Below are 56,362 nucleotides of genomic sequence, written 5' to 3' on the forward strand. Positions count from 1 at the left end.
GCAGCATGACCGCGCGGTTACGCCGTGCGTAGTCCTGCGCCCAGTACAGGTCGTGCCGGTACGCCGCCATCTCGGGCGTGCCCGAGAGGAACACGGCGAGGTCCGGGTCCGGCAGCTCGGCGTTGTGCGCGAGCGTGCGCGCCACCGAGATGTGGTGCTGCGCCAGCTCGTTGCCGATACCGCGCGACCCGGAGTGCAGCATGACCCACACGCGCTGGTCGGTGTCCAGGCAGACCTCGAGGAAGTGGTTGCCGCCGCCGAGCGTGCCCATCTGGTGCATCGCCTTGTCGGCGCGCGCCTTCACGGCCGGCGTCAGGTCCTCGAAACGCTTCCAGAACGACGTCCAGTCGGACGCGTCCTTCTCGGTGAACGCCGTCGCCTTGTGCTGAGCGAAACCGACGGGCACGGCGGCTTCCATGCGGGATCGCAGACCGCGCAACGTCGCCGGCAGATCGCTCGCGGTGAGCGACGTGCGCAGGGCGGTCATGCCGCAGCCGATGTCGACGCCGACGGCCGCGGGGGAGACGGCGTCGCGCAGCGCGATCACCGAGCCCACCGTGGCGCCCTTTCCGTAGTGCACGTCGGGCATGACCGCGATGTGCTTGACGGCCCACGGCAGCGCGGAGATGTTCTGAAGCTGCCGCATGGCGAACTCCTCGACCTCGTCGGGCCGAGTCCACATGCGGATGTCCACGTTCTGGCCGCGGACGACGGTTGCTGCCATGACTACGAGGTTAGGCGGCGCTTTGCGTGATCCACAAAGGAGTTTCGCGGGGAGTCTCGGCGCTCACGAACTCCCATGCGCCCCTGCGCACCTTCGCCTTGCTCATGTCGCCGCCGAGGTTGGTGACGAACGCGCGCACCGTCGGCAGGTCGTCGACGTCCGCGATGAGGATCGCCTTGTTCCGCAACGTGACGCTGCCGCCGCCGAGCTTCTCGCGCGCGACCGCGTCCTCGAGGAGGCCGTCGCGGACCTGCTGCGCGGTGATGCCGTCGATCTCGACCTGGACGGCGTCGACCTTCGGCGAGTTCGCGGGCAGGAAGCGGAACGTCAGCACCGACTCCTGCCGGAACTGCTTGCTGATCGTCGAAGCCGTGTGGCGCAGGCTTTCCTCGTTGAGCGTGACGTCGAACTTGCGGGAGCGCTCGAACGTCGTCTGCTGCAGGTCGCTCGACCAGAACACGCCGTCGAGCAGCGTGGAGCGGGTGGTGACGCCGCCGTTGGCGAGCACGATGCCGCGCACCTCGCGGTCGAACTCGACCAGCTTGTCCTTGAGCCGCGGGTCGTCGGGATCCGTGATGATCGCCGTGTTGTTGGTCGCGAAGATCTCCGGGCACGGCAGCGGTGCGCCCGCCGCCGTGCCCGTCGAGACCGTGATCGCCAATACCGACGTGACTGCCACGAGAAGCTTTCGCATGCGGCACAACGTATTGGCACCGGGTTCGCGGGGCACGCCCAATTCCGTTCAGCGGGCCACGGCGCGTTTGTACTGGTAGTTGGCCAGCGGTACGAAGATCAACAGGAAGATCACCACCCAGCCGAGTGATGCGAGCACGGGGTGCTGCAGCGGCCACACGTCCGGCGGTGTCTGCAGGGGAGAGGTGTTGCCGAAGAGCTCGCGGGCGGCCAGCGTCACCGCCGACACCGGGTTCCACTCGGCGATGTGGCGCAGCACCGACGGCAGCTTCTCCGACTGCACGAACGTGTTCGCGATGTAGGTGATGGGGAAGATGAAGATGAAGCTCGCGTTGTTGAACACCTCGGGACTGCGCACCAACAACCCGATCCACGCCATCGCCCAGGAGAACGCGTAGGCGAACAGCAGCAGGATCCCGACCGCGGCGAGTGCCTCGAGCGGCGAGGAGTGGATGCGCCAGCCGACGATCAGGCCGGTGATCATCATGATGACGATCACCAGCGCGTTGTTGACCAGGTCGGACGTGGTGCGGCCGACCAGGACGGCCGAGCGCGCCATCGGCAGCGAGCGGAACCTGTCGATGATGCCCTTCGTGATGTCCTCGGCGAGGCCGCTGCCGGTGATGGTGGCGCCGAACAGCACTGTCTGCGCGAAGATCCCGGCCATGAGGAACTCGCGGTAGTCCATGCCGGGGATCTCGATCGAGCCGCCGAAGACGTAGGCGAACAGCAGCACGAACATGATCGGCGCCGCGGTGGAGAACACCAGCAGGTCCGGCACGCGCTTGATCTTGATGAGGTTCCGCTTGGCGACGACGGAACCGTCGGCGAGTGCTTGCAGCAGCTTCACTTCTCGTCCTCCCCCTCGGCGTGGTGTCCGGTCAGCGTCAGGAACACGTCGTCGAGCGTCGGCCGGCGCAGACCGACGTCGAGGACCTTCACCGACTCGGCGTCCATGCGCCGGATCGCCTCCATCAGCACCGCGGACCCGCCTGCAACCGGCACGGTGAGGTGGTGCTGGCGTTCGTCGGACTCCATCGGGCCGACGGCGAGGTCGGCGAGCGCTGACTTCGCCGTGGTGAGCTCCGCCGACGTGGCGACGGAGAGTTCGAGGCGTTCACCGCCGACCTGGTCCTTCAGCTGGTCGGCTGTGCCTTCGGCGATCACTTTGCCGTGGTCGATGACGGCGATCTGATCGGCGAGGCGGTCGGCCTCCTCGAGGTACTGGGTGGTGAGCAGGAGGGTGGTGCCGCCTTTGACGAGCTCCTCGATCACGTCCCACATACCGAGGCGTGACCTCGGGTCGAGGCCGGTCGTGGGTTCGTCGAGGAACAGGACGCTCGGCTTCGCGACGAGCGCGCCGGCGAGGTCGAGCCGGCGGCGCATACCGCCGGAATACCCCTTCACCGGGCGGTCGGCGGCGTCGACGAGGTCGAACCGTTCGAGCAGCTCGCGGGCACGTTCGCGGCTGCGGGCGCGCCCGAGGTGGTAGAGGCGGCCGACCATGTCGAGGTTCTCGAACCCGGTGAGATTGTCGTCGACCGCGGCGTACTGGCCGGAGAGACCGATGCTCGTGCGGAGGGCGTCCGCCTGCGTGCGCACGTCGAGCCCGGCGACGCGCGCCGACCCCTCGTCGGGTTCGAGCAGGGTGGTGAACACCCGCACCGCCGTGGTCTTGCCTGCGCCGTTGGGGCCGAGCAGACCCATGATGGTGCCTTCGGGGACGGTGAGGTCCAGGCCGTTGAGTGCGACGACCGACCCGTAGCGTTTGACCAGGCCTTCGGCCACGATCGCGTCTGTCATGCGGGCATCATGTCCTCCCGGTCTGACAATTTCGTCCGGTTTTCGGTCCGTGCATCGGTGATTGACAGCCGGTTTGAACGTGAAAATACTTCAGGGTCATGGACCGCGTGTGCGTCATCGGGGCAGGCTCTTCTGGCATCGCCGCATGTCAGGTGCTCAGTGCCCGCGGCATCGAGTACGACTGCTTCGAGGCGGGATCCGAGGTCGGCGGCAACTGGCGCTACCTCAACGACAACGGCATGTCCTCGGCCTACCGGTCGCTCCACATCAACACCTCGCGGCAGATGATGGAGTTCAAGTCCTTCCCGATGCCCGCGCACCTCCCGGCCTATCCGTCGCACTTCCAGATCGCCGAGTACTTCGACGACTTCGTGAAGCACCACGGATTCCGCGACCGCATCCGATTCCGGACCGAAGTCGTCTCGGTTTCTGTCGCGTCAGGTGGCTATTCGGTCACGACTCGCGATCGCGACACGGGGGAGGAGGTTTCGGGAACTTATCGTTCAGTAATCGTCGCCAACGGGCACCACTGGTCGCCGCGGATGCCGGAACCCGCGTTTCCCGGAACGTTCGACGGCGAGGAGCTGCACGCGCACTTCTACAAGACGCCGGAGCGTTTCGCGGACAAGAAGGTGCTGGTTCTCGGCATCGGAAATTCGGCGTGCGACATCGCGGTCGAGTCGTCCCGCGTCTCCGCCCGGACGTTTCTGGCGATGCGGCGCGGAGCGCACATCATGCCGAAGTACCTGTTCGGGATGCCGACCGATCACCTGACGACCTCGCCGCTCGCCCGGTACGCGCCTGCGTGGCTGCAGGCGCTGTCTCTGCGCGCGATGCTGCGGCTGGCGCGCGGCAAGCTCTCCGACTACGGGTTGCCCGAGCCTTCGCACGGCATCCTGGCGGCGCACCCGACCGTGTCCGACGACCTGCTGACCCGGCTCGGGCACGGCGACATCACGGTGAAGCCGAACATCGCCCGGCTGGACGGATCCGGGGTTGTTTTCGCTGATGGCAGCCGTGAGGACGTCGACATCATCGTCTACTGCACCGGGTACAAGGTCGACTTCCCGTTCCTGGACCCGGCCGAGTTCTCCGCGGTGTCGTCGCCGGACAACGAGGTGGCGCTCTACCGGCGGGTCGTCGATCCGGCGCATCCCGGGCTGTACTTCCTCGGGTTGATCCAGCCGCTCGGGGCGATCATGCCTCTCGCCGAGGCCCAGGCCGAGTGGATCGCCGACCTCGTGTCCGGGCGCGCGGTGCTGCCGCCGGTGCCGGAGATGAAGGCGGAGATCACCGCCTACCGGGCGTCGCTGCGAAGCCGGTACGTGAAGTCGAAGCGGCACACGCTGGAGGTCGACTTCCTCGGGTATCAGCGGGAGCTCGCGGAGGAACGGCGGGCCGGCGCCGCTCGTCGCTAGCGTCGGCGGGGTGCTGATCTGGATCAACGCCCGTTCGGCGGCGGGAAGACCGCGACAGCCTTCGAACTCCATCGGCGCCGGCCCTGCGCGGTGACTTCCAGGACCTCCCGGCGTGGCGGCACGGTGTGCACTCGATGCTGGACCTGGCGTTGCGCGGACATCGTCGGCAGGCTGCGCGACGACGGGCACCAGGTGCACCACTTCGCGCTGCTGGCCGAGCCCGTCACCGTGCTGAGGCGGCTGTACAACCGCGGATTGTGGCCCGGTCTGAAACGCGAGCGCTGGGCGGTCGACCGGATCGACCACTGTTTGACCCGGCTCCGCGAACCGGAGTTCGGCGAGCACATCGTGACCGACCACCGGACGGTCGCACAGGTCGCCGACACCATCGCTCATTCGGTCGGGCTGCCGATCACGCCGAACACCGACGGCCCGGTGCTCGCCAAGTTGCGCCGGTACGCCACCACGCTGCGCCACGTCCGGCTCGGCTGACCCGCGTGTTGACCTTTGCAACGACTCTTTTGACGACGCCCGCAAACGTGTTTTGCATCCGCGCGCGCCGGGTGTGGCGATATATCAGCGGCCCAGGGCCGTGAGCTGCGGCCTAGCAATGAGTCTTTTGACGACGTCCGCAAAAGACTCATTGCTAGGGGTGATCAGCGGTTGGGGTTCTGCGCGTGGGGGTGCGAGGGCGGCGGAGAATTCGGGCATGACGGGTGAGCGGGGCGGGGTACGTTGCGGGCGTGGCGTCGAGTGTGCGGGTGATCGTTCTCAACGGTGGGTCCAGCTCCGGCAAGTCGGGGATCGCGCGGTGTCTGCAGGCCGTGTTGCCCGAGGCGTGGCTGGCGATCGGGGTCGACACGTTGATCGATGTGATGCCGCCGCGGTTGCAGCTCGGGGCCGAGGGGATCGGGTTCGCCGACGACGGGGAGATCACCATCGGGGCGGAGTTCCGGCTGCTCGAGGACGCGTGGATGCAGGGGGTTGCCGCGATGGTGCACGCCGGGGCGCGGGTCATCGTGGACGACGTGTTCCTCGGCGGGACCGAATCGCGGCAGCGGTGGGAGAAGGTGCTGGACGGGCTCGAGGTGCTGTGGGTGGGTGTGCGGTGTGACGCTGCCGTGGCCGCCGGGCGGGAGCTTGCGCGCGGGGATCGGGTTGCCGGGATGGCGGCGGCGCAGGCCGAGCTGGTGCATCGGGGGATGAGCTACGACATCGAGGTCGACACGACGCGTGCCGAGGCGATCGAGTGTGCCAACGTCATCGCCGAGCGGATCAAGAGCGACTAAGGGCGCGGTGGGTCGTTCGGGGCGCACGAGCCGCCGCCCTGAGGCCAGCAGGACTTGCCCGAGGCCGGAACAGCGACCGTCACCTTCGACAGGATCGTCGAGAGATCCGTATCCAATACATTGCCCAGCGACACCGATCGGGCGAACACGCACGGCCAGACTTCGCCCGTAGCGGAGATCGCCACGGCGCCGTGGCCGCAACGACCGCACAGCTGGTCAGGGGCCGGTGAAGCGTTTGCGCCCCGGCCGACGGCGCGCACGCGATCGGTGCCGATGCGGGTGACGCCGAGGCGCGAGAGTTCGTCACGGGCGGCGCGGGTGCGCTGTCGGCCGATCATGGTCGACGAGCTGACGTCGATGACACCGGCGCGCAGCGGGATGTCGCGCGTGCGGGCCTCGGCGATGTTGGCCCTGGTGCGTGCGTAGCTGCCACGGCGGCGGGTGATGGCGTCGTGCTGGGACGCGGTGTCCGAGTAGTAGCTCGTCGCCAGGCGCACGCCGGGACGGGAGAAGGTGTCCCAGAGGCGCGGGCCGATGTCGACGAGATTCGTGAAGACCTCGACGGAAAGTCCGGCATCGAGGGCGTGATCCACCAGTGAGGGCAAATCGGGATGCAATGTCGGTTCGCCGCCGATGAACTGAACCGAGTGCGCGCCGAGTTCGGCGAGCTGGGAGATGGTCCGTGACCAATCCCGTGTTCTCATCGAGCCATGTGTGCCGCGCGGTCCGGAGTCCGCGTAGCAGTGCGTACAGCTCAGCTGGCATTTGCCGGTGATCTCGAGCCATGCGAAACGCAGGTCGGTCATGTCCCGCTCCCCTGGACGTCGCCGTACGACAACCATCTTGCCCCGGCGAGTCGCGAATGGAGCTGTCGAATTCACTGAAACATCGGGCTGATGTTGGACGGATGACATGTTTCCGACACGAATCCGGCGGGCGCCTCGCCGGATTGGTGCTGATCGGCTGATCAACCGTCGGTCAGCAGCAGTCGCAACCGGTGCAGCAGTCGTCTCCCATCCCGATCACCTCCCCTCCGGCGGGCACCACGGTGGACAGTCGGCCGCGACCATGTCCACCAGGTCCGAACGGAGTCGCGCGAGCCGGGCCATCTCCGCGTCGATCTCGGCGATGTGCCGCTGGAGCAGCTCCCCGGCCGGTTCGCACGGGCACTCGCCGGTGTCGCGCACGGCGAGCAACGACGAGATCTCGCGCAACGTCAGGCCCAGGCGCTGGCAGTCGCGGATGAACCGGATCCGGTCGGCGGCCGAGTCCGGGTACTGCCGGTACCCCGACGACGTGCGCGGCGGCGGTGCCAGCAGGCCCGCGCGCTCGTAGTACCGCACCGTGTCGGGACGGACCCCGACCTGGCGTGCGAGCTCGGCGACTCTCATGCACTCCACGCTAAACCTGTGAGTGCACTCCAAGGTCAAGCAAAAGCGGGGCCGCCGATGCCGGCAGCCCCGCTCTCGACGAACTCGATCAGTGCACGCCCAGCACACCGTCCACCCGGCGCGGAATGCCCAGCGGGTTCGCGTCCTGCAGCTCCGGGGGCAGCAACGAGTCCGGCCACGACTGGTACGTCACCGGGGCGATCCAGCGGCGGATCGACGTCGCGCCCACCGACGTGTGCAGCGGGTTCGTCGTCGCCGGCCACGGGCCACCGTGGTGCTGGCCCCACGCCACCGCGACACCGGTCGGCCAGGCGTTGAAGATCAACCGGCCCGCGACGCGCCGCAGGATCTCCGCGATCTTCCCGGCTTCCGCGTGGTCCGACTCGGCCGCGTGCACCGTGCCGGTCAGCGTGCCCGGCAGCTTCGCCAGCACCGAGTGCAGCTCGGACGGCGACGAGTACGTCACGATCAGCGCCGCGGGGCCGAAGTGCTCCTCGGTCAGCTTCTCGAGGTTCTCCTCGAACGTCTTCACCGACGTGCTGAACAGCAGCGGCGCCACCGCCCACGCCTCGTCCGGGCGCGTACCCGTCGACACCACGGACACGAGGTCCGACGCGGCGAGCGCGTCCGTGCCCGACTTGTAGGAGTCGCACATCCGCTCGTTCAGCATCGCGCCACCGGAGGACGCCGCGACCGCCTCGCCCAGCGCGGGCACGATCGACTCCGGCGCGAACACCAGGCCGGGGTTCGTGCAGAACTGACCGACGCCCATCGTCAGCGACTGCGCGAACCCGGCGGCGATGTCCTCGCGCTCCGCCGCACCCGGCAGGATCACCGTCGGGTTCACGCTGCCCAGCTCGCCGTAGAACGGGATCGGGTCCGGCCGGCCCTGCGCCAGGTCGAACAGCGCCCGGCCACCACCGGTCGACCCGGTGAAGCCGACCGCACGCACCGCCGGGTGCTTCACCAGTGCCACACCGGCCTCGGTGCCGTACACGATGCCGAACACGCCCTCGGGCGCACCGGCGTCCCGCAAAGCGTCCACGACGACCCGCGCGGTCTCGCGCGACGTCGACGGGTGCGCCGAATGTGCCTTCACCACAACGGAACAACCGGACGCCAGCGCGGACGCCGTGTCACCACCGGCCACCGAGAACGCGAACGGGAAGTTCGACGCGGAGAACACCGCGACCGTCCCGAGTGGACGGAGAACGCGCCGCAGCACGGGCCGCGGCGGGATGATGTCGGGGTTCGCCGAGTCCAAAGTGGCCTCGACGTAGCTGCCCTCGCGCAACACCTCCGCGAACAGCCGCAGCTGGTTCGTCGTGCGCTTCAGCTCCGTCGTCAGCCGCGGCACACCGAGCGCCGTCTCGCCGTCGGCCGTGGAGACCAGCAACGACGACTCGGCGTCCAGCGCGTCCGCGACCTTCTCCAGCACCACGGCGCGATCCGTCGCCGGAACCACCGACCACGCGGAGAACGCGACTGCCGCCGCGGAGGCGATCCGGTCCACCTCGCTGTCGGGGGTCTTCGCAACCGGCTCGCCGAACGGCTCACCGGTGCGCGGGTTGTATCCCTGAACGACGTGGCTCAACGCCCTGCCTCCTTGACTGCCGTGTCGAAATCGGGGCCGCACCAGGCCCCGCCCACGTACTTCGCCGCGTACGACGAGGGATCGAGCTCGCCGCCGTGCTGCTCCAGCACCTCGGCCGCGTACACCTCGGAGTCGTCCTGCGGCTCGTAACCCAGCGCGCGGGCCTCGTCCAGCGAGAACCAGCCGCGCTTGTTGTTCGAAACACCCCACACGATCCGGAATCCCGGTGACGCGACGGAAAGGCACGCCTCGAACAGGCGCGCGCCGTCGTCCGGCGACATCCACGTCGACAGCATCCGCACGTCGCGCGGCTTCTCGAAGCACGAGCCGATGCGGATCGCGATCACGTCCATGCCGTAGCGGTCGGCGTACAGCGACCCCAACGCCTCCAGCGCCACCTTCGACACGCCGTAGTAGGTGTCCGGACGCGGGAAGAGGTAGTCACCCGCCTCGCCGTTGGCCCGCTCGACGTACCCGACGGCGTGGTTCGAGCTGGCCAGGATCACGCGGCGAACTCCCTGACGCCGTGCGGCTTCCAGCACGGTGTGCGTGCCGTCGATGTTGACGCTGAGGATCTTCTCCCACGCCTCCTCGAGGCTGTGGCCGCCGAGGTGGATCACGGCGTCGACGTCCTTCATCGCGGCTTCCATCGCGGCCATGTCGGTCACCGACGCCTGGACGAGCTCGACGCTCTCGCCGTCGGCGGCCGCGGGTAGCTCCGCGATGTCCAGCAGCCGCAGGACGCGGCCCTCCGCCGCGAGGCGAGAACGCATGAGCGTTCCCACCCCGCCACCGGCGCCGGTGATCAGGATGCGTGCGGTCACGGGTTGGACCCCTCCGTCATGTGCAGGTACTCGGCAAAACTCGGGTCAGCGCCCGAACTGGCGGAGAAGCTCCGTGATCGTCCGGGCGGCGTCCAGCAGAGCGGCCACGACCTGCCGCTCGTGCTCGGGGTCCAGTCTGCCCAGGGGAACCGAGCAACTCATAGCGTCCAGAACGGGGTTCCGGTAGGGCAACGCCACCGCGAAACAGCCCAGACCCGGCGTGTTCTCCTCGCGTTCGTGGGCGTAGCCGACGTTGCGGAACCCGGCGAGCTGCTCGTGCAACGCGGCCCGGTCGGTCACGGTGTTGGGGGTCAGCGGGGTCAGGACCTCGGGGAGGATCATGTCGACCTCCTCCGGCGTGCGGGTCGAGAGCAAGGCCTTGCCCAGCGACGTGGAGTGCGCGGGCAACCGGCGGCCGACGCGCGACACGACGCGCAGGTGGTGCTCGGACTCGCGGCTCGCCAGGTAGACGACGTCCGCGCCGTCCAAACGGGCGAGGTGCACCGTCTCGTTGATCTCCTGCCGCACCTGCTCCATCACGCGGATCGCCGCGCGCACCACCGGGTCGTGGTCCAAATAGGACGTACCGACGAGCAGTGCGCGCACGCCGATGCCGTACGTGCCGCGGTCCGAGTCGACCTCCACCCAGCCGCGCGCGACCAGCGTCTGCAGCAGCATGTACAGGCTGGACTTGGGGTAGCTGAGCTCCCGGTGCAGCTCCGTCAGCGTCAGCCTGCGGTCTGAAGCGGAGAGCACTTCCAGCAGCTCCACCGTGCGGTCCGCGGACTTGACCGCGCCCGGACGAGCCGTGCCCTTGTCGATCGGCGACGCCACTTGGCCTCCTCGGCCCGTTTCTGGAAACCGGCAAGCAACTTGCCCTTGACACGTTGCTGTGCTGATTCTTACAGTCCTGCACCAGGTTCACAAGTACGACCCCAGTTCACATACGTGAAAACGAAGGGCTGCAACGATGCGCCGTGGAACCGCCACAACACTCGCCACACTCGGTGTGGCCGCCCTGCTCGCGGGCTGTGGAAGTTCGACGCCGGCCGCATCGAACAAGGACCCGAACAAGCCCCTCGAGGTGTGGACCCGCTCGACGGAGGCGACCGCGAAGGTCTACGAGAAGATCTTCAAGTCCTTCACCGAGAAGACCGGTGTGCAGGTCGACTACAAGCCGATCTTCAACGACTTCGACAAGCAGGTGCAGCAGCGCGCCGCGTCGAAGGACCTCCCCGACGTCGTCATCACCGACACCGGCTCGCTCGGCAACTTCGTCAAGCAGGGCTGGACGACGGAGATCAAGCGCGAGGACATCGCGGGCGGCGGCGACATCGTCGACAGGGCCTGGAACAACGGCAAGGGCGCGGACGGCAAGTACTACGCCATCCCGTACTCCACGCAGGCGATGGTCACGCTGGTCCGCAAGGACTGGCGGGAGAAGCTCGGCAAGCCGATCCCCACGACGTGGGAGGAGCTCGACGACCTGGCGCGGGCGTTCACCAGGAACGACCCCGACGGCAACGGGCAGAACGACACCTACGGCATGCTCGTGCCGGGCACGGTCGACCGCGGCTACCTCGCCTGGTGGGCGGCCAGCTACATCTGGCAGGGCGGCGGCGACATCCTCGAAGAAGAGGGCAACGGCAAGTTCTCCGTCGGCATCGACTCGCCCGAGTCGACCAAGGCGATCGAACGTCTGCGCAAGCTCTTCTGTGAAGACAAGGTCATGCAGCCGGGATCGCTGACGCTGAGCACCAACGACGCGCACCCGCTGTTCGAGTCCGGCAAGAGCGGCATCTACCTGACCGGCCCGTACATGATCGGCCGCTTCGACAAGTCGGTAGGCAAGGACAAGTACGAGGTCATCGCGTCGCCGCGTGGCCCGGCCGGTGCCACCGTGCTCGGTGAGGGCGAGGACATCTACCTGATGGCCGGCTCCGCGAAGACCGCCGACCAGAAGAAGCTCGCCGAATACCTGATCACGCCTGACGCGCAGAAGGCCGGCATGAAGGGCGACCCGCAGCCGGTGGTCCGGCTTCCCGTCAACAAGAACGTCGACGTCAACGCGACGTACAACGACCCGCGGTGGGCGACCGTGGCGGGCGTGTACAAGAGCGAGGCGCGGCCGTTCCCCAGCGTTCCGAACTTCACGCCCTTCCGGCAGAAGACCTCGGAGACCCTGAACTCGATCTTCGCCAAGTGCCCAGCCGACTCGTCGGCTGAGCTCAAGACCCTGGCGGAGGCGCTGAAGAAGGAACTCGAGAACCAGAAGGCGTCGCAGTGACGGCAGTTCGAACCGTCAGCGACACCCCAGACGTGGGCTCGACGGCTAGTGGCGGCGGTGCCGTCGAAACCCACCCCGTGAGGCGGCGCCGCCGGCGCCGCCTCACGGGAGCCACCTTCATCCCGTGGCTGTTCCTGCTCCCCGCCGCGCTGATCTTCCTGGTCTTCAAGTTCATCCCGATGGCAGAGGGAATCCGGCTCTCGCTGTTCGAGGTCCGGCCCTTCCTCGGCGACATCTTCGTCGGCTTCAAGAACTACGCCACGATCCTGCAGGACGAGAAGTTCCTGACGGCTTCGTGGCACACCCTGGTCCTGGCCGGTGGGCAGACGCTCGGAGCGATGCTCATCGGCTTCTTCCTGGCACTGCTGCTGGAAGGCCACACCAAGTCGCTGTGGTTCGTGCGGTCCGCGGTGTTCCTGCCCGTGGTCGCCGCGACCGCCGTCATCGGTGAGATCTGGCGGCTGTTCTTCTACCCGGCACCCGAAGGCTTCCTCAACGAGGTCATCTCCTGGGTCGGCCTCGGTCCCTGGGAGTACATCCACGACACGGACACCTCACTCGTGTCGGTCATGTTCGTCGGCATCTGGAAGCACGCGCCGTACGACATGGTGCTGATCCTCGCCGGGCTCGCCGGCATCGACCGGCAACAGTACGAGGCCGCCGCCATCGACGGAGCCTCGACGCTGCAACGGATCTGGAACGTCACGCTGCCCGCGTTGCGCCCCGTCGTCACGATCCTGCTGACGCTGGCGGCGATCCGCGGCCTGCGCGTCTTCACCGAGGTCTACGTCCTGACCGGCGGTGGTCCCGCGGGATCGACCGACGTCTGGATGACGCGCGTCTACACGACGGCGTTCGAGCAGTCGGAAGCCGGGCTCGCATCGGCTGGTTCCGTGCTGTTGTTCCTGGTTACCTTGATTCTGACGGTCAGCGTGCAGTGGTACCGCCGAAGGAAGGAGGCGCGATGAGCGTCAACTCCAGCCGCTTCGACAGCGCCATCGGCTGGTCCACCCGCCCGGACGCGTGGGTCAGCAAGGGCATCCGGGTCGTTTTGAGCGCCCTCGCTGTAATCCTTTTCTGCGGTCCGCTGCTGGTCATCTTCTCCGGCGCGTTCGACAACAACCCGGACCCGACCCAGCTGTCGGTGATTCCCGACAACCCGTCGTTGCGGAACTTCCAGGTGGCGACGGAGAACAAGATCTGGGACTACCTGGTGAACTCGCTGGTCATCGCCGGTGGTGCCCTGCTGTTGCAGCTGGCGGTGAGCGTGTTCGCCGCCTACGCGTTGGCACGCAAGAAGTTCCGCGGTCAGGCCATCGCGTTGTTGGTCATCCTTGCCACGATGATGTTGCCGGAGGAGGTCATCGCGATCCCGCTGTCGCTGGTGATCGGAGACCTACCCCTGGTGCACGTGAGTCTCAAGGGCACCCTGCTCGGCGTCATCCTTCCCCTGGGGGCGTGGGGTTTCTCCATCTTCGTCATGACGGAGTTCATGAGGGAGATCCCCGCCGAACTCGAGGAGGCGGCCAAAGTGGACGGTGCCGGGGAGCTGCGTCTGTTCGCGCAGATCATCCTCCCCCTGTGCAAGCCCGCGCTCGGCGTCATCGCCGTGTTCGGCTTCAACATGATCTGGGAGCAGTACCTGCTCCCCCTGATCGTCGCCGCTGACCCCTCCGATTACACGCTCACGGTCGCACTTCTCGCCCTCAGATCCGACGACCAGGTCGGGACGGGCATCGTGCTGGCCGGTGCGTTGCTGGCGCTGGTGCCGAGCCTGATCGTGTACCTGTCGCTGCAGAAGTCCTTCCTGCGTGGGATCACCACCGGAGCGATCAAGGGATGAGTGTCTGGTATGCAACTCGATGGTGTGTTGTTCTTTCCGGTGACCCCGTTCGACACCGAGGGGAACATCGCGTTCGACGTGCTGGCTGAGCACGTCAAGCACGGTGTCTCCGCCGGGCCAGGCGCGGTGTTCGTCGCCTGCGGCACCGGCGAGTTCCACGCCTTGGAGCTGGGCGAGTTCGAGCGTGCGGTGGCGGTCGCGGTCGAGGCGACCGCGGGCAAGGTGCCGGTGTTCGCCGGTGCGGGCGGCTCGGTCGCGTCGGCCAAGCAGTTCGTGCAGGCGGCCGAACGCGCCGGTGCCAACGGCATCCTGTTGCTGCCGCCGTACCTGGTGACCAACCCGGCCGCCGGTCTCGTGCGGTTCGTGGCCGAGGTCGCGGGCGCCACCGAGCTGCCGATCATCGTGTACCAGCGCAACAACGCGCGGTTCACGCCGGAAACCGCCGTCGAGGTCGCGCGGATCCCGAACGTGGTGGGCTTCAAGGACGGCATCGGCGACCTCGACCAGATGCAGCGGATCGTGCTGTCGGTGCGTGCCAACGTTGACAAGCCGTTCCAGTTCTTCAACGGCCTGCCGACCGCGGAGATGACCCAGCTCGCGTACCGGGGGATCGGCGTCGAGCTGTACTCGTCGGCGGTGTTCTGCTTCGCGCCGGAGATCTCGATCGGCTTCTACAACGCCGTGCAGGCGGGCGACACCGAGCTGGTGAACCGCTTCCTGCTCGAGTTCTACAAGCCGCTGGTCGAGCTGCGCGACAAGGTCCCCGGCTACGCGGTCGCCCTGGTGAAGGCCGCTGTACGCGCGAACGGGCTCGACGTCGGTGGCGTGCGTCCGCCGCTGATCGACCCGACGGACGAGCACCTCGCCGCACTGGACAAGATCATCGCCGCGGGTAAGGCTCTTCTGGCATGAAGATCACCGAGATCGTCCTGACACCGATCGCGTTCCGCGACCCGCCGCTGCTGAACGCGGCCGGCGTGCACGAGCCGTGGGCGCTGCGCACGATCGTCGAGGTGCACACCGACGAAGGCATCTCCGGGCTGGGGGAGACCTACGGCGACCTCGGGCACCTGGAGCGCTCGCGGTCCGTTGTGGACTCGCTGATCGGCCTCGACGTCTTCGCGCTCAACGAGATGCACGCGCGGGTCGCCGCGGTTCTCGGCGGCACGACCGGGCTGGACAAGCACGGGCTGACCGGGAACATCACCGCGGAGAGCACGGTCGACCGCGTGTACTCGCCGTTCGAGGTCGCGTGCCTGGACATCCAGGGCAAGGCGCTGGGGCGCCCCGTGCACGACCTGCTGGGCGGCGCGGTTCGTTCCGCGGTGCCGTACTCCGCCTACCTGTTCTACAAGTGGGACGGGCACCCCGGCGCCGAGCCGGATGAGTGGGGCGAGGCGATCGACCCCGCCGGCATCGTGGCCCAAGCCCAGAAGATGATCTCCGAGTACGGGTTCGGGTCGATCAAGCTCAAGGGCGGTGTGTTCCCGCCGGAGCAGGAGATCGAGGCGATCCGCGCGTTGCGCGAGGCGTTCCCGCACCACCCGCTGCGGCTGGACCCGAACGCCGCCTGGTCGCCCGCGACGTCGCTGAGGGTCGCGGCCGAGTTGGACGGCGTGCTGGAGTACCTGGAGGACCCGACGCCGGAGATCTCCGGAATGGCGGAGGTGGCCGCGAAGGCGCCGATGCCGTTGGCCACCAACATGTGCGTGGTCGCGTTCGAGCACCTCAAGCCGTCGGTGGAGCAGGACGCCGTGCAGGTGCTCCTGTCCGACCACCACTACTGGGGCGGTCTGCAGCGGTCGCGTCAGCTGGGCATGATCTGCCAGACGTTCGGCATCGGGCTGTCGATGCACTCGAACTCGCACCTGGGGATCTCGTTGGCCGCGATGACGCACCTGGCCGCCGCGACGCCGAACCTGAGCTACGCGTGCGACACGCACTACCCGTGGAACGCCGCGGACGAGGTCGTCGAGCCCGGCGTTCTGTCCTTTGTGGATGGTGCGGTGCCGGTGCCCACCTCGCCGGGCCTCGGTGTCTCGCTGGATCGCGACGCGCTGGCGCGTCTGGCGGAGAACTACGTGCGTTGTGGCATCACCGCGCGTGACGACACGGGGTACATGCAGAAGTTCGACCCGAGCTACGAGAGGAAGCGTCCCCGGTGGTGAAGTCGGTTGTCCACGCCTATCCGTGGGACCTGATCGGAGACCCTGAGGCGGTTGCGCGGTATCAGGGGCTCGGGGTGGACGCGATCGCTCTGGCCGCGTCGTACCACACCGTGCGGGCGGCGACTCCGTTGCATCCTCGGCACCGCTTGGTCGACGCGCGGCACGCGGCGTTCTACCTGCCGGTCCGGGAAGCGAACTTCGGCCGGCTCGTGCCCGCCGAACCGTCCTGGATGGACAGTACGGATTCCTTCGGTGAAGCGGCCGCTCTGGTTCGTGCGGCCGGACTTCCGGTGTACGCGTGGACCGTGCTGACGCACAACTCGCGCCTGGGCGATCTGCACCCGGACGTGACTGTCGTGAACGCGTTCGGAGATCGCTACCCGTACGCCCTGTGCACGGCCCAGCCCAACGTCGTCGAGTACACGTCGGTGCTGGTGGCCGAGGTGCTGGAGCTCGGTGCGCCGGACGGGATCATCCTGGAGGCGTGCGGGCCGCTCGGGTTCGTCCACGGCGGCCACCACGAGAAGACCGACGGCACGGACTGGAATCCGGTGCAGCAGAAGCTGTTGTCGCTGTGCTTCTGCTCCGCCTGCACCGCCCTGTACGCCGACCCGGACGCCGTGCGTGAAGCGGTCCGGGCCGGGGTTGATCGCGGCGCGCCCAGCGTCGAGGACGCGCTGGGTTCGCTCGCGGACGACGTTCGGGCCGTGCGCACCGGGATCGTGCGGTCGTTGCGACAGAAGCTGGTCGGCCAGATTCGTGCTGCCGCGCCCTCGGTCCGGATCGGTATGCACGTGACGGCGGATCCTTGGGGCACCGGGCCGTTCGCGACCGTCGCCGGTGGTTTGGGTGCGGACATCGACGTGCTGACCACGATGTGCTGGCCTGGTCCTGAAGTGGCGGTACCGGGCATCGAGGCCCTGCGAGCGGCAGCGCCGGACACGCGGATCGCCGCGTACGTGCTGGGATTGCCGCCCAAGCCCGCCGACGGCGCGGCGCTGTCGAAGGAGTGGCTGGCCTACCTCGACGCCGGAGTGGAGGAGTTCCACCTCTACCACGGTGGCCTCGCGTCGGACGCTCGCCTGCAGGCGCTGCGCGAGGCGGTCGCGGCCGTAAGCCGGTAACTGTGAAGCGAACTCACTGCAACCCGTTGTGAGCACGGTTCCGTCCTCTGACCATGAGGCACATTGGAACCGTAGTTGGCACTGGCGTCCTGCTGCTGGTGGTTTCCGCTTGCGGCAGTGCGCACAACGCAGGCACTGGGGCAGGTGGCGGTCCGACGTTGCCGACCGCCACTTCCTCGTCTGAAGTGCCACCGGGTATCGCGCCCGGAGAGATCCCGCCGGACGGCAAACCGGTGACAAAGCTGGACACCAACGCTTTGCCGTCGGAGTACCCGCGCACGGTGTGGACCCAGGGCGACGGCAAGACCGTCGGTGTCATCGCCCAGGAAGGCGGCTGCGGGAAGGCCAGCGCGTCCGTGCTCGAGCAGTCGGCTTCACTCGTGAAGATCGAGCTCGTCGAGACGCTTCCGCTGACCAAGCAGGCGTGCACCATGGACATCCGCTTCCCTCCGCTGACGGTGCAGCTCGCCGAGCCCCTCGGTGAGCGGACTGTCGCGCTGACGTCGCGGCAGGAACAGAAGTAGACCTCCTCCCCACGGTGCCCGGTCGGCTTCTGCCCCGCCGGCCGGGCATCTCTTTCACTCGGCCCCTTGGGCTGATTTGCAAGGATGGTGCGCATGAGACACGTCGTCGCTGCCGTTGTTCTCGCCGCCGTGCTGGCCGGCTGCTCGTCCGGAACGCAGTCGGGCGCGCCCGGTTCCTCCAGCGGCGTGCCCACGACGGGCACGTCCACGCCCGGCTCCACCGGTTCGTCCGGCACGAACCCGACGTCCGCCCCGGTCCAGCCTCCGGTCTCGATCTCGGAGGAAAAGCCGGTCGTGCCGCCCAACGTGACGGCGGTGCCCAAGGAGAAGGTCGACACGACATCGTTGTCAGACACCTACCGGGACGAGGTCTACGTCTTCGGCGACGGTCGTGACATCGAGGTCTTCGGTGTGGGCGGCGGCTGCAAGGAAGCGCGCGCGGAGGTGTCCGGCCAGTCCGCCGACCTCGTGCAGATCACGCTGGTCACGATCACCAAGCAGCCTCCGGGCACGGTGTGCACCCAGGAGATCCGCCAGGTGCCGCTGACCGTGCGCCTGGCCGCGCCCCTCGGTGACCGCCGCCTGGTGCTGGAGTCCCGCGAGGAGACCGGCTGATATATGGATCTTCGCCTTGAGGATTCGGCACTGGGGAATCGTGTACTTCACGTGTACGACGTCGGTGACGGCGTGCCGGTGTTCTGGCACCACGGCACGCCCAACCTCGGCCTGCCGCCGGAACCGTTGTTCCGGCCAGGCGTGCGGTGGATCTCCTACGACCGCCCCGGCTATGGCACGTCGAGCGCAGTGCCGGGAAGACCGGTGGCGTCGGCGGCAGCTGATATATCGCATATCGCCGACGCGCTGGACATCCCGCAGTTCGCGGTCTTCGGTCACTCGGGCGGCGCACCACATGCCCTCGCGTGCGCTGCCCTGCTACCGGACCGCGTGACCGCCGTCGTCGCCGCCGCGCCCTTGGCACCGTTCGACGCGGACGGCCTCGACTGGTTCGCCGGCATGACCGCCTCCGGCGAGGCGTCGCTGAGAGCGGCGGCTGCCGGCCGTGCGGCGAAGGAGGCGTACGAGGCTTCCGGTGCCGAGTACGACCCGGAGTTCACCGCGGCCGATCTCGAGGCGTTGAACGGCGCCTGGTCCTGGTTCGGCAAGGTCGTCGAACCCGCGCTGGCGAACGGCCCGGGCCCGCTGATCGACGACGACCTCGCCTACGTCACGCCGTGGGGTTTCGACCCGGCGTCCATCACCGCGCCGACCCTCCTGCTGCACGGCGAGCGTGACGGCACCGCCCCGGCCGCCCACAGCCGATGGCTCGCCTCCCGCATCCCAGGCGCCGAGCTCCGCCTCACCGCAGACGACGGCCACATATCAGTTCTCAACCACGCCCCAGCCGCTCTCGACTGGCTCCTGTCCCGCTGACCTGCCCCTTAGCAATGGGTCTTTTGACGACGTCGTCAAAAGACCCATTGCTAAGGTCGTTGCACACGACGGCCGGGCCAACCGATATATCAGTTGGCCCGGCCGTGTCGGTGTCTTAGCGGCGGAAGCTGATCTGCAGCGTCGGCGCGGACGTCTCGGCGAAGAAGTCGTTGCCCTTGTCGTCGACGACGACGAAGGCGGGGAAGTCCTCGACCTCGATCTTCCACACCGCTTCCATGCCGAGCTCGGGGTACTCGAGGACCTCGACCTTGCGGATGCAGTCCTGGGCCAGGCGCGCCGCCGGGCCGCCGATCGAGCCCAGGTAGAAGCCGCCGTGCGCCGCGCAGGCGTTGGTGACCTGCTTGGAGCGGTTGCCCTTGGCGAGCATCACCAGTGAGCCGCCCGCTGCCTGGAACTGCTCCACGTAGGAGTCCATGCGGCCAGCCGTGGTCGGGCCGAACGAGCCGGAAGCGTAACCCTCCGGGGTCTTGGCCGGGCCCGCGTAGTAGACCGGGTGGTCCTTGAGGTACTGCGGCATCTCCTCGCCGGCGTCGAGGCGTTCCTTGATCTTGGCGTGCGCGATGTCGCGGGCCACGACCAGCGGGCCGGTCAGCGAGACGCGGGTCTTCACCGGGAGCTTGGTGAGGACCTCGCGGATCTCCGACATCGGGCGGGTCAGGTCGATGCGGACGACCTCGTCGGACAGGTCCTCGCCCTGCACCTCGGGCAGGAACTGGGCCGGGTCGCGCTCCAGCTGCTCCAGGAACACGCCCTCGGGCGTGATGCGTGCCTTGGCCTGGCGGTCGGCCGAGCACGACACCGCGACGCCGACCGGGCACGACGCGCCGTGGCGGGGGAGCCGGATGACGCGGACGTCGTGGCAGAAGTACTTGCCGCCGAACTGGGCACCGATGCCGAAGTTGCGGGTGAGCTCCAGGACCTGCTGCTCGAGGTCCGTGTCGCGGAACGCGTGGCCGAGTGGCGAGCCCTCAGTCGGCAAGGTGTCGAGGTAGCGGGCCGAGGCGAGCTTCGCGACCTTGAGGTTCTGCTCGGCGGACAGACCACCGACGACGACCGCCAGGTGGTACGGCGGGCAGGCCGCGGTGCCGAGCGAGCGCAGCTTCTCGTCGAGGAACGACGCGAGGCGCTTCGGGTTCAGCAGCGCCTTGGTCTCCTGATAGAGGAACGTCTTGTTCGCGCTGCCGCCGCCCTTGGCCATGAACAGGAACTCGTACACGGGCTCCTGGCCGGGCTTGTGGAACACCTCGATCTGCGCGGGCAGGTTCGTGCCGGTGTTCTTCTCGTCCCAGAACGTCACCGGAGCCATCTGCGAGTAGCGCAGGTTGAGCTCCTGGTAGGCCTCGAAGACACCGCGAGCGAGCGCCTGCTCGTCGTTGCCGCCGGTCAGGACGGTCTCCGAGCGCTTGCCCATGATGATCGCCGTGCCGGTGTCCTGGCACATCGGCAGCACACCGCCCGACGAGATGGCCGCGTTGCGCAGCAGGTCCATCGCGACGAAGCGGTCGTTGCCCGACGCCTCCGGGTCGTCGATGATCTTGCGCAGCTGGGCGAGGTGCGACGGGCGCAGCAGGTGCTGGATGTCGCGGATCGCTTCCTTCGCGAGCAACGTCAGCGTCTCGGGCGCGATCTCGAGGAACTTGCGGTCACCGGCCTCGATCAGCTTCACCCCGTCCGACGTGACGAGGCGGTACTCGGTCTCGGTGTCCTTCGCGAGCGGAAGGACGTCGGTGTACTCGAAAGTGGTGGGCACGGCGTACACAACTCCAACGGTGTGCAGTTCGGATCAGAAAACCGTACCGCCATCAAAGGGGCGTACCGATGTGATCCCCGACCAGGGTGATGTTCCGTGCCCCACAAACGCGGAAGGCCGGGGCAGCCCCCGGCTGCCCCGACCTTCCTTCGCGTGCGAAACCCGACTCACGTCCGGCGTCGCGTGGCTCTGGTAACGCCCGACCGTGCCGTGAGTTGAGTCACAAGTCAATACTGCCGGACGGGTGAGATCCGACCGTGACTACGAGGCGTATGCACGCAGCTTCGCGGCGCGTTCACCCTGCCGCAGCTTCGACATGACCTCGCGCTCGATCTGCCGCACGCGCTCCCGCGACAACCCGAACCGCTTGCCGATCTGGTCCAGCGTGCGGGGCTGACCGTCCTCGAGGCCGTAGCGCAGCCGGATCACGGCCTGCTCCCGCGGTTCGAGGGTCGCCAGCACGCGGCGCAGGTCGTCCTGCAGCAGGCCGGAGATGACGGCGCTCTCGGCGTCGGTGGCGTCCGAGTCCTCGATGAAGTCACCGAGGGGAGCGTCCTCCTCCGTGCCGACCGGCATGTCGAGCGATACCGGGTCACGAGCGTGGTCGAGCAGGTCGGCGACCTTGTCGACGGACAGGCCCGACTCCTTCGCGAGCTCCTCGTTCGTCGCCTCGCGGCCGAGCGTCTGGTGCAGGTCGCGCTTGATCCGCGCGAGCTTGTTCACCTGCTCGACGAGGTGGACGGGGAGGCGGATGGTGCGGCCCTGGTCGGCCATGCCGCGGGTGATGGCCTGGCGGATCCACCACGTCGCGTACGTCGAGAACTTGAAGCCCTTGGTGTAGTCGAACTTCTCGACCGCGCGGATCAGGCCCAGGTTGCCTTCCTGGATCAGGTCCAGCAGCGGCATGCCGCGGCCCGTGTAGCGCTTGGCGAGCGACACGACGAGCCGCAGGTTGGCCTTGAGCAGGTGGTCCTTGGCGCGGCGGCCGTCACGGACGAGCTCCCCCAGCTCTTCGCGACGGGTGGGGGTGAGGCGCTTGGCCGTCTCCATGACGTGCTGCGCGAACACACCGGCCTCGATGCGCTTGGCGAGCTCCACCTCCTCCTCGGCGGTGAGCAGGGCGGTCTTGCCGATTCCGTTCAGGTAGACTCGAACCAGGTCGGCTGCTGGACCCTGGGCGTCGAGGTCGTGGTCGACGGCGGGCGTGTTCTCTCCGACTTCACGGTCGGAGATCCTCGTCACGGTCATGGATCTCCCTCCCCCTGCTGCGGGCGACGCTGCTGTCGGTCAGGACAGACGCGCGTGGCGGTCAAGGCGGCGCGGCGCTGCGCCCTGGTTGCCGGTTGCGGCGGGCCCGCTCGGGATCCCATCGCTAGCTGGCTGATACCTGGGTAACGAAGACGATTCCGAATTCGTTCCCGACTTCCTGACCTGAAGACGTCACCGCTGTCACAGCGGTTGCGCGACTAATCTGAGGATTGGCTGAGAACCGTTTAGTCAGACCTCGACGAGCACGGTGAACGGGCCGTCGTTCACGCTCCGTACCTTCATCATCGCCCTGAATCGTCCCGTTTCGACGCGGGCGCCCTTTTGGCGTAGTTCCTGCACGACGGCGTTCACCAAGGGTTCCGCGTGCTCGGGCCGCGCGGCCGCCGTCCAGGACGGGCGGCGGCCCTTGCGCGTGTCGCCGTAGAGCGTGAACTGGCTGACGACCAGCAGCGGAGCACCGGTCGACTCACATGACTGCTCGTCATCGAGGATGCGCAGCCCGTGCAGCTTCTGGGCCATTTTGCGGGCGTGCTCGGCCGTGTCGTCGTGGTGGACGCCGAGCAGCACCAGCAATCCGGGTTCGTCGATCGCGCCGACGATCTCCCCTTCGACTTCCACGCTCGCCTCTGTGACGCGCGCCACAACAGCTTTCACGCGGGAATCAACATTCCGTGCCGGATGAGATCGCGCACGATCGGCAACGCCGCTTCTGCATCGATTTCTCCGTAAGCGAACTCGAGCAGTGAGAGCAGGTCTTCCAACGGCAGCGCACCCGTGCACCCGGCGACGAGCTTCGCAGTCGCCTCGTCGACCTCGTGCTGCCAGCCCGGCCCGTCGGTGCGGTGCAGCCGTGCGACGACCTTGCGCCAGCCCTCCTCGCTCGGCTCGGACACCTCTTCGAGCAGCACGGTGTCCGCGACCCGGAACCGGTGGCCCAGCAGATCGGGGTTCTCGCGCAGCCACGCGACGTTGTCGAGCCACCGCCCCGCCTCCGGCCCCAGCGGGTCGTCGTAGGCGTGGCGGAGGTCTTCACACACGACCTCGGAGTGCATCTCGTCGGTGCGCCGCAGCGTCACGTACCCGAAGCCGACGCCCTCGACCTGGTTCTCCTCGAACCAGTCGAGCCACGCCGCGGCCTTCCGCTGACCCTCGGGGCTGCGCGGGTCGACGCCCGCGTCCTTGAGCCACGTACCGACGTACAGCGCTGGCTCGGCGATGTCGCGCTGCACGAACCACGCGTCCAGCCCGCCGCGCGGCAGCCAGCCCGAGACGCGCTCGGCCCAGTCCTCGCCCTTGCGGTGCAGCCACGACGCGAGCAGCTGGCCGACGCCGCCCTCGTTCAGGAACGCGGGCAGCTGCCGGATGACCAGCGCCGACGCGTCGTCCCCGCCGAGGCCGGAGTCGCGGTAGACGTAGTCGACGCGCGGCGGGCCGACGACGAACGGCGGGTTGCACACGACCTGGTCGAACCGCCGGTTGCGGACCGGGCCGAACCACTCGCCCTGCAGCGTCTCGACGTCGAGGCCGTTGATGCGGAACGTGCCCTGCGCGAGCCTCAGCGCACGCTGGGACAGGTCGGTCGCGGTGATGCGGCCGGCGTGCTTGCTGGCGTGCAGCGCCTGGACGCCGCAGCCGGTGCCGAGGTCGAGGAGCGTGCCGACCGGGGTGCGCCTGGTGGCGCGGGCGAGGCTGATGGAGGCGTGGCCGACGCCGAGCACGTGGTCCTCGGGGACCGCTCCGCCGCGCAGGTCGGAGTCGAGGTCGGCGATGACCCACCAGTTGTCCTCGTAGGGCCTCACGTCGAGGCCGGCCTTCAGGTCCTTGGTGAGGATCTCGTTCTTGACGGCGTCGTCGATGTCGACCCCGTCGAGTGCCTTGCGGACGTCCTGCTCCGGCTCCTGGTCGCCGAGCAGGAACAGACGGATCAACGTGCCGAGCGTCCCGGCGTCCCTGCTGGCGCGGCGGGCGGGCTCGGGCTCGCCACGGCCGAGTGCGGCGTGGGCCTGCGGGCCGAGGGCGTCGACGACGCCGTCCGCGGTGTAGCCGGCGTTCAGGAAGGCGTCGCGCAGGCGGGCGCACAGGTCAACGGAGAGATCGGGGTGCACGAGAGCACATGTTTTCACGTGCGCGTGATGGAGAGCGCGATGGCCATGGCGAGTCGTTGATCGGGATCGTCGAGGGGGAGCGGCGTCACTTCGGCCATCTTCTGCATCCGGTACCGCAACGTGTTCGGGTGCACGTTGAGCTCTTTCGCCGCCGCCCGCACATCTCCTTGCGCCGCGAGCCATGCCTTCAACGTCGCCGCGTAGTGCGTCCCGTTCTCCGCGTCGTAACGCAATATATTGGATATCGGTCCGCGCGTCGGAAGGCGTCCGGCCTCGGCGACGGCGGCGAGCCGGTGCAGCAGCACCCGTGCCCAAGCGTCGTCGTACACGACCGGTGCGCCGGTGGAGAGCGCGAGGCATTCGTCGGCTTCCTGCCGCGACGTCGGCAGTTGCGTCGCCTCGGCCGGACCGCCGATCCCCGCCAGCACCGTGGCCTCGGCAGGCAGTTCGCGAACCAGCGAGCGCACCCACTCGACGGCGTCGTCGGCGGCCGGGATGACGGTGTAGAGGACGTTGCCGAACAACGCGCTCCGCCCAGGCCGCGACCAGCCGAACCCCGCGGTCGCCCGCTGGAACGCGAGCACCGCCGCCCCGTGCTCGCCCTCGCCCGCGTGGGCCTGCACCGCGATCACGCGCAGATCCGCAGACGGCAGCCCGAGCCGGGCAACGTCGGCGGACTCCGGGTGCTCCAGCAGCCTGATCACCAGGTCCGCCTCGGCCTGACGTTCGAGGTCCGTCGACGCCCGCGACCTGAGCAGGTGCAACGCCGCCGTGCGCGCGCCGTCGACCAACGCCGCCGATCGCGCGGCATCGACCGGACCTGTCACCTCCACCCACACAGACCCGAGCAGCTCACGCCCCGCGCGCACGGCGGCGACGAGCCGGTTGCCCAGCTGCGGCGTCAGCTTGGGGACGAAGATCGGCTCGTCGGACGAGGCGAGGTGCGTGAACACGCCGAACTCGTCGAGCGCGCGACGGGCCTCCTCGGGCACGCGACGGCCGAGGATGGTCTGGACGCGCACCGGATCGACGTCCTCTTGCCGATAGGAGTACGCGAGCACGCGGGACTGCTGGTCCTCGATCGTCACCGGCCCGCCGACCACGCCCGCGATCACATCGGCCAGACCGAACAGGTCACCGGTGCGCGTACCGCCGTTGACCAACGTCTGCGTGACGTTCGCAAGCTGGCCCCACGGCACAGATGGGTCCACGAGCAGCACAGCCGCGCCGGACTTCTTGGCGGCGGCGACAACACGCTCGTCGAGCGGAGGTCTGCCGTGCAACACGACCGCGGACGCCGGTGTCGAGGACACGAGCCGCGCCGCCGCGGCCACCGACGGCGTACCGAGTCCGAGAAGCACATCACCCGAGGCGGCCGGCGTGTTTTCCGCCGGATCATGCAGGGCAACCCCACGTAGCTCGACATCACGACCTCGCGGTGCGCACGCCAGATGCGTGCCCAGACTGCCGAGCACGTCCACGAGGCGATCAAGGGCGACCACTCGCGGATGTTAACCGCCGACCGGGTGTCCCCACCGTCACTCGGACGTGGGACCATTGACGCGTGGAGGTGGTGTCGTGAGCAGTCCTGACCGGAACGACACCCCGGTGTTGATCACCGAGGCGGCCCCGTCCTACGAGGAACAGCACGCCGCCCGGCGCCGCAAGTACGCGATCATGATGAGCCTGCGCTTCCCGTGCCTCATCCTCGCGGCCCTGTTCGCCCACACGTGGTGGCTCGCGCTGTTCTTCATCGTGCTGTCCGTGCCGCTGCCCTGGATGGCCGTGCTGATCGCCAACGACCGCCCGCCGCGCAAGGCCGAGAAGGCCAACCGCTACGAGGTGGAGCGCCGCGCCATCGCACCGAAGAGCCCCACGATCATCGACGGCTGACCGCCGCCAGCCCGCTCACCAGTCGAGCCGTCGCACGCCCTGCCCTTAGCAATGACTCTTTGGACTTCGTCCGCAAAAGATTCGTTGCAAAGGCTGGCACGCCTCGTCGCCTTTGCAACGAGTCTTTTGACTTCGTCCGCAAACGTTTTTTGCATGCGCGGATCGGTTGGAGCCAGGTTCGGAAGCGATCGGTGTCGGCGCCGGGCCGCTGTTCAGCGGGGTGGCTGGGCGCCTACGACGCTGACGGCGCGAGAGCCGGCGCGGACGCCGCCGCGCAGGGCGTCGTGCTTGGAGGCGCCTGCGAGCCAGGCCGCCAGGAAGCCCGCGTCGAAGGCGTCGCCGGCGCCCGTGGAGTCGATGCACTCGGTGACTTCAGCGGGGACCGAGATGATCTCGTCGGCGTCCACCCAGGACGCGCCGTCAGGGCCCGAGGTCACCACGACGGCGCCGACGTGGGTCAGCAGGGTCTTGGCGGCGGCGGGATCGGACGAGCCGGTCAGCGCCATCAACTCGTCGGCGTTGGGCATGAGGATGTCGACGCCGCGGACGTCGTCCATGAAGGCCTCGGCGGAGTGGATCAGCACCGCGGCCTGGGGGTCCACCGACGTCGTCCAGCCGGCGTCGCGGGCGGCCTCCAGCGCCGCCAGGCCCGCCGGGCGCGAGGTGGCGTCCAGCAGCACGTAGCCGGAGAGGTGCAGGTGGCCGTGGGTGGCGGCGAGCAGGCCGAGGTCCAGGTCGGCGGGGGAGAAGCGGGCGTTGGCTCCGCGGTCGGGGAGCATGGAGCGTTGGCCGTTCTCGTCGACGAGGACGACCACGCAGCACGTTGCGAGGTCCGGGTCGACGGCGAAGGCGCATTGGACGCCCGCCGAGGTCAGTTCGGCGTGCACCTGGCGGCCGGCCGAGTCCGCGCCGACTCGGGCTACCAGGACCGGGGAAGCGCCGCATGCGGCGAGCCAGACCGCGGTGTTGGCGCCCGCGCCGCCTGGCTCGATCGTCACCTTGGCGCGGACGTCGCCGCCGTGGGCGATGGGGCCGGTGTGGCGGGCGACCACGTCCAGGCCGGCATCGCCCACCACGACAACTGGCCTCATCGGAAGAGCTCCACGGCGACCTTCGAGGCGACGGAGGCGTTGTTGACGACGAGTTCCTCGTTGGCGTCGAGGCTCACGCCGGCGCTCGCGGTGTGGAAGTGCTCCAGCAGCACCGGGCTGACGTCCTTGCCGCGGACGTCCTGGTCGACGAGCTTCTGCAGGCCCTCGGCGAGGAGGCGGTCGTGCAGGGCCGCGTCCATCTCGAAGGCGGCCGGGATCGGGTTCGCCAGGAGCATGCCGCGGCCGCCCTCGGCGAAGACCGCGGCGGCTTCCGCGGGGTTCTCGACGCGCCACGGCACGTCGAACTCCGACTCGCGGCGGTAGAAGGCGGGGAAGCGGGAGGTCTGGTAGCCGATCACCGGAACCGAACGGGTCTCCAGGACCTCGAGGGTCGCGCCCATGTCCAGGATCGACTTCACGCCCGAGCAGACGATCAGGACCGGGGTCGTCGCCACCACGTCCAGGTCGGCGGACACGTCCCACGTCTCGCGCGCGCCCCGGTGCACGCCGCCGAGACCGCCGGTCGCGAAGACGCGGATGCCCGCCTGGTGCGCGAGGGCGGTGGTGGAGGCCACGGTCGTCGCGCCGCTGCGGCGCAGGGCGTAGGCGGCGCCGAGGTCGCGCAACGACAGTTTGGCCAGGTCACCCGAGGTGCAGACGCGGTCGAGCTGGGCTTCGGAAAGGCCGATGTGCGGCACACCGTCGAGCACGGCGATCGTCGCGGGCACGGCACCTGCCTCGCGCACGACCTTCTCCAGGCGTGCGGCGACGGCGAGGTTGCGAGGGGCGGGCAGCCCGTGGGACAGGATGGTGCTCTCGAGAGCGACGACGGGCCGGTTCTCGGCCAGTGCGGCGGCTACTTCCTCGGCGATCTGCAGCGTGGTCACGAGGGGACATCATCCCAGGTACCCTGGGCAGGTGAGCACCCAGACTCTCCCCGAGGTCGACGTACGGCCGGAAGGCACCGACCACACCGGGGACGACACCCCGAAGATGTTCCACTACGTGCGCAAGGCGAAGATCGCCGAGAGCGCCGTGATGGGAACGCACGTGGTCGCGCTGTGCGGCGAGGTCTTCCCGGTGACGCGGTCGCCGAAGCCCGGTTCGCCGGTGTGCCCGGAGTGCAAGAAGATCTACGACAACCTGCCTTCCGGCGGTGGCGGCGAGTAAGCCGTGAGACGAGCAGCGGGGGCGGCTTCGGCTACCTCCGCTGTTTTTCCTCTTCCGGTGACGGCCGCGGGTCCTGGATCTTGAGCGGTGCCGTCAGCTGCGTGTCGGCGGGCGACGGCGCCGAGTAGCTGTCGTTGTTCGTCTCCTGCGCCGGAGCGGCGCTCTCGGAGCGGATGCGCGACGCGGCGCGTTCCATCTCCAGGCGGCGCCAGCGGCGGCGTTGGCGGCGGGTCATCTTGGCCGGCCACTCGTCCTGGATGGCGCTGTTGAAGTACGCGCCGATGGTGATCGCCAGCCCGATGAAGAACACGAAGAGCAGGAACGCGATCGGGGTCGCGAGCGCGCCGTAGGTGTAGCCGGTGGTGGTGATCCACTGGATGTACAGGCGCAGGCCGATCGACGACAGGATGAACACGGCCATGGCGAGGATCGCGCCGGGCAGCACGCGGTGGTACGGCAGCTTCCTCGGCAGGGCGAGCTTGTAGAGCATCGACAGCGACAGCACCAGCAGCAGGGCGACGCCGGGGTAGTAGAAGCGGCCCATCCACGTCTCGATGTAGGGCTGCCAGGACGCCGGGAAGAACTGCGGCAGGATGTCCGGGCCCAGCGCCAGGACGGGCAGGCCGACCACCAGGGCCACGAGCGACACCAGGTAGAGCAGCAGGGCGAAGATCCGCTGCCAGAGCTCGTTGCGCACGCCGTACTGGCCGTGCGCCACGGTGATCGCGTCGACGAACGACGACATGGCCGACGACCCAGCCCACAGCGAGATCAGGAAGCCGACGGACACGATCTCGCCCTTGCCGGTGCTGAGTATCTCCGCGACCGTGGGCGCGATCACGCCGTTGACGACGTCCGCGCTGAAGATCGTGCGGGTGAATCCGATGATCTTCTCCTGGACGGCCTCCACCACCTCGGGACCGAACCAGTCGCCGAGGTAGCCCATCGCACCCAGCACGCCGAGCAGGAGTGGCGGGAACGACAGCGTCTGCCAGAACGCCGCCTCGGCCGCTTCTGAGAAGATGTTGCCCTGCCACGCCTTCGACAGCGTGCGCGCGAGTAGACGCAGCGGCCCCTTGCGGCCGGACCTGCGTGCGTCGTTGTCGGTAGGCGAACCCATCGCAGGGACAAGCATGGTGCATGCCGCCACGTTTCGCGGCATCGGCGCCGTGAACAGGTAGAGTCACGGTGCCCTCGGCAACGGTCTGCCTGAGGGCGCTTGCATGCCTGGGCCACGTCTGACCTGCACAAATGAGGAGAAACACGTCTGTGACAGCGACAGCAGCAATGCGACCGCTGCGGGCATGGCAGCGCCGAGCGCTGACCAAGTACCTGGCCGCCAAGCCGCAGGACTTCCTCGCCGTCGCGACACCGGGCGCGGGCAAGACGACCTTCGGACTGCGTGTCGCCGCCGAGCTGCTGGCCGACCGGACGATCGAGGCCGTCACGATCGTCACGCCCACCGAGCACCTGAAGCACCAGTGGGCTAAGGCCGCCGCCGAGCAGGGCATCCACATCGACTCGAACTTCCGCAACACCAACGCGATGACCTCCCGCGACTACCACGGCGTGGCCGTGACGTACGCGCAGGTCGCCGCCCATCCGACGCTGCACAGGGTGCGCACGGAGAACCGCAAGACGCTGGTGCTGCTCGACGAGGTCCACCACGGCGGTGACGCGAAGTCGTGGGGTGAGGCGATCCGCGAGGCGTTCACGCCCGCGGTCCGCCGGCTGTGCCTCACCGGCACGCCGTTCCGCTCGGACGACTCGCCGATCCCGTTCGTCACGTACGAGGAGGGCCCCGGCGGCTTCAAGACGTCCAAGGCCGATCACACGTACGGGTACGCTGACGCGTTGCGCGACGGCGTCGTGCGGCCCGTGCTGTTCCTGGCGTACTCGGGCGAGGCGTCGTGGCGGACCAGCGCGGGCGAGGAGTTCACGGCGCGGCTGGGGGAGCCGCTGACGCAGGAGCAGACCACCCGCGCGTGGCGAACGGCCCTGGACCCGGCGGGCGACTGGATGGCTTCCGTGCTGCGCGCCGCCGACCAGCGACTGACGCAGAAGCGCGAGAACGGCCTGCCGGACGCCGGTGGCCTGGTGATCGCGACCGACCAGGAGACCGCGAAGGCCTACGCGCAGGTGCTCCAGCGCGTCACCGGCCACATCCCGACGCTCGTCCTCTCCGACGACCCCAAGGCGTCGGGCAAGATCGCTGAGTTCGCCGCGACGAACGAACGCTGGATGATCGCCGTCCGGATGGTGTCCGAAGGCGTCGACGTGCCGCGTCTCGCGGTGGGCGTGTACGCGACGTCGTCGTCGACGCCGCTCTTCTTCGCTCAGGCCATCGGACGCTTCGTGCGTGCCCGCAAACCCGGCGAGACCGCCTCGGTGTTCCTTCCGTCGGTGCCCGTGCTGCTGCAGCTCGCCTCCGAGCTGGAGGCCGAGCGCGACCACGTGCTGGGCAAGCCGCACCGCGAGAAGGACGGCTGGGACGACGAGCTGCTCGCCGCCGCGAACCAGACCAAGGACGAGCCTGGCGAGGACGAACGCGCCTTCACCGCCCTGGGCACCACGGCCGAGCTCGACCAGGTGATCTTCGACGGCGCCTCGTTCGGCACGCCGACCTTCGCCGGCTCGGAGGAGGAGCAGGAGTACCTGGGCCTGCCGGGGCTCCTCGAACCCGACCAGGTGCGCACCCTGCTCATGCAGCGGCAGGAGGAGCAGCTCGCGTCCGCGGCCAAGCGGCCCAAGCCGGAGGTGGCGGTGCGGGAGGCGAGGCCCGCCAGCGTGCAGGAACGCCTCGCCTCACTGCGCAAGGAGCTCAACACCCTCGTCGCCATGCACCACCACCGCACGAAGAAGCCGCACGGCAAGATCCACAATCAGCTGCGGGAGTACTGCGGTGGGCCGCCGACCGCGATGGCCAGCATCGAGCAGCTCGAGGAACGTATCGCCACGCTCCGCTCCTGGTAGGACACCTCAGATGGAAAACGCCTACTAGAGCGCGTGCGGACCTTTGCAATGAGTCTTTTGACTTCGTCCGCAAACGTTTTTTGCATGCGGTGGGCGGGCGAGCGGGACAGTTGATATGCGATATATCAGTTGCGGGTGACGGCTACGGCGAGGGTTCGGTAGTTCGAGGTGAAGCTGCCGCCGAGGGTGTCGATGGCGGTGCGGACGCTGTCCAGGATCTCGGCGGTCTGCTCTTCGGTGAGCAGGGCGATGGGGCTCATCGTGAGGATCAGGTCGAGGTACTCGTCGGTGGTGTAGGTCTTGTCCCAGTCGGCGCTCCACTGGCCGAGCTCGGTGAACTCGCCGGTGGCGACGAACTTCTCGGCGGTGCGTTCGCAGCCCCATTGGTAGAACTTCAACGACTCCTCGTGGGAGTGGCCGACGCGGATGCTCGCGTCGGGCGCGACCCGTTGATAGGTGTCGGCGAGTGCCTGGGCGATCGAGTCCGGCGTCGAGAACACGTGCCACAGTGCGACGAACACGCCGCCGGGTCGCAGCACCCGTGCGGCCTGGCGCGGGCCCTGTTCGGGGTCGACCCAGTGCCACGACTGGCCCGCGACGACGGCGTCGAACTCGCGGCCGGCGGGATCCCAGGTCTCGAACTTCGACACCTCCACCGGCACGCCGGTCTCGCGGGCGACGCCGGCCATGAGCTCGTCGTGTTCGACGCCGACGACCTCGCATCCCGCGGCGATCAGCTGGCGGGACAGGGTGCCGGTGCCGCAGCCGACGTCGACGACGCGCGGGCCGGGGCTTGCGGTGACGACGCGTTCCACCAGTTCGTCGGGATAGGGAGGTCGGGTGCGGTCGTAGCGGGCGGCACCCGCGCCGAACGCTTTGGCGAGCCGGTCGCCGAGTTCCTTGTCGAACTTCTCCGGCTCTGGTTCGTTGGGTAAAGTGGGCATGTGCCCACCATAGTGGGCAAGCGCCCACTTGAGCTAGGAGAAGTTTGCGTGCCCACCGGTGTGCACCTGCGCGACGTGCGGGAACAGCTGTTCAACGCTGCGGAGCGTCTCCTGGTCGAGGGTGGGCCGAGTGCGCTCACCAGTCGCGCGGTGACAACCGAGGCCGGGGTGGCCAAGGGGGTGCTGCACCGGCACTTCGACGACTTCGACGCGTTCCTCGCGGAGTTCGTCCTCGACCGCGTCGACAAGATGGACGAGCGGGCGAAGGCGCTCCTGCGAGCCGCGGGGACAGGGTCTGTTGTCGACAACCTCGCCGAGGCGATCGCGGCGGTCTTCGGCTCGGTCGCCGTCGCGATGGTCGCTCTCGTGACGTGCCGGGACGACCTGCGCAGGAGGTTGCGGGAGGTGTGGCCCGCCGGTGTCCCGGTGCTCACGGAGGCCGCGATCATGTTCAAGGACTACCTGGAGCGCGAACGCGAACTGGGGCGTGTGGGTGACCTCGACGCGGACGGGGTGGCGCCGATGCTCATCGGCACCGGGCACCTGCTCTTCGCCGATCGGGAGAGTCCGCCGGAGATGGAAGCTGTGCGCCGAATGGTGGCTGGCGTTGTTGCGCCGTGGTTACGCTCTCACAACTCTGAGTGACTAAATTTCGTCACGGTTACCGCATCGTTGCGACTTAATCGATCCAGTGTGGTTCCGGTCACGCATATGTCGGGCATACGTTGTGCGCCACAACATTCTCTGTGACACAGCGCAGTGAAAGGGATGGCGGATGCGCAGCAAGAGCCTCGCTTCCATCGCCGTTGCCACGGGCCTCGCCCTGGCAGTTTCGGCGTGTGGCGCCAACACGTCCTCCAACACCGGAGGCAGCACGGACACGAAATCTGGCAACAGCGGGGGCGCAAAGGTCGGCGTGATCCTTCCTGAGACCGCCTCGTCCGCCCGCTGGGAGGGCTTCGACAAGCCGCTGCTCGAGGCGGCGTTGAAGAAGGAGGGGCTCGACCCCGACATCCAGAACGCGCAGGGCGACGTTCAGAAGTTCAGCACCCTGGCCGACGGCATGATCAACGCCGGCGTCAAGGTCCTGATCATCGCGACGCCCAACAGCGAGGTCGGCGCTTCGGTCGCCAAGAAGGCGCAGGCGCAGGGCATCCAGGTCATCGACTACGACCGCCTGAACACCGGTGGCACCTCGTCCTACTACGTGTCGTTCGACAACGTGAAGGTCGGCGAGCTGCAGGGCCAGGGCTTCGCGGACGCGATGAAGGACAAGCCGCAGGGCGCGAACGTCATCGAGATCGAGGGCGCGCCGACGGACAACAACGCCACCCTGTTCGCGCAGGGCCAGCGCAAGGTCCTCGACCCGCTCTACAGCTCCGGCAAGCTCAAGCTGGTCCAGTCCCAGCCGATCGACAACTGGGACAACCAGAAGGGCGGCCAGGTCTTCGAGCAGATCCTGACCAGCAACGGCGGCAAGGTCGACGGCGTCGTCGCCGCGAACGACGGCCTCGCGGGCGCCGTGATCACGGTGCTGAAGAAGGTCGGCCTCAACGGCAAGGTGCCGGTCACCGGTCAGGACGCCACCCCGGACGGCCTGCAGGCCGTGCTCCGCGGTGACCAGTACATGACCGTCTTCAAGCCCATCAAGGACGAGGCCGAGGCCGCCGCCAAGCTGGCCGCCGCGCTCGCCAAGGGCGACACCGCCGCCGCCGACGCCCTCGCGACCGGCAAGACCAAGGACGACAAGGGCAACCGCGAGGTCAAGTCCGTCCTGCTGACCGCTCAGCTGATCACCAAGGACAAGGTCAAGTCCGTCGTGGACGCCGGCTTCGTCAAGGCCTCGGAGATCTGCGTGGCCGACACCCAGGCCGCCTGCACCGAGCTCGGCATCAAGTAGGACCGCTTGCGTCGTGGCGGGGTGCGGCACCTGCGCACCCCGCCTCGGCGCGTGGTAACACGGAGGAAACCCCAGTGAGCGAGCCGATTCTCGAGCTGCGCGGCATCAACAAGAGCTTCGGCCCCGTGCACGTCCTGCACGACATCGACCTCACCGTCAACCCCGGCGAGGTCACCGCGCTCGTCGGCGACAACGGCGCGGGCAAGTCGACGCTGGTCAAGTGCATCGCGGGCATCCACCCGACCGACTCGGGTGAGGTCCTTTTCGAGGGACAGCCGGTGCACATCAAGGGCCCGCGCGACGCCGCGGCGCTCGGGATCGAGGTCGTCTACCAGGACCTCGCGCTGGCCGACAACCTCGACATCGTCCAGAACATGTTCCTCGGCCGCGAGCGCACCAAGGGTGGCCTGCTCGACGAGACGGACATGGAGCAGGCCGCGCGCAAGACGCTGGCCTCGCTGTCGGTGCGCACGGTCAAGTCGGTGCGCACGCAGGTCTCGTCGCTGTCCGGTGGTCAGCGCCAGACCGTGGCGATCGCCAAGGCCGTGCTGTGGAACAGCAAGGTCGTGCTGCTCGACGAGCCCACCGCGGCGCTCGGCGTCGCCCAGACGCGGCAGGTGCTCGACCTGGTCCGCCGGCTCGCCGAGCAGGGCCTGGGCGTCGTCCTGATCAGCCACAACATGAACGACGTCTTCGAGGTCGCCGACAAGATCGCGTGCCTCTACCTCGGACGCATGGCCGCGGTCGTGGGGTCCAAGGACGTCACGCACGGCCAGGTGGTCGAGCTGATCACCGCCGGTCGTTCCGGTGACCTGGGCATCGCCCGCCCCGAGGCGGCGACGATCTGATGAGTTCCGAAGAGGCGAGCATGACCAAGACCACCGAGACGTCCGAGCAGGAGAACCCTCAGCAGGGGGCCATCTCCGACTTCGGCATCGACACGACCTCCATGTCCACCGGTGAGGCGGTGCGCGACTACTGGGCCAGGGTCCGCGGCGGCGAGCTCGGCTCGTTGCCCGCTCTGCTCGGGATGGTCGTGCTGCTCATCGTGTTCAGCTCGTTGTCCGACACGTTCTTCACCCTCGGCAACCTCGCCAACCTGCTCCAGCAGGGCGCCAGCATCACGATCATCGCGATGGGCCTGGTGTTCGTGCTGCTGCTGGGCGAGATCGACCTGTCCGCCGGTACCGCGTCCGGCGTGACGGCGTCGGTGATGGCACTGCACCTGATCCACAACGGCAACCTGCTCGGCGGCATGGGCGACACGGTGTTCTACGTGTTCTGCGGCCTGCTGGTGCTCGCGATCGTGCTCGCGGTGCTGATGAAGATCTGGGCGGGCGCCGCGCTGTCGGCCATTGCGCTGATCATTGCCGCGGTAGGCATCCCGGCCAACGCCTGGCTGGAGATGCTGCTCGCGGTCTGCGTTGGCTCGGCCATCGGCTGCATCACCGGCTTCCTGGTCGCCAGGGTCGGCATCCCGTCGTTCGTCGTGACCCTGGCCCTGTTCCTCGTCTGGAACGGCGTGGTGCTGCAGTTCATCGGTCAGGGCGGCACGCTCGGCCTGCGCGACGACACCATCTTCAACGTCGCCAACGGCAACCTGAACTTCGTGGGCTCGTGGGCGTTGTTCGTCATCGCCGTCGGTGGCTACGCGGCCGTCGTGCTCACGCGGCACTTCTCCCGGCTGCGCAAGGGACTCGTCGCCCAGCCGACGTCTCTGGTGCTCGCGAAGATCGGTGCGCTCGCGCTGCTGGCGGCGGTCATCACCTACGCGCTCTCGCTCAACCGGGCGCCGAGCAACCTCGTGGTGATCCAGGGCGTGCCGTACGTGGTGCCTCTGGTGCTCGTCCTGCTGGTGATCGGCACGTTCGTGCTCGACCGCACCAGTTACGGCCGGCACATCTACGCCGTCGGCGGTAACAAGGAGGCCGCTCGCCGCGCCGGTATCAACGTCGAGCGCATCCGCATGAGCGTGTTCGTGATCGCGTCTTCCGCGGCCGCGATCGGCGCGATCGTGTACTCGTCGAAGGTCGGCTCGGTCGACCCGAACGCCGGTGGCGGCAACACGCTGCTGCTGTCGGTCGGTGCGGCCGTCATCGGTGGCACGTCGCTGTTCGGTGGCAAGGGCCGCCTGCGCGACGCGGTCATCGGTGGTGCGGTGCTGGCGATCATCTCCAACGGCATGGGCCTGCTCAAGCAGCCCGCCGCCGTCGTCTACATCGTGACCGGCCTGGTCCTGCTGCTCGCCGCGAGCGTCGACGCGTTGTCCCGCCGCCGGGCGGCCAACGCGGCTCGATGACGCGGTGACGGGACCTACGTCCGGCACCCGTCCCGACGAGATCCGCAGGCACAACAGGACGGCGCTGCTGCGTCGCCTGCACGTCGACGGACCGTCCACCAGGGCGTCGCTCGCGGCTGAGCTCGGCCTCAACCGCAGCACGATCAAGGCCCTGGTGGACGGCCTCGCCGAAGCCGGTGTGGTGGCCGAACGCGTGCCCGCTCAGCGCAGCGGTGCCGGCCGCCCCTCGTTGCTCGTCCTGCCCCAGCCGCAGGCCGCGGTCGTCATCGCGATCGACGTGCGGGTGGAGCAGGTGGCGATGGGGTTCGTCGGCCTCGGCGGGGAGATCCTCGGGCGGGACAGCTGGAACCTGTATCACCGGACGCGTGATCCGGGGGAGGTCATCACGCACATCGTCGAGTCGGCGCGCCTCATGGCCGACGACCTCGACGTCACCGCGGTCGGGGTCGGCGTGTCGGTGCCGGGTGTCGTGCGGCGCTCGGACGGCCAGGTGCACGAGGCGCCGAACCTGCACTGGACCGGGGTCGCGCTCGGCAAACGCCTGGAGGCGGTGCTGAAACTGCCGGTCCAGGTCGGCAACGACGCGGAGCTCGGAGCGCTGGCGGAGCACGTGCGCGGCGCGGCCAGGGCGTCCTCGGACATGGTCTACATCTCCGCGGACGTCGGCGTCGGCGGCGGGGTGATCCTGTCCGGGCAACCGTTGCGCGGCAGCGGTGGCTACGTCGGCGAGCTCGGGCACATGGTGGTGAATCCGCGTGGCCGGCGTTGCTACTGCGGCTGCCACGGGTGCTGGGAGACCGAGGTCGGCGAACCCGCTCTGTGCCGGGCTCTGGGGCTGCCCGACGACGCGCCGCGCGGTGCCGTCGTCGCGGCGCTGCGGGCGTTGGACGACCCGTCGTTGCTGGAGGAGTTCGCGGACTGGCTGGCGCTGGGGCTCGCGAACATCGTCAACGTGCTGGGACCCGAACTGGTCGTGCTCGGTGATCTCTACACCGCGCTGCCACCGGCACTCGTGGACTCGGTGGGCGCTGTCGTGCAGCAACGGAGCCTGGTGTCGCGCGCGGTCGGCGGCACGCAGATCGTGACGTCGCCGCTGGGCCGCGACGCGAAGCTGATCGGCGCGGCCGAGCTCGCCTTCGAGCCGGTGCTCGACACGCTCTAGAAAGCGCTCTGGAAAGCGAAGGGGGCGGAGATCCTTCGAAGAGGATCTCCGCCCCGAGCGGCTAGGTGGGGTGGATCAGCCCTGCTGAATCTCAGCGGCGAGCTCGCGCAACTTCTCACTGTGTGCGCGGGCGTGGTGCCCGCAGAACAGCAGCTCGCCCCCGGACGGGAGAACGGCGCGAACCTGGGCAGCAGCCCCGCAGCGGTCGCAGCGGTCGGCAGCGGTCAACTCGGGGCGGGTGAGTGCTGCAGTCATGATGAATCTCCCTCCGTCCCAGCACCGGCAACGTTGTTGTTTTCGGTGCCCTCTTACCAAGCTGCGACCACGGCGCCCCTGGCTGGTGCGCGGTGCTCGCTGGCTCCACTCTGACAGACGTTTCGGCGATAGTCAGTGTTCCCGTGTGCGTGGCGACTCGCGTCACTATGCGATTTACCCGTCTGCAGCAGGTTCACACCTGGGTTCGCCACCGGTTCACCGTCTTGACACGCACGGAGCGCAACCGGAAACCCGCTGGTGGAGCAGCGAATTCGGGCCGTTCGGTCGGTTGCGTGCGACCGGGAGCGTGATATCGGTTGCCTTTGTCCGCCCGCAGCGAACAGGTCACGAACGTCCCACGATTCGGACGCGGCACCGTGATCGAACTCCCGGATCGCACGCTGTGCGGGCCCCTCTTGATGATCAGCTCGCGAGGGCCGCGCTGATCGCTCGTGCGGCGTGCCCCACGGCCTCCCTCAGAGCCGTGGCGCTGCGACCGCTGTCGAGCACCGCGGACACGGTGCCGATGACACTGCTGGACGGCGTGCGCACCGGAGCGCTGACGAACTCCATGCCCGCCGGAACCGTGGCGCCGGGACGCAGCCGTGCCACGTCCTCCGCGCGCACGATGCTCGCCGCGGCGACGAGCACCCGGTCGCGCCGGGGCACCGCGAGGATGGTCGACGTCCTGATCGTCGCGGACAACGCGCGCAACGGCTGGCGTGCCACCCGGAGAATGCCGGGCGCCGGCTCCCACGCCTGCCCGAGCCGGAACATCTGCGCGCCGATGCGGTAGCGGCCGCGCACGTTCTCGACCGCGCCGAGGACCTCCATCTGGTCCAGAAGGCGGTGCACCGTCGTCTTCGGCATCTCGCAGCGGTCGGCGAGTTGCGTGAGCCCCAGCTCACCCTCGTCCATCAGCTTGTCCAGCAGCGAGAAAGCCCCTTCGAGTACTGACCTGCCCATGTGTTCAGCCCCCTCGTTCCGATCTCCGGAACTGTCCCTGTGCACCCCTCCGGCACAGCCACACACTGATGGTGTCGTGAGGTACATAGGCGGCACATGAGTACATGGGTACTCATCTTTCGCATGCGTCCGATCACACCTGGTCACGGTGTGAGTGAAACTTCCGGAACAAAAAGATCCCCGCACCGAACCGGTGCGGGGATCTCTGCGTATGTCCGAGTAGGGACTAGTCGAGGTAGTCGCGCAGGACCTGCGAACGCGACGGGTGACGCAGCTTCGACATCGTCTTGGACTCGATCTGGCGGATGCGCTCACGCGTGACGCCGTAGACCTGGCCGATCTCGTCCAGCGTGCGCGGCTGGCCGTCGGTGAGGCCGAAGCGCAGCCGGACGACGCCCGCCTCGCGCTCGGACAGGGTCGCGAGCACGGACTGCAGCTGGTCCTGCAGCAGCGTGAACGAGACGGCGTCGACCGCGACGACGGCCTCGGAGTCCTCGATGAAGTCGCCGAGCTGGCTGTCGCCCTCGTCGCCGATCGTCTGGTCCAGCGAGATCGGCTCACGCGCGTACTGCTGGATCTCCAGCACCTTCTCCGGCGTGATGTCCATTTCCTTGGCGAGCTCTTCCGGCGTGGGCTCGCGGCCCAGGTCCTGCAGCAGCTCGCGCTGGATGCGGCCCAGCTTGTTGATGACCTCGACCATGTGCACCGGGATGCGGATGGTGCGGGCCTGGTCGGCCATCGCGCGGGTGATCGCCTGCCGGATCCACCAGGTGGCGTACGTGGAGAACTTGTAGCCCTTGGTGTAGTCGAACTTCTCGACGGCGCGGATCAGACCCAGGTTGCCCTCCTGGATCAGGTCCAGGAACGCCATGCCGCGGCCGGTGTAGCGCTTGGCCAGCGACACGACGAGGCGGAGGTTCGCCTCGAGCAGGTGGTTCTTGGCGCGCTCGCCGTCACGGACGATCCAGCGCAGGTCGCGGCGCAGCTGCGGGGTGAGCTTCTCCTGCTCCTCCTCCGCGCGGCGCACGCGCTCGGCGGCGTAGAGACCCGCCTCGATGCGCTTGGCGAGCTCGACCTCCTCCTCGGCGTTGAGGAGGGCGACCTTGCCGATCTGCTTGAGGTAAGCGCGGACGGAGTCGGCCGAGGCGGTGAGCTCCGCGTCCTTGCGCGCCTGGCGCAGGGCCTCGGACTCCTCCTCGTCCCAGACGAAGTCGCCCTCGTTCTTGGGGTCCTCCGCCTCCTCCGGCTCGTCCACCAGAGGCTCGTCGACGAGTTCGACGTCGTCGGTCAGGTCCTCGGCGCCGGGAGCGCCTTCCATGTCGTCCGGCTCTTCGCCGTCGACCTTCTTGGTCGTGCCCTTCGCGGCAGGATCGGCCTTGCCTGCCGTCTTGCGCGGGGTCTTCGCGCCGGCGGCCTTGGCGGCGGGCTTCTTCGCTGCCGCAGCGGTCGTCTTGCGCTTCGGCTTCTCCTCGGCCTCGCCGGCCGCGGTCGCCTTGGTCGTCTTGGCGGCGCTCGCGGCGGAGCTGGAGCGTCGGGTTGCGGTTTCTGCGGCTGCCACGTACGCCCTTTCGCGACGGTCGTTCAAGGCAAACCAGAGGGCGCGAAACCTCGGTCGCCAGAGTTCAGGGGATCTCCCCGCCGATCTTGCTTGGCGGGTGTGCGTTCCATTGTAACGACGTCGGTGACTCGGTGTTGCGCCCCGAGGTCGTTCGGGGCGCTCTCACCTGCGTTCTCGCAGCTAGATCGAGTCGGACACGTTTCGGTGTCGAACGGGCACTACGGGCGAACGCCGTGCGCGGCGGCCCACGCGGCACCCACGATGCCCGCGTCGTTCTTCAGTGCGGCCGCAACCACCTCGGTGCGCACCTCGAGCAGCGGCAACCACTTCTGCGCCTTCTTGCTCACGCCACCGCCCGCGATGATGAGGTCGGGCCAGATGAGGTCCTCGAGGACGTTGATGTACCGCGTGACCCGCGGCGTCCACTCCTCCCAGGACAGGCCCTTGTCCTCCTTCACCGACGCGGCCGCGCGCTTCTCCGCGTCGTGCCCGTCGACCTGCAGGTGGCCGAACTCGGTGTTCGGAACCAGCTTGCCGTCGAGGAACACCGCGCTGCCGATGCCCGTGCCGAACGTCAGCAGCACCACGGTGCCGTCCTTGCCGACGCCCGCGCCGAACGACATCTCCGCGATGCCGGCCGCGTCCGCGTCGTTCATCACGACGATGTCCTCGGGCTTGCGCTTGAGACGCTCCGCGAAGAGCTGCTGCGCGTCGCAGTTGATCCAGCCCTTGTCCACGTTCGCCGCGCTCAGCGCCACACCGTGCTTGACCACGCAGGGGAGCGTGACGCCGACAGGACCCTCCCACTGGAACTTCTCGACGATCTCGGCCACGACGTCGGCGACCGCGTCCGGAGTCGAGGGCTGAGGCGTGGGGATCCGCATGCGTTCGCCGTCCAGTGCTCCTGCCTCGAGGTCGACAAGGCCGCCCTTGACGCCGGAGCCGCCGATGTCCACACCGAACCCGCGGGTGATGCCCATCCCCGTGGTCCTTCCTACTAGATCCAGCTGGTTTCGATTCAGAAATCGTGGTGCGCAGACATTAGCCTGACGATGTCCGATAGTCCCGTGCTAGTGACGTAGGAGGGAACCGGTCTTGTTCGACCCCCGGCCACTCGTTGACATCGCGACGGCCATCGGACAGGAAGCTGGCGCTCTGGTTCAGCGCATGCGCGCTTCCGCCGTCGTCTCGTTCGACACCAAGAGCACCTCGACGGACGTCGTGACCGCCGCCGACCGCGCTTCAGAACAACTCGTCCGGACGCGTCTGTCCGAGTTGCGTCCCGGCGAGCCGGTGCTCGGCGAGGAGGAGGGCGGCACGGTCGTCGAGGGCCTCACGTGGGTCGTCGACCCCATCGACGGCACCGTCAACTACCTCTACGGCATCCCCTGGTACTCGGTGTCGATCGCCGCGCAGCTCGACGGCGAGTCGGTCGCGGGCGCGGTGGTGGAGCCGGCGACCGGGCGCGTGTGGACCGCGGCTCGCGGGTACGGCGCCTTCCTGGACGGCTCGCCGTTGCGCGTGTCCGCGACCACGGACCTGTCGCTGTCTCTGCTGGGGTACGGGTTCGCGTACCGGGCGGAGCGGCGTCAGCGGCAGGCCGACACGTGGGCCGCGATGGCGACGCGGGTGCGGGACATGCGGCGGGCCGGGGCGGCGTCGCTGGACCTGTGTTCGGTGGCTGCCGGACGGCTCGACGCCTACGCGGAGCATGCGCTCGGGCGGTGGGACTGGGCGGCCGGTGGGTTGATCGCTTCGGAGGCCGGTGCCGTGGTGCGGTTGCCGGGGTCGTCGCCGGAGCTGGGGGAGGATGCGACGTTCGCTGCCGCTCCCGGTATTGCCGACGCCATGTACAGCGCTCTCGTCGAGTCCGGGTTCGGCAAGGTCTGAGTCGACCTCGTTGCGTGGCGTTGTCGACATGTCGACCACGCCGCTTTGCCATAACTGCTGGTCACAGCGCTAATATATTGGTTGTGCAAAATACGTTTGCGGACGTCCGCAAACGTATTTTGCATAAGCGGTGAGCGGCGGCCTGCGATGGGGCCTCGCAGTGGCGGGGACGCGGCGGTAGGCGACGCGGTGGGCGCGGCGCGGTGGGCGACGCGGTGGGCGCGGCGCGGTGGGCGACGCGGTGGGTGATGTGGCGGCGGCGCGGTGGCGACGCGGTGGGCGCGACGCGGAGGTCGTGCGGACAGGGTGGAAGCGAGGGCGGGGCGAACTGTTCGCCTAAGCCCGGATCCGCTTCGAGCCCGCGCGGTAAGGCAAGTCGGTTCGTCTGCCTGTGAGAGGGCGCGCTTGGGCGGAAGAAGGTCAAACCGTCACGTGCGTGATGGGGGCGGCGGAGAGTCAGCAGGTCACGTCGCGGGCGCCGGCCAGGTTGTCCGCGTTCAGGGTCGGCGGGGTGGCCGCCGCCGCCTGGCCGCCCTGCTGTTCCGGCTGCTGTTCCGCCCACTCCTTGAGCTGGTCGAGCACCTTGCGGGCGTCGGCGTTCGGCTTGACCTCGTCGAACTTCTTGCCGATCGCGATGTCGACGGTGGCGTCCTGGCGGTCGTCGCGCACGAGTTCGAGGCACGGTTCGAGCAGAGAGACCGTCCTGGCGGCCGCCGCGCCGGGGGCTCCGAAGCGGATCTGGCCGCGGCAGCCCATGTCGCCTGCCGGGTAGATCGGGTCGTTGCCGGGGTCGGCCGCCTGCTTCAGGCCCAGCTCGGTGAGCATCGTGGCGACGGCCTTGGCGTGGTTGCGCTGGGTCGAGGCGTTGACGACCTTGAAGTTGACCTCGCCCACCGGGACCGGGGTGGTGCGGTCGAGTGCGTCGTGCTCCAGGACGGTGCCCAGCGGCGGGGGTGCCGGGGTCGAGGAGGCTGCCGGGTCGGCGGAGGTGGTCGCGTGGCCGGGTGCGTTGCACTTGATGGCCGCGTCCACGTCGCCGGCGGTGCCGAGCACCTTCACCCACACGAACACGGAGCTGACCAACAGCACCGCGAACAGGACGAGCGCGGGTACGGGCCGACGCCGCTTGTAGGGCGTCAAGCTTCCCGATGCGGGTCCCACGTCCGAAGCCCTCCCCGTGTTCCGTCCCCTGTGATCAGCCTAGGCCCTGCCCGGCTGTTGCGCGCCTCGGCGGGCGTGACCCACCGCACCGGCCTGATTGCTCACAGTCAGGACGGTACCGGTCCGGCGCCAGGTTGCACGCCGGGGTTCAGGTGCTCGCGCACAGGGTATCGGTCCAGCGTAGAAAGGTTGTGCCACCCGTCCGGTCGGTAAGGGGTAACCCGATGTCGAGTCACTCGGACAATGAGCTACCCTCTGCGCGCTCCGCACACATGTGGATCAAGCCGACGGTCACGTCTAGGGGGTTGGCTTGCCACCGGGTGAGGGAGACCTACGTCACCTTGACGTGGGGCACAAAAGAGGGCGCTGGAGCGTTAACCAGCGACACGAACAGTCTCCGTAGACCGCAGGGGTGAAGAAGATGGCGACCGACTACGACGCGCCGCGTCGCAGCGAGGCGGACGAACTCGCTGAGGACTCCCTCGAGGAGTTGAAGGCCCGGCGGAACGAGACTCAGTCCGGCGTCGTCGACGTCGACGAGGACGCGAGCGCGGAGAACTTCGAGCTGCCCGGCGCCGATCTCTCCGGCGAGGAGCTCACCTTCAAGGTGCTGCCCAAGCAGGCCGACGAGTTCACGTGCTCGAAGTGCTTCCTGGTGCACCACCGCAGCAGGCTCGCCGAGGACAACAACGGCGTGTACATCTGCCGCGACTGCGCCTGAGTCCGGCAGGGAACAACGTCAGAGAAGAAGACTGGGCGCTCACCCGCACGGGTGGCGCCCAGTTGTGTTCTCAGGACTTGATCGCCGCGGCGAGCTCTTCCGGGCGCCGCGTGCTGATCATCCAGTAGGGCGTCGGGTCGTCCGGGTCGTTCACGCGCACCCGCACGAGTGACTTCACCCAGCCGCGGTGCACGACGTACGCCGCCGGGTCGAGGTGCGGGCCCATGGCCTTGCGCCGGTCCTCGGGGGCGATGATCTCGACCTCGCCGAGCAGGTTCAGCGGGATGTGGGCGTCGCCCGCCTTCAGCTCGCCGCCGGACACCTCGACCTTCGTCGACCCCATTCGCACGATCAGCACGACCGTCAGCGGCAGCAGGATCACGTACGGCAGCCAGGACCGGACGCCGGGGAAGCCCATGTGCACCTCGGCGGCCAGCAGCGCGGCCGCCAGCAGCGGCAGCGGCCAGATCCACCACGTCACGTACAGGCGTTCGCGGAAGGTCGTAGTGGCGGTCACGGCAGTCTCACTCACGTCGTCAGGGTAATCTCGGCCGCCGTGTCCAGCGTCGAGGTGTTGCTGACCCGGCTCGATCCGGGGGTTCCCGTGCCCGCCTACGCCCGTCCCGGCGACGCGGGCGCCGATCTGGTCACCACGTCGGACGTGGTCATTCCACCAGGCGAGCGCGCGGTGGTCGGCACCGGTGTCGCGATCGCGCTCCCGGCGGGGTACGCCGGGTTCGTGCACCCCCGTTCCGGACTGGCCGCGCGAGTCGGGCTGAGCGTGGTCAACACGCCCGGCACGATCGACTCGGGCTACCGCGGTGAGATCCGCGTTTGCCTCGTGAACCATGATCTGCGTGAGCCGATCGCGCTGTCGCGCGGCGACCGGATCGCCCAGCTCGTCGTGCAACGCGTCGAGCACGCGGTGTTCCGCGAGGTCACCGAGTTGCCGGAGACGGAACGCGGTGCGGGAGGCTATGGCTCGACCGGCGGGCACGTGGTGCTCGCCAGCACGCAGACGGAGGGGTAGTTCATGTTCGGAAGGCGCCGCAAGCGCGGTCGTCACTCCGCTGGGGCGGTCGACACCGGTCCGGAGCACGACGAGGTTTTCGAGGACGTCGAGGGCCCGTGGGACTCGACCGTGGCGCCCCGTGACGACGTGCAGCGGCTCGACCTGGGATCGGTGCTGCTGCCGATGCCGGACGAGGCGCAGCTGCAGGTCGAGATGGACCAGCAGTCCGGTGCCGTGCGGGCGGTGCACGTCCTCACGTCCGTCGGCCAGCTCACGGTCAGCGCGTTCGCCGCGCCGAAGTCGGGCGGGCTGTGGAAAGAGGTCGGCGCCGAGCTGATCGCCGGCCTGAAGGAGGACGGCGCCCGCATCAACCGCGAGAACGGCGAGTGGGGCGAGGAGATCACCGCGCGCAACCAGGGCGTGCAGATCCTCTTCATCGGTGTCGACGGCCCGCGGTGGATGCTGCGCGGTGTCGCGGCCGGCCCCGAGGAGCACTTCGAGCAGAACTCCGAGGCGTTGCGCCAGATGCTGCGCGGCACCGTGGTCGTGCGCGGCGACCAGCCGATGCCGCCCCGCACCCCGCTGCCCGTCGAGCTGCCGGAAGCGATCGCCCGGCACATTCAGCAACAGGGCTGACGAGCCTGCTGCCACGCCTGCACCGCGCGCCCCAGTGCGTGCGGGTAGGCGTCGAGCGTCGTCTCGGTGAGCACGGCGCGGGGCAGGGCGTCCGCCCACTCCCGCGCGATCTCGATCGGGTGCACCGGGTCGTCGGCGCACCCGACGATTCCCGTTGGCACGTCGAGGGTCTTCAGCTCGTCGAGCGTCGGGGCCGGGTGTTCCGCGGCTTCCTCCAGGTGCGGCACGAGCTGCTCGCCGTAGCCGCGCCACGCCCTGCTCAGTTCGGCGTGCAACCAGCCGGTCGTGCCGCTCAGCGCCGTGTCGAGGCCCTGGCGCGCGACGATCTCCGCGCTGGCCCTGGCAGCCGCAGCGGCGGGGGCGCCGTCGGGAGCACCGGTCCAGGCGGGCAGCGCGAGGATCAGACCCGCGCACTTCTCCGGATTCCGCACGGCCCACGACGCGGCGACGTGCGCACCTAATGAGACGCCGCCCACCACGATCGGGTGGCCTGTGAAGGCATTTTCGAGAGCCGTCAACCGTTCACTGAGTGTGCGCACACGTGGAGCGGTGAAAACAGCGCCGACCTGCGACAACGGCTCGGCGAACACGGAACGGACAAAAACCTCGTCCGAGGCGGTTCCGGGCAGGAGGACGACAGTCTCGACAGGCACGCCCGAGATTGTCGGGCCTCCTGCGTACCCTCACTCACAGACGGTCCACACCACGGGGCCACTTGAGCAATGCTGGAGTCGGGGATGAGCGGCTATTGGCGCCGCTTGGTGCGTCGCTTGACCAGCGACGTCGCCGAGCTCGACGCGGACGACCTCTCGCGAAAAGCGGAGGCCGTCGGCGCGGTGAAGGCCTGCGACTGCAAGTCCGGTGAGGAGGTCACCGTCCTCGGCAGGCTCCGCAGCGTGGAGCTCTGTCCCAGGGATGCGGCCGCCACACTGGAAGCCGAGCTCTACGACGGCACCGAGGGCGTTACCCTCGTCTGGCTCGGCCGCCGTCGCATCGCGGGAATCGAGCCTGGTCGGACGATCAAGGCCCGTGGCCGCATCGCCGTGCGCGACGGGCGCAAGGTGCTCTACAACCCCTATTACGAGTTGCAGAACGCTTCATGACTTCAGCCAAGACCGAAGAAAAGCAGCCCACCGTCCTCGATCAGATGGGCGGCGTGAGCGGCATGCTCTACTCGTCGCTGCCCGTCGTCGTCTTCGTGATCGTCAACTTCGCGGCCAAGAACCTGATGGCCGCGATCATCAGCGCCCTCGCCTCCGCCGTCGTGATCGGCGTGGTCCTGGCCGTCCGCAAGGGCACGATCCAGCCGGCGATCTCCGCCGTGTTCGGCGTCGGCATCGCCGCGTTCATCGCCTACAAGACGGGCGAGGCCAAGGGCTTCTTCCTCTTCGGCATCTGGCAGAGCGTCGTCTACGGCAGCGCCTTCCTGCTGTCCATCATCGTGCGCTGGCCGCTCGCCGGCGTGATCTGGACGTTCCTCAACGGCAGAGATCGCTCCTGGCGCAATGACAAGGCCTCGGTCCGCGACTACGACATCGCGACCTTCGTGTGGGCGCTGGTCTTCTTCGCGCGCTTCGTGGTGCAGCGCTGGCTCTACGAGGAGGACCAGGTCGGCTGGCTGGCGGTGGCCCGTCTCGGCATGGGCTACCCGTTGATGGCCATCGCCCTGGTGGCGACCGTCTGGGCGGTCCGCAGGGCCGACAAGCGCCTGAAGGCGGCCGAGGAGGCCGCGGCGGCGCAAGCCGAGGCGGAGGAGGTCCTCGCCCGCACGGCCGACGATCTGCTGACGCCGGACATGGACGAGCTCAAGCGCGTCGTCGACTCCGAGGCACGCGACAAGTCCAGGGACTGACCGGTGGGGACCTTCGGCGCCGGCCCGTTCGACAGCGACGGCGCCCAGGACCTGCTGGACTCCCTCGCCGCCCGGCCGGCGGACCAGCGCGGCGCCGTCCTCGCCGCGCTGCTCGCCCAGCCGGTCGCCGACCCCGGCTGCGTGGGCAGCGAGGTCTTCGCGGACGAGGTGGTCGCGGCGGTCGCCGTGATCGCCGCGGGCCTTCCGCAGGTCGCTGCGGGAGAGCCGTGGTGGCGTGACGTGATCGAGGCCGCCGGTCCGGCGGCGCCGGCGACGGACCGGCCCCGGCTGGTCGAGCTGGCGTCGGCCGCGCTGCCGATCGTCGTCGAGCCCTGGGAACGCGGCTGGGTGTCCGAGGACGACGCGATGGCCGCCCGGGAAACCGTGCGGCGCCTGTCCGAGGCGCTGCGGACCCGCTGAGGCGCGGTCAGGGCGGGCCCAGCACGGTGCGAAGTTCGTCGCGGCCCGTCACGCCGAGCACGCCGTAGATCGCGTGCAGGTGGTTGTCGACCGTGCGCTTCGAAGTGTGGAGCTTCTCGGCGATCTGCTGATTGGTCAGGCCGGACGTGGCCAGCCGGGCCACCTCCACCTGGCGGCGGGTCAGGTGGGTGAGGCCGTCCACGCGCAGGGCCGGGGTGCGGACGCCGTCGAAGTCGCGCATCAGCAACGCCTGGCGGGCCGACGCCTGCGAGGCGGCGCGGACGTTGCCCTGAGTGCGGTGCAGGCGAGCGGCGGAGGCGAGGGCTTCGGCGGCGTAGAGGGTGGCGCCGAGGCGCAGGAAGTCCGTCGCCGTGGCCTCCAGCACTGTCGGTGAGGCGTGGGCGAGGGCGGTCGCGTGGGCGGCGTAGGCCGAGGTCATCGCGTCGTCCATGGTGGACGTGAGGGCCGCCAGGCGCAGTGACGTGTCGACGCCGAAGCGGGCCGCGTCGTGCAGGGCCATGGCCTCGCAGCTGTGCATGCCCAGTTCGGCGCACTCGTCCGCGGCCGCCATCGCCGCGTCGGCCGCAGCCCGCACGTCGCCTGCGGCGGCGACCACCCACGACCGTGCCAGCGACACCGTCGTCCCGGTCAGCCGCCACGCCGGGCGGCGGGCCTGCTCGGCACGGGCCAGGGCGTCCGCGGCCAGGCCGGTGTCGCCGCAGAGCGCCGCGGAGGCGGCCAGGCTCGCCAGCCCGATGGTGTCGAAGATCAGGTGGTTGTCGGCTGTTCTCGGACAGGCTTCGCGGGCCAGGCGCAGGGCGTGTGAGCCGTGGCCGCGCATGCGCGCGCAGAACGACAGCAGGCTGTAGAGCGACGTTGTCCCGGTGATGTCCAGCTCGTCGAACGACGTGTCGTCCATCTTCAGGGCGAGACTTTCCGCCTCGCTGAGGCGGCCGCTGAACGCCAGCGCGAAGCAGCGCATGCGCGGCGTGCTGCTGTTGGGCCAGGCCGACGGTTCGTCGTCGAGCGCGAGCGCCGCCGCCTCCGCCTCGCAGGCGTCGATCTCCTCGTCGACCTCGCGGTACCGGCCCGCGTTCAGAAAGCAGGTCGCCCGGATCCGGCGCAGGAAGATGGACAGGTGCGGGGCCATCTGCCGATAGCTGCTCTCCAGAACCGGGGCCACGGGGCCGCGCTCTGCCGCCTGGAGGATGCGGACCACCCACAGCCAGTCCCGCAGATCCGCGGGGAGACCAGGCACGTCGACGCTGTCGAGCACCGCGGCCGCGGCGTCCGCGTCGCCCAGTCCGAAGTAGAGGTTCAGCGATCGGGTGGCGCCCAGGCGGCTCAGGTCCGCCGCCGACAGCGCGCCGCTCATCACGTCCGCCAGCGTGGCCTCGGCCTCGTGCGGCGCGCGGCCGTACATCAGCACCTCGCCGAACACGTGCCCGACCCGTTCCAGCCCTCCGGCGTCGACGGCGGCCCGGCACAGGCGTTCCGCGAGCGTCACGTCCCGCGCGGCCCACGCCTGCTCGGCGGCCGCGGCCAGCAGGTCCAGCGAGATGGGCGAGCCGCCGTCCAGCCGCCACGTCGCGATGCGCATCAGGTCTTCCCGGCGACGCGCGCCCGTCGCCTCCAGACCGGCGGCCAACGCCCGTTGGTGCGCCTGCGCGCGCAACGCGGGACAGGTCGCCCGGAGCAGGCTGCCGTACAACGGATGCCCCAGTCGCACGACGGTTCGCCGCCCCGACGACTCGACCTGGATCAACGCGCGGGTCTCGAGGTCGTCGAGCGCCTCCTCCCGCACCAGTGACGCGAGCAGGTCGAGCTCCACCGGCTCGGAGTAGGCGAGCAGCTCCAGCGCCAGCCGGTGCGACGGCTCCAGCCGGCCGAGATTTTCCTGCACGAGCTCCCCGAGCCGCCCGCCCAGCTCGATCGCGCCGTGCCACGACCAGATGCCGTTGATCGCGCGCAACGACCCCAGCGCCCGCCCGGACACCACGAGTTCTCTGAGGTACAACGGGTTTCCCGCGCTGCCGGACCACAGCAACGTCGACGACCGCGAGTCCACCGGCCCGTCCAGCGCGCGTTCCAGCAGCTCGTCGGACTCGGCCCTGGACAGGACGCCGAGCGCGTACCGGCGCAGCAGTCCCTCCTGCCACAGCTCGGTCCTCTCACCGGGCCGCGACGTCACGAGAACCCGTGCGAGCTCCTGCCGGATCACGTGGTGCAGCATCCCGATGGACGCGTCATCGAGCAGATGCGCGTCATCCACCACGATCGCCAACGGCTGCGGTTCGGCCAGAAGATGCTCGACGGCACGACCGAGCGGATTGGCCGTGCGCATGTCCGCGGGCAACATCGCGGCCAACGCCCCGAACGGGATCGACGACGTCGCCACCGTCGCGTAACACCGCCGCACGGTGAAGCCGGTCTTCTCCAGCCGCGCCACGACCTCGTCCGCGAGCCGGGTCTTGCCCACCCCCGCGGGGCCGACGAGCGCCGCGCCCTTCCCGTTCGGTCCGGTGAGCGCGGACATCACGTCCTCGAGCTCCCGCGCCCTGCCCACGAACGGCCACACAACTCGCAGTGTGCCCAAGTTCTCGTCAGGCGCGCACACGGTTTTGCCCGAGTTCGAGAGGGATGGGCACGAAAGTGTTGGCACTACCCCTGCCCGAACAGCGCGCGCAGCCCACCTCGCCCCGTCACGCCCACGGCGGCGTAGGTCGTGTGCAGGTGGTTGTCCACCGTCCGCTTGGCGATGGCGAGCCGTTCGGCGATCTCCACGTTCGTCAGCCCCGCCACAGCCAGCCGGGCGATCTCCAGCTGGCGTGGCGTCAGCGCGGCGAGGGTGCTCGTCACGACCAGGCCGGGCGTGGTGGCACCGTCGAACGACTCCGCGAGCGCCGAGGCCTGCCGCTCCAGCCGATCCGCCTCCCTCGGCCGGTCGTGCAGCCGCGACAACCGGCTGGCCTCCGCGAGCGCCTCGGCCGCGTACAAGGTGGCACCGCACGCCGCGAAGGCCGCCGCCACCTCCTCCAGCCCCGCCGGGTCACGCAACGCGCGCGCCTGAGCGTGCGACGCGTACGCGGTCGTCAGCGGGTCCTTGCGCGACTTCGCGAGCTCCAGCAGCCGTGGCGAGGTGTCCGCACCGAACCGTGCCGCGTCGTGCAGCGACACGATCTCCTCGGAGTTCGCGCCGTGGGCCCGTGCGGCGGCGGCGTTGTCCAACGCGGCCTGCATCGCCTGATTCACGTGTCCCGCGCCCGCGAGCACCCACGAACGCGCGGTGCCGACGGCGAACCGCGCGATCCGCCACGCCGGCCGCAACCCCGCCTCGGCGCGCGCCAGGGCCCGTTCCGCCCGCTCGGACTGCCCGAGCAGCGCGGCACCGGCCGCGAACTCGGCCAGCAGCAACACGTCCCACATCATCGGCAGCGCCTCGGAATCCGGGATGCCCTCGGCCGTGATCCGCACGGCCGACGCGGCCTGCCCGCGCAACCGCGCGCTCTGGCTCAGCAGCACCCGCGGCGGCACCTGGGTGACCGACCAGCGGTCCTCCTCGATCACCTCGGCCAGCGCCCGCGCGGCCCGCTGCTCGGCACCGGCGAGGTCACCGCAGCGCAGCATGCTCTCGTTGCGCACCCAGTTCGCCGCGTTCACCAGCGACGGGAACCGCCCGGCCGTCGCCGTGACCGCCTCGTGGTTGTCCTCGATCCGCGCGATGGCCTCGGTGTAGCGGCCCGCGAACTGGTCGGCGAATGCCAGCAGCTGCCGCCCGGCCGTCGCCGCCCAGCCGCCCTCGGCGATCAACAGCTCGCCACCGAGCCGCGCGAGCCGCAGTGGTGCGGCCTCCAGCGCGAACGTCAGCGCGAAGAACAGCACCGCGTGCTCCAGCTCCGGCGGCAGCTCCCCGACGGTGACCTCGTCCAGTACGGCGACGGCCGCGTCCTCGTCACCAAGACCGAAGAACAGGTTGAACGCGCGCGTACAGCCCACCTGGATCAACGTGAGCATGTCGCCGCCCGCCGCCATCGTCTCGGCGAGCACCTCCTCGGCTTGGGCGCACTGACGCTGGTACATCAGCACCAGCCCGAGCACGAGCCCCACGCGTGATGTCGCCCCACGCGCCACGGCGGCCCGCGAGAGCCGTTCGGCGAGCTCCCAGTCCTGCGCCGCCAGCGCCTGCTCGGCCGCCCGCGCCAGCACGTCCGGCGACTCGGCCGCGCCGCTGTCCAGCCGCCACGTCGCGACCCGCACCGCGTCACCTGGCCGGTCGGCGCCCCGCGCTTCGAGCCGGTCGGCCAGAGCTCTTCGGTGGGCTCTGGCTCTCAACGTCGGGCACGTCGCCCGCAGGCGCGCGCTGTAGAGCGGATGTGCGACGCGCGCGCGTCCGTCGTCACCGATGCGCACGAACCCCATGTCGACGAGGTCCTGCGGGACGGGCATCAGCTCGGGCTCCAGCGGCTCCCCGTACGCGAGCAGCTCCAGCGCCCGCCGCTGCGGCTCGGCGAGCCGCCCGAGTGTCAGGTCCACGAGCTCGGCGAGCCGTCCGGACAGCTCCAGCGGTCCGCTCCAGTTCCAGCCGCCCACGGTCTCGGTGAGCGCGCCGGAGTGCAGCCCGGCGGCGACGAGTTCCTTGAGGTACAACGGGTTGCCCTGGCTGTTCGCCCACACCAGGTGCCGGGTCGACGCGTCGGCGGGCCCGCCGAGCGCGGCGGTGAGCAACGCGTCCGCGCGCTCCTGGTCCAGCGCGTCGACGGTGACGACGGTCAACCCTTCGATGCTCCACCCAGGCCGTGCCGTGCAGATGACCCGCGTCAGCCTGTGGCGCACAACGTGCTGCAACACCAACAACGACGTGTCGTCGAGCAGATGAGCGTCGTCGATCGACAGGACCCGCCGTCCGCCACGGGCGAGGTGCTCGGCGGCCGCCCGCACCGACGAGGCGGGCAGCAGACCGGGCCCAGGCGCTCCGGCCGGGAGGTCCGTGGGCACGTGCGACGCGATCGCGCCGAGGGGGATCCGGGAGGTGGCGATCGTGGCGTAGCACCGCACCACGGGGTGCGGCGTCGCGGCGAGCGCCTCCGCGGCCAGGCGCGTCTTGCCGACCCCGGGAGGACCGGACAGCAGCACCGCGCCGTCCGCGGCCAGCGCCCGCAGCGCGGCCCTCAGCTCACTCTCGCGCCCGACCAGGGGCAGCTGATCGCTCACAGCTGGTAAGTGCTCGCTTCCGTTGCGCAGATACCCGGCAAGTTGAGCATGTCCATGCTCATGACCACGCCGGTCGGCCCTCCCAGGATGTCCCGTGGGCCGAAATCCGGCACGAAGAGGGGGAAGTCATGAGGAAGAAAGCTGCCGTTCTCGCGGCACTCGCGCTCGTCGTCGGCGGTGTTCTCGCCACCACGTCCGCGTCGGCGGGCGCGGCCCAGGCCGGCTCGCCGATCATCTCGCGGCTCAACGGCCTGTGTCTCACCGTGTCCGACGCCAACACCGGTCTCGGCGCCGGCGTGCTCATGGCCGAGTGCCGTGGCCAGTCCCACCAGCTCTGGTACTGGGACGGCAACATCAGGCTGCGCAGCACGCAGACCGGCAAGTGCCTGACCGTGGCCTGGGGCAACCCGGACAACGGTGCGGCGCTGCACATGTGGGACTGCCAGAGCGACTGGGGCAGCCAGATGTTCTACCGGCCGTGGAGCACTCCGGAGGAGCAGGGCCGGATCCGGTCGTTCATGGGCGGCAACCGGTGCGTCGACATCTCCGGCGGCAACCGGTGGCAGGGGGCGACCGTGCAGATGTGGGACTGCCACCTCGGTGCCAACGACTACTGGACCGTCTGACGCGCCTAGTACCCGAGCGCCTTCTTGATGTCCTGCTCGACGGCGGCGGTGGTGACGAACAACAGCTCGTCGCCGCCCTCGAGCGTGTCGTCCGGCTGCGGCACGATGACCCGCCCGCCGCGCAGGATCGTCACCAGCGCGGCGTCGCGGGGCAGCGTCAGCTCCGACACGGCACGCCCGGCGAACGGCGTCGACTCGTCGAGCGTGATCTCCACGAGGTTCGCCTGCCCCTGCCGCAACGTCAGCAGCCGCACGACGTCACCGATCGTCACGGACTCCTCGACCATCGCGGCGAGCAACCGCGGCGTCGACACGGCCACGTCGACACCCCACGACTCGGTGAAGAGCCATTCGTTCGTCGGGTCGTTCACGCGCGCGACGACACGACGGACCGCGAACTCCGTCTTCGCCAGCAGCGACACGACCAGGTTGACCTTGTCGTCACCGGTCGCGGCGATCACGACGTCGCACAGCTGCATGCCCGCGTCCTCCAAAGAGGACAGCTCGCACGCGTCGGCCTGCACCCACTCGGCCTGCTCGACGGAGTTGGGGTCGAAGTGCGCCCGGTCGCGCTCGATCAGCATGACCTGGTGCCCGTCCGAGACGAGCTCCTGCGCGATGGACCGGCCCACCGCGCCCGCACCAGCGATCGCGATCCGCATCAGCTCTCCTCCGGTGCCTGCAGCGCCGCCGCCGCGACGTCGGTGACCGTGCCGGACAGCGCCGCCACGTAGATGGTGTCGTCCGCCTGCACGACGGTTTTCGCGTCCGGCAGCACACCCGTGCCGAACCGCATGAGGAACGCCACGCGGGCGCCGATGGCCCCTTCGAGCTCGAACACGGGACGGCCGACCCACGACTCGGCGACCTCGATCGGCAGCACCGCCACGGTGCCGGACGGGTCGCGCCACGCGGTGGCCGTGCCCTCGGGCAGCAGCATCCGCAGGAACCTGTCGGTGGTCCACGGCACCGTCGCCACGGTCGGGATGCCCAGCCGCTCGTACACGGCGGCCCGCTTGTGGTCGTAGATGCGGGCGACGACGTGCTCGACGCCGAACGTCTCCCGCGCGACCCGCGCCGAGATGATGTTCGAGTTGTCGCCGCTGGAGACCGCCGCGAACGCGCCGGCGCGCTCCACGCCCGCCTCGATCAGGACGTTCCGGTCGAAACCGTTCCCGACGACCTGCTGGCCGTGGAAGTCGCTGCCGAGCCTGCGGAACGACTGCGCGTCCTTGTCGATCACGGCGACCTGGTGGTCGAGCCGCTCGAGGGCCCTGGCCAGGGAGGCTCCCACCCGGCCACAGCCCATGATCACCACGTGCACGACATGCCTCCTCAGGCGAACTCTGCGCAGAACCTACCGAGCATTAGCCCGTCCCGGTGAGTGGACCCCTTACGCTCTGGCCGTGTCCAAGCTCGCCACCGCTGCCAAACGCCTCCTGGTCGGACGGCCGTTCCGCAGTGATCGCCTCGCTCACACCCTCCTGCCCAAACGAATAGCCCTCCCGGTGTTCGCCTCCGACGCCATGTCGTCGGTCGCGTACGCGCCGGAGGAGATCTTCCTGATGCTGTCGGTGGCGGGCCTGAGCGCCTACGCCATCGCGCCGTGGGTGGGCGTCGCCGTCGTCGTGGTCATGCTCACGGTCGTCGCCAGCTACCGCCAGAACGTGCACGCCTACCCGTCCGGTGGCGGCGACTACGAGGTCGCGACGGTCAACCTGGGACGCAGAGCAGGGCTCACCGTGGCGAGCGCCCTGCTCGTGGACTACATCCTCACGGTCGCGGTGTCGATCTCGGCGGCGATGGCGAACATCGGCTCGGCGATCCCGTTCGTCGCGACGCACAAGGCCCTGTTCGCCGTGTCCGCGATCGTCATCCTCACGGCGATCAACCTGCGCGGCATCCGCGAGTCCGGCAGCGCCTTCGCGGTCCCCACCTACGCGTTCATGATCGGCATCATGGCCCTGATCGCCTGGGGCCTGTTCCGCGGGCTGGTGCTCGGTGACGAGATGCGCGCGGAGAGCGCGGGCTTCGAGATCCACGCCGAGCAGGACCACCTGATGGGCCTCGCGTTCGTGTTCCTCGTGCTGCGCGCGTTCTCGTCGGGCTGCGCGGCGCTGACCGGTGTCGAGGCCATCAGCAACGGCGTGCCCGCGTTCCGCAAGCCCAAGTCGCGCAACGCCGCGACGACGTTGCTGATGATGGGCCTCATCGCGGTGACCATGCTGATGGGCCTGATCGTGCTCGCCCAGCTGACCGGCGTGAAGATGGCGGAGTTCCCGGACAAGCAGCTCTCCGGCGCCCCGGCGGGCTACGAGCAGAAGACCATGGTGGCGCAGATCGCGCACGCCGTGTTCGACAACT

58 protein-coding genes (2 of these 58 cut by a window edge) are annotated in these 56,362 nt (G+C 69.1%); 29 read left to right on the forward strand and 29 right to left on the reverse strand.

Translation table 11 applies throughout. The features are described from left to right. The 4 genes in view from IEZ09_RS25400 to IEZ09_RS25415 are tightly spaced (at most 48 nt apart) and all read right to left on the reverse strand, a layout consistent with a single transcriptional unit that may run on beyond the window. Positions 1-724, reverse strand: the 5' portion of a protein-coding gene (locus tag IEZ09_RS25400; RefSeq protein ID WP_189256261.1) for an RtcB family protein. Its footprint begins 455 nt before the window's first position; the window shows 724 of its 1,179 coding nt (coding positions 1-724); it begins with the start codon at positions 722-724; its stop codon lies off the left edge, out of view. 10 nt (positions 725-734) lie between these two features. Continuing rightward, positions 735-1,418, reverse strand: coding sequence for a hypothetical protein (locus IEZ09_RS25405; protein WP_189256262.1), 684 nt, complete (start codon positions 1,416-1,418; stop codon positions 735-737). Positions 1,419-1,466: 48 nt separating this feature from the next. Beyond that, complete coding sequence (locus tag IEZ09_RS25410) at positions 1,467-2,267, reverse strand: ABC transporter permease (protein ID WP_189256263.1); 801 nt, start codon at positions 2,265-2,267, stop codon at positions 1,467-1,469. Next, complete coding sequence (locus IEZ09_RS25415; protein WP_189256264.1) at positions 2,264-3,220, reverse strand: ATP-binding cassette domain-containing protein; 957 nt, start codon at positions 3,218-3,220, stop codon at positions 2,264-2,266. Before IEZ09_RS25415 ends, IEZ09_RS25410 begins: the two co-directional genes overlap by 4 nt. Before the next feature lie 98 nt (positions 3,221-3,318). On the opposite strand from IEZ09_RS25415, the gene IEZ09_RS25420 reads away from it, so the two are divergent. The 3 genes from IEZ09_RS25420 to cpt all read left to right on the forward strand — a co-directional run bounded on the left by IEZ09_RS25420 (position 3,319) and on the right by cpt (position 5,927). Continuing rightward, positions 3,319-4,638 (forward strand): flavin-containing monooxygenase, encoded by a 1,320-nt coding sequence (locus tag IEZ09_RS25420; RefSeq protein ID WP_189256265.1) that lies wholly within the window; start codon positions 3,319-3,321, stop codon positions 4,636-4,638. A gap of 123 nt (positions 4,639-4,761) precedes the next feature. Then, complete coding sequence (locus tag IEZ09_RS25425; protein ID WP_229812946.1) at positions 4,762-5,130, forward strand: hypothetical protein; 369 nt, start codon at positions 4,762-4,764, stop codon at positions 5,128-5,130. 251 nt (positions 5,131-5,381) lie between these two features. Next, positions 5,382-5,927: a chloramphenicol phosphotransferase CPT gene (gene cpt, locus IEZ09_RS25430; protein WP_229812947.1), complete on the forward strand. Its 546-nt coding sequence runs from the start codon at positions 5,382-5,384 to the stop codon at positions 5,925-5,927. On the opposite strand, the gene IEZ09_RS25435 is transcribed toward cpt, so the two are convergent. From IEZ09_RS25435 to IEZ09_RS25455, 5 genes are all read right to left on the reverse strand, one after another. Then, positions 5,924-6,733: a radical SAM/SPASM domain-containing protein gene (locus tag IEZ09_RS25435; protein WP_189256266.1), complete on the reverse strand. Its 810-nt coding sequence runs from the start codon at positions 6,731-6,733 to the stop codon at positions 5,924-5,926. The two genes, cpt and IEZ09_RS25435, sit on opposite strands and share 4 nt — an antisense overlap. Positions 6,734-6,949: 216 nt before the next feature. Next, positions 6,950-7,318 (reverse strand): heavy metal-responsive transcriptional regulator, encoded by a 369-nt coding sequence (locus IEZ09_RS25440; RefSeq protein ID WP_189256267.1) that lies wholly within the window; start codon positions 7,316-7,318, stop codon positions 6,950-6,952. An 88-nt stretch (positions 7,319-7,406) separates the two neighbouring features. Further along, complete coding sequence (locus IEZ09_RS25445; protein ID WP_189256268.1) at positions 7,407-8,912, reverse strand: aldehyde dehydrogenase (NADP(+)); 1,506 nt, start codon at positions 8,910-8,912, stop codon at positions 7,407-7,409. Further along, positions 8,909-9,736: an NAD-dependent epimerase/dehydratase family protein gene (locus IEZ09_RS25450; protein WP_189256269.1), complete on the reverse strand. Its 828-nt coding sequence runs from the start codon at positions 9,734-9,736 to the stop codon at positions 8,909-8,911. The genes IEZ09_RS25445 and IEZ09_RS25450 overlap by 4 nt, the downstream gene beginning before the upstream one ends. A 45-nt stretch (positions 9,737-9,781) precedes the next feature. Next, positions 9,782-10,570: an IclR family transcriptional regulator gene (locus IEZ09_RS25455; RefSeq protein ID WP_229812948.1), complete on the reverse strand. Its 789-nt coding sequence runs from the start codon at positions 10,568-10,570 to the stop codon at positions 9,782-9,784. Between the two features lie 136 nt (positions 10,571-10,706). On the opposite strand from IEZ09_RS25455, the gene IEZ09_RS25460 reads away from it, so the two are divergent. From IEZ09_RS25460 to IEZ09_RS25500, 9 genes are all read left to right on the forward strand, one after another. Continuing rightward, entirely contained in the window at positions 10,707-12,023 is a 1,317-nt protein-coding gene (locus IEZ09_RS25460) for an ABC transporter substrate-binding protein (protein ID WP_189256270.1), read from the forward strand. Positions 12,024-12,100: 77 nt separating this feature from the next. Beyond that, positions 12,101-12,991, forward strand: a complete 891-nt coding sequence (locus IEZ09_RS25465; RefSeq protein WP_229812949.1) for a carbohydrate ABC transporter permease — start codon at positions 12,101-12,103, stop codon at positions 12,989-12,991. Continuing rightward, complete coding sequence (locus IEZ09_RS25470; RefSeq protein ID WP_189256271.1) at positions 12,988-13,866, forward strand: carbohydrate ABC transporter permease; 879 nt, start codon at positions 12,988-12,990, stop codon at positions 13,864-13,866. Before IEZ09_RS25465 ends, IEZ09_RS25470 begins: the two co-directional genes overlap by 4 nt. A 9-nt stretch (positions 13,867-13,875) precedes the next feature. After that, a complete protein-coding gene (locus IEZ09_RS25475) occupies positions 13,876-14,778 on the forward strand; it encodes a 5-dehydro-4-deoxyglucarate dehydratase (protein WP_189256272.1) in 903 nt (300 codons plus the stop codon). Further along, on the forward strand, positions 14,775-16,034 hold the full coding sequence (locus IEZ09_RS25480; protein WP_189256273.1) for a glucarate dehydratase family protein: 1,260 nt from the start codon (positions 14,775-14,777) through the stop codon (positions 16,032-16,034). The genes IEZ09_RS25475 and IEZ09_RS25480 overlap by 4 nt, the downstream gene beginning before the upstream one ends. Next, positions 16,031-17,158, forward strand: coding sequence for a hypothetical protein (locus IEZ09_RS25485; protein WP_229812950.1), 1,128 nt, complete (start codon positions 16,031-16,033; stop codon positions 17,156-17,158). The genes IEZ09_RS25480 and IEZ09_RS25485 overlap by 4 nt, the downstream gene beginning before the upstream one ends. 233 nt (positions 17,159-17,391) lie before the next feature. Further along, positions 17,392-17,682 (forward strand): hypothetical protein, encoded by a 291-nt coding sequence (locus IEZ09_RS46760; protein WP_229812951.1) that lies wholly within the window; start codon positions 17,392-17,394, stop codon positions 17,680-17,682. Between the two features lie 93 nt (positions 17,683-17,775). Beyond that, entirely contained in the window at positions 17,776-18,297 is a 522-nt protein-coding gene (locus IEZ09_RS25495; protein WP_189256276.1) for a hypothetical protein, read from the forward strand. A gap of 3 nt (positions 18,298-18,300) precedes the next feature. After that, complete coding sequence (locus IEZ09_RS25500; protein WP_189256277.1) at positions 18,301-19,113, forward strand: alpha/beta fold hydrolase; 813 nt, start codon at positions 18,301-18,303, stop codon at positions 19,111-19,113. 115 nt (positions 19,114-19,228) lie between these two features. Here IEZ09_RS25500 and IEZ09_RS25505 read toward each other — a convergent pair whose 3' ends face one another. The 5 genes from IEZ09_RS25505 to IEZ09_RS25525 form a co-directional block, all read right to left on the reverse strand. Then, positions 19,229-20,893, reverse strand: a complete 1,665-nt coding sequence (locus IEZ09_RS25505) for a fumarate hydratase (RefSeq protein WP_370467749.1) — start codon at positions 20,891-20,893, stop codon at positions 19,229-19,231. 252 nt (positions 20,894-21,145) lie between these two features. After that, positions 21,146-22,132, reverse strand: coding sequence for a sigma-70 family RNA polymerase sigma factor (locus IEZ09_RS25510; protein WP_189256278.1), 987 nt, complete (start codon positions 22,130-22,132; stop codon positions 21,146-21,148). Positions 22,133-22,381: 249 nt separating this feature from the next. Next, positions 22,382-22,807 carry a D-aminoacyl-tRNA deacylase gene (gene dtd / locus IEZ09_RS25515; protein ID WP_189256279.1) on the reverse strand — a complete coding sequence of 142 codons (426 nt, stop codon included), beginning with the start codon at positions 22,805-22,807 and terminating at the stop codon, positions 22,382-22,384. Then, positions 22,804-24,258, reverse strand: a complete 1,455-nt coding sequence (locus IEZ09_RS25520; RefSeq protein ID WP_229812952.1) for a DUF7782 domain-containing protein — start codon at positions 24,256-24,258, stop codon at positions 22,804-22,806. Before IEZ09_RS25520 ends, dtd begins: the two co-directional genes overlap by 4 nt. Positions 24,259-24,272: 14 nt before the next feature. Continuing rightward, positions 24,273-25,760 carry a PucR family transcriptional regulator gene (locus IEZ09_RS25525; protein ID WP_189256281.1) on the reverse strand — a complete coding sequence of 496 codons (1,488 nt, stop codon included), beginning with the start codon at positions 25,758-25,760 and terminating at the stop codon, positions 24,273-24,275. A 76-nt stretch (positions 25,761-25,836) separates the two neighbouring features. On the opposite strand from IEZ09_RS25525, the gene IEZ09_RS25530 reads away from it, so the two are divergent. Then, entirely contained in the window at positions 25,837-26,151 is a 315-nt protein-coding gene (locus IEZ09_RS25530) for a DUF3099 domain-containing protein (RefSeq protein WP_189256282.1), read from the forward strand. Positions 26,152-26,363: 212 nt separating this feature from the next. On the opposite strand, the gene IEZ09_RS25535 is transcribed toward IEZ09_RS25530, so the two are convergent. Beyond that, positions 26,364-27,242, reverse strand: coding sequence for a carbohydrate kinase family protein (locus IEZ09_RS25535; protein WP_189256283.1), 879 nt, complete (start codon positions 27,240-27,242; stop codon positions 26,364-26,366). Then, complete coding sequence (locus IEZ09_RS25540; RefSeq protein ID WP_189256284.1) at positions 27,239-28,129, reverse strand: pseudouridine-5'-phosphate glycosidase; 891 nt, start codon at positions 28,127-28,129, stop codon at positions 27,239-27,241. Before IEZ09_RS25540 ends, IEZ09_RS25535 begins: the two co-directional genes overlap by 4 nt. A gap of 31 nt (positions 28,130-28,160) precedes the next feature. Here IEZ09_RS25540 and IEZ09_RS25545 point away from each other — a divergent pair, with 31 nt between their 5' ends. Continuing rightward, on the forward strand, positions 28,161-28,412 hold the full coding sequence (locus IEZ09_RS25545) for a DUF3039 domain-containing protein (protein WP_189256285.1): 252 nt from the start codon (positions 28,161-28,163) through the stop codon (positions 28,410-28,412). Between the two features lie 31 nt (positions 28,413-28,443). Here the strand turns inward: IEZ09_RS25545 and IEZ09_RS25550 are convergent, their stop codons facing one another. Beyond that, complete coding sequence (locus IEZ09_RS25550; protein WP_229812953.1) at positions 28,444-29,532, reverse strand: YihY/virulence factor BrkB family protein; 1,089 nt, start codon at positions 29,530-29,532, stop codon at positions 28,444-28,446. A gap of 167 nt (positions 29,533-29,699) precedes the next feature. On the opposite strand from IEZ09_RS25550, the gene IEZ09_RS25555 reads away from it, so the two are divergent. Beyond that, positions 29,700-31,385, forward strand: coding sequence for a DEAD/DEAH box helicase (locus IEZ09_RS25555; RefSeq protein ID WP_189256323.1), 1,686 nt, complete (start codon positions 29,700-29,702; stop codon positions 31,383-31,385). A gap of 125 nt (positions 31,386-31,510) precedes the next feature. Here IEZ09_RS25555 and IEZ09_RS25560 read toward each other — a convergent pair whose 3' ends face one another. Next, the gene (locus IEZ09_RS25560) at positions 31,511-32,329 is read right to left on the reverse strand and encodes a class I SAM-dependent methyltransferase (RefSeq protein WP_189256287.1); all 819 of its coding nucleotides are present in this window, start codon (positions 32,327-32,329) and stop codon (positions 31,511-31,513) included. A gap of 48 nt (positions 32,330-32,377) precedes the next feature. Between IEZ09_RS25560 and IEZ09_RS25565 the strand changes: the two genes are divergently transcribed. The 5 genes from IEZ09_RS25565 to IEZ09_RS25585 all read left to right on the forward strand — a co-directional run bounded on the left by IEZ09_RS25565 (position 32,378) and on the right by IEZ09_RS25585 (position 37,690). Continuing rightward, on the forward strand, positions 32,378-32,974 hold the full coding sequence (locus IEZ09_RS25565; RefSeq protein ID WP_189256288.1) for a TetR/AcrR family transcriptional regulator: 597 nt from the start codon (positions 32,378-32,380) through the stop codon (positions 32,972-32,974). Between the two features lie 130 nt (positions 32,975-33,104). Further along, positions 33,105-34,229: a sugar ABC transporter substrate-binding protein gene (locus IEZ09_RS25570; RefSeq protein ID WP_189256289.1), complete on the forward strand. Its 1,125-nt coding sequence runs from the start codon at positions 33,105-33,107 to the stop codon at positions 34,227-34,229. A gap of 74 nt (positions 34,230-34,303) precedes the next feature. Beyond that, positions 34,304-35,077, forward strand: a complete 774-nt coding sequence (locus tag IEZ09_RS25575) for an ATP-binding cassette domain-containing protein (protein WP_189256290.1) — start codon at positions 34,304-34,306, stop codon at positions 35,075-35,077. Between the two features lie 20 nt (positions 35,078-35,097). Further along, positions 35,098-36,528 (forward strand): sugar ABC transporter permease, encoded by a 1,431-nt coding sequence (locus IEZ09_RS25580; protein ID WP_189256291.1) that lies wholly within the window; start codon positions 35,098-35,100, stop codon positions 36,526-36,528. Between the two features lie 4 nt (positions 36,529-36,532). After that, positions 36,533-37,690, forward strand: a complete 1,158-nt coding sequence (locus IEZ09_RS25585) for an ROK family transcriptional regulator (protein ID WP_189256292.1) — start codon at positions 36,533-36,535, stop codon at positions 37,688-37,690. Positions 37,691-37,765: 75 nt separating this feature from the next. On the opposite strand, the gene IEZ09_RS25590 is transcribed toward IEZ09_RS25585, so the two are convergent. The 4 genes from IEZ09_RS25590 to ppgK form a co-directional block, all read right to left on the reverse strand. After that, entirely contained in the window at positions 37,766-37,945 is a 180-nt protein-coding gene (locus tag IEZ09_RS25590; protein WP_239569355.1) for a DUF7455 domain-containing protein, read from the reverse strand. Positions 37,946-38,368: 423 nt separating this feature from the next. After that, complete coding sequence (locus tag IEZ09_RS25595; RefSeq protein ID WP_052685410.1) at positions 38,369-38,911, reverse strand: helix-turn-helix domain-containing protein; 543 nt, start codon at positions 38,909-38,911, stop codon at positions 38,369-38,371. A 226-nt stretch (positions 38,912-39,137) separates the two neighbouring features. Continuing rightward, positions 39,138-40,469 (reverse strand): RNA polymerase sigma factor, encoded by a 1,332-nt coding sequence (locus IEZ09_RS25600; protein WP_370467750.1) that lies wholly within the window; start codon positions 40,467-40,469, stop codon positions 39,138-39,140. A 218-nt stretch (positions 40,470-40,687) separates the two neighbouring features. Beyond that, complete coding sequence (gene ppgK, locus IEZ09_RS25605; RefSeq protein WP_189256294.1) at positions 40,688-41,449, reverse strand: polyphosphate--glucose phosphotransferase; 762 nt, start codon at positions 41,447-41,449, stop codon at positions 40,688-40,690. A gap of 115 nt (positions 41,450-41,564) precedes the next feature. Here ppgK and IEZ09_RS25610 point away from each other — a divergent pair, with 115 nt between their 5' ends. Continuing rightward, complete coding sequence (locus IEZ09_RS25610) at positions 41,565-42,359, forward strand: inositol monophosphatase family protein (RefSeq protein ID WP_189256295.1); 795 nt, start codon at positions 41,565-41,567, stop codon at positions 42,357-42,359. Between the two features lie 456 nt (positions 42,360-42,815). Here IEZ09_RS25610 and cei read toward each other — a convergent pair whose 3' ends face one another. Beyond that, positions 42,816-43,499 carry an envelope integrity protein Cei gene (gene cei, locus IEZ09_RS25615; RefSeq protein WP_229812954.1) on the reverse strand — a complete coding sequence of 228 codons (684 nt, stop codon included), beginning with the start codon at positions 43,497-43,499 and terminating at the stop codon, positions 42,816-42,818. Between the two features lie 442 nt (positions 43,500-43,941). Here cei and IEZ09_RS25620 point away from each other — a divergent pair, with 442 nt between their 5' ends. Further along, positions 43,942-44,241, forward strand: coding sequence for a DUF4193 domain-containing protein (locus tag IEZ09_RS25620; RefSeq protein WP_030464829.1), 300 nt, complete (start codon positions 43,942-43,944; stop codon positions 44,239-44,241). Between the two features lie 70 nt (positions 44,242-44,311). On the opposite strand, the gene IEZ09_RS25625 is transcribed toward IEZ09_RS25620, so the two are convergent. Beyond that, the gene (locus IEZ09_RS25625; RefSeq protein WP_229812955.1) at positions 44,312-44,773 is read right to left on the reverse strand and encodes a DUF3093 domain-containing protein; all 462 of its coding nucleotides are present in this window, start codon (positions 44,771-44,773) and stop codon (positions 44,312-44,314) included. Between the two features lie 24 nt (positions 44,774-44,797). Here IEZ09_RS25625 and dut point away from each other — a divergent pair, with 24 nt between their 5' ends. Then, the gene (gene dut / locus IEZ09_RS25630) at positions 44,798-45,271 is read left to right on the forward strand and encodes a dUTP diphosphatase (RefSeq protein WP_189256297.1); all 474 of its coding nucleotides are present in this window, start codon (positions 44,798-44,800) and stop codon (positions 45,269-45,271) included. A 3-nt stretch (positions 45,272-45,274) separates the two neighbouring features. Further along, the gene (locus tag IEZ09_RS25635; RefSeq protein WP_189256298.1) at positions 45,275-45,889 is read left to right on the forward strand and encodes a DUF3710 domain-containing protein; all 615 of its coding nucleotides are present in this window, start codon (positions 45,275-45,277) and stop codon (positions 45,887-45,889) included. Here IEZ09_RS25635 and IEZ09_RS25640 read toward each other — a convergent pair. After that, entirely contained in the window at positions 45,874-46,542 is a 669-nt protein-coding gene (locus IEZ09_RS25640; protein ID WP_189256299.1) for an alpha/beta fold hydrolase, read from the reverse strand. The genes IEZ09_RS25635 and IEZ09_RS25640 overlap by 16 nt on opposite strands. An 84-nt stretch (positions 46,543-46,626) precedes the next feature. Here IEZ09_RS25640 and IEZ09_RS25645 point away from each other — a divergent pair, with 84 nt between their 5' ends. Genes IEZ09_RS25645 through IEZ09_RS25655 form a run of 3 tightly spaced genes read left to right on the forward strand, consistent with a single transcriptional unit; the run spans position 46,627 to position 48,161 of the window. Continuing rightward, positions 46,627-46,992, forward strand: coding sequence for an OB-fold nucleic acid binding domain-containing protein (locus IEZ09_RS25645; RefSeq protein ID WP_035908814.1), 366 nt, complete (start codon positions 46,627-46,629; stop codon positions 46,990-46,992). Continuing rightward, a complete protein-coding gene (locus tag IEZ09_RS25650) occupies positions 46,989-47,741 on the forward strand; it encodes a DUF3159 domain-containing protein (protein ID WP_189256300.1) in 753 nt (250 codons plus the stop codon). The genes IEZ09_RS25645 and IEZ09_RS25650 overlap by 4 nt, the downstream gene beginning before the upstream one ends. 3 nt (positions 47,742-47,744) lie before the next feature. Next, positions 47,745-48,161, forward strand: a complete 417-nt coding sequence (locus IEZ09_RS25655; protein ID WP_189256301.1) for a DUF4259 domain-containing protein — start codon at positions 47,745-47,747, stop codon at positions 48,159-48,161. Positions 48,162-48,168: 7 nt separating this feature from the next. On the opposite strand, the gene IEZ09_RS25660 is transcribed toward IEZ09_RS25655, so the two are convergent. Beyond that, positions 48,169-50,739, reverse strand: a complete 2,571-nt coding sequence (locus tag IEZ09_RS25660; RefSeq protein WP_189256302.1) for a helix-turn-helix transcriptional regulator — start codon at positions 50,737-50,739, stop codon at positions 48,169-48,171. A gap of 83 nt (positions 50,740-50,822) precedes the next feature. After that, a complete protein-coding gene (locus IEZ09_RS25665) occupies positions 50,823-53,372 on the reverse strand; it encodes an AAA family ATPase (RefSeq protein WP_189256303.1) in 2,550 nt (849 codons plus the stop codon). Positions 53,373-53,500: 128 nt separating this feature from the next. Here IEZ09_RS25665 and IEZ09_RS25670 point away from each other — a divergent pair, with 128 nt between their 5' ends. Then, a complete protein-coding gene (locus IEZ09_RS25670) occupies positions 53,501-53,998 on the forward strand; it encodes an RICIN domain-containing protein (protein WP_189256304.1) in 498 nt (165 codons plus the stop codon). Positions 53,999-54,003: 5 nt separating this feature from the next. Here the strand turns inward: IEZ09_RS25670 and IEZ09_RS25675 are convergent, their stop codons facing one another. Next, complete coding sequence (locus IEZ09_RS25675; protein WP_189256305.1) at positions 54,004-54,660, reverse strand: potassium channel family protein; 657 nt, start codon at positions 54,658-54,660, stop codon at positions 54,004-54,006. Next, positions 54,660-55,322 (reverse strand): potassium channel family protein, encoded by a 663-nt coding sequence (locus tag IEZ09_RS25680; protein WP_189256306.1) that lies wholly within the window; start codon positions 55,320-55,322, stop codon positions 54,660-54,662. Before IEZ09_RS25680 ends, IEZ09_RS25675 begins: the two co-directional genes overlap by 1 nt. Before the next feature lie 82 nt (positions 55,323-55,404). Between IEZ09_RS25680 and IEZ09_RS25685 the strand changes: the two genes are divergently transcribed. After that, a protein-coding gene (locus IEZ09_RS25685) for an APC family permease (protein WP_189256307.1) crosses the window boundary here: on the forward strand, positions 55,405-56,362 show its 5' portion. 1,028 nt of this gene lie beyond the right edge of the window; only the first 958 of its 1,986 coding nucleotides appear in the window; its start codon is at positions 55,405-55,407; its stop codon lies beyond the right edge, outside the window.

The sequence above is a fragment of the Lentzea flava genome (genome assembly GCF_014648475.1).
Classification (GTDB): domain Bacteria; phylum Actinomycetota; class Actinomycetes; order Mycobacteriales; family Pseudonocardiaceae; genus Lentzea; species Lentzea flava.

Excerpts from the sequence above, each read along its gene's own strand:
- ppgK (WP_189256294.1), bottom strand. The coding sequence starts at position 41,449 with ATGGGCATCACCCGCGGGTTCGGTGTGGACATCGGCGGCTCCGGCGTC.
- IEZ09_RS25560 (WP_189256287.1), bottom strand. The coding sequence starts at position 32,329 with ATGCCCACTTTACCCAACGAACCAGAGCCGGAGAAGTTCGACAAGGAA.
- IEZ09_RS25495 (WP_189256276.1), top strand. The coding sequence starts at position 17,776 with ATGAGACACGTCGTCGCTGCCGTTGTTCTCGCCGCCGTGCTGGCCGGC.
- IEZ09_RS25635 (WP_189256298.1), top strand. The coding sequence starts at position 45,275 with ATGTTCGGAAGGCGCCGCAAGCGCGGTCGTCACTCCGCTGGGGCGGTC.
- IEZ09_RS25435 (WP_189256266.1), bottom strand. The coding sequence starts at position 6,733 with ATGACCGACCTGCGTTTCGCATGGCTCGAGATCACCGGCAAATGCCAG.
- IEZ09_RS25500 (WP_189256277.1), top strand. The coding sequence starts at position 18,301 with ATGGATCTTCGCCTTGAGGATTCGGCACTGGGGAATCGTGTACTTCAC.
- IEZ09_RS25460 (WP_189256270.1), top strand. The coding sequence starts at position 10,707 with ATGCGCCGTGGAACCGCCACAACACTCGCCACACTCGGTGTGGCCGCC.
- IEZ09_RS25415 (WP_189256264.1), bottom strand. The coding sequence starts at position 3,220 with ATGACAGACGCGATCGTGGCCGAAGGCCTGGTCAAACGCTACGGGTCG.
- IEZ09_RS25440 (WP_189256267.1), bottom strand. The coding sequence starts at position 7,318 with ATGAGAGTCGCCGAGCTCGCACGCCAGGTCGGGGTCCGTCCCGACACG.
- IEZ09_RS25595 (WP_052685410.1), bottom strand. The coding sequence starts at position 38,911 with ATGGGCAGGTCAGTACTCGAAGGGGCTTTCTCGCTGCTGGACAAGCTG.
- IEZ09_RS25510 (WP_189256278.1), bottom strand. The coding sequence starts at position 22,132 with ATGACCGTGACGAGGATCTCCGACCGTGAAGTCGGAGAGAACACGCCC.
- IEZ09_RS25670 (WP_189256304.1), top strand. The coding sequence starts at position 53,501 with ATGAGGAAGAAAGCTGCCGTTCTCGCGGCACTCGCGCTCGTCGTCGGC.
- IEZ09_RS25405 (WP_189256262.1), bottom strand. The coding sequence starts at position 1,418 with ATGCGAAAGCTTCTCGTGGCAGTCACGTCGGTATTGGCGATCACGGTC.
- IEZ09_RS25480 (WP_189256273.1), top strand. The coding sequence starts at position 14,775 with ATGAAGATCACCGAGATCGTCCTGACACCGATCGCGTTCCGCGACCCG.
- IEZ09_RS25590 (WP_239569355.1), bottom strand. The coding sequence starts at position 37,945 with ATGACTGCAGCACTCACCCGCCCCGAGTTGACCGCTGCCGACCGCTGC.
- IEZ09_RS25675 (WP_189256305.1), bottom strand. The coding sequence starts at position 54,660 with ATGCGGATCGCGATCGCTGGTGCGGGCGCGGTGGGCCGGTCCATCGCG.
- IEZ09_RS25620 (WP_030464829.1), top strand. The coding sequence starts at position 43,942 with ATGGCGACCGACTACGACGCGCCGCGTCGCAGCGAGGCGGACGAACTC.
- IEZ09_RS25580 (WP_189256291.1), top strand. The coding sequence starts at position 35,098 with ATGACCAAGACCACCGAGACGTCCGAGCAGGAGAACCCTCAGCAGGGG.
- IEZ09_RS25570 (WP_189256289.1), top strand. The coding sequence starts at position 33,105 with ATGCGCAGCAAGAGCCTCGCTTCCATCGCCGTTGCCACGGGCCTCGCC.
- IEZ09_RS25475 (WP_189256272.1), top strand. The coding sequence starts at position 13,876 with ATGCAACTCGATGGTGTGTTGTTCTTTCCGGTGACCCCGTTCGACACC.
- IEZ09_RS25645 (WP_035908814.1), top strand. The coding sequence starts at position 46,627 with ATGAGCGGCTATTGGCGCCGCTTGGTGCGTCGCTTGACCAGCGACGTC.
- IEZ09_RS25650 (WP_189256300.1), top strand. The coding sequence starts at position 46,989 with ATGACTTCAGCCAAGACCGAAGAAAAGCAGCCCACCGTCCTCGATCAG.
- IEZ09_RS25535 (WP_189256283.1), bottom strand. The coding sequence starts at position 27,242 with ATGAGGCCAGTTGTCGTGGTGGGCGATGCCGGCCTGGACGTGGTCGCC.
- IEZ09_RS25550 (WP_229812953.1), bottom strand. The coding sequence starts at position 29,532 with ATGGGTTCGCCTACCGACAACGACGCACGCAGGTCCGGCCGCAAGGGG.
- IEZ09_RS25470 (WP_189256271.1), top strand. The coding sequence starts at position 12,988 with ATGAGCGTCAACTCCAGCCGCTTCGACAGCGCCATCGGCTGGTCCACC.
- IEZ09_RS25420 (WP_189256265.1), top strand. The coding sequence starts at position 3,319 with ATGGACCGCGTGTGCGTCATCGGGGCAGGCTCTTCTGGCATCGCCGCA.
- IEZ09_RS25555 (WP_189256323.1), top strand. The coding sequence starts at position 29,700 with ATGCGACCGCTGCGGGCATGGCAGCGCCGAGCGCTGACCAAGTACCTG.